Below are 55,369 nucleotides of genomic sequence, written 5' to 3' on the forward strand. Positions count from 1 at the left end.
GCGCTCAACGCGGCGGTAGCCTCGGACGGCACCTTTATTTACGTGCCGAAAGGCGTGCGCTGTCCGATGGAGCTCTCGACCTATTTCCGCATCAATGCCGAAAAAACCGGTCAGTTCGAACGTACGATTCTGGTCGCGGATGAAGGCAGCTACGTCAGCTACATCGAAGGATGCTCGGCCCCGGTCCGCGACAGCTATCAGCTGCACGCGGCGGTGGTGGAGGTCATTATCCATAAAGACGCCGAGGTGAAATACTCGACGGTGCAAAACTGGTTCCCGGGCGACGGCAATACCGGCGGCATCCTGAACTTCGTAACCAAGCGTGCGCTGTGCGAAGGCGAAAACAGCAAGATGTCGTGGACCCAGTCCGAAACCGGCTCGGCCATCACCTGGAAATACCCGAGCTGTATCCTGCGCGGCGATAACTCCATAGGCGAGTTTTACTCGGTGGCGCTCACCAGCGGCCATCAGCAGGCGGACACCGGCACCAAGATGATTCACATTGGTAAAAACACCAGGTCAACCATCATCTCGAAAGGGATCTCTGCCGGGCACAGCCAGAACAGCTATCGCGGGCTGGTGAAAATCATGCCGACGGCCACCAATGCACGAAACTTTACCCAGTGTGACTCGATGCTGATTGGCGCAGACTGCGGGGCGCATACCTTCCCCTACGTTGAGTGCCGCAACAATACGGCCCAGCTTGAGCACGAGGCGACGACGTCACGGATTGGGGAAGATCAGCTCTTCTACTGCCTGCAGCGCGGGATCAGCGAAGAAGACGCCATCTCGATGATCGTTAACGGCTTCTGTAAGGACGTGTTCTCTGAACTGCCGCTGGAATTTGCCGTTGAAGCCCAGAAACTCCTCGCCATTAGTCTTGAACACAGCGTCGGTTAAGGAAAGCACATGTTAAGCATTAAAGATTTAAAGGTCAGCGTAGAAGACAAAGCCATCCTGCGTGGCCTCAATTTTGACGTCAAGCCGGGCGAAGTCCACGCCATCATGGGGCCGAACGGTTCCGGGAAAAGTACGCTTTCTGCCACGCTGGCCGGACGCGAAGATTATGAAGTAACCCACGGCTCGGTCGAGTTTAACGGCAAAAATCTGCTGGAGATGTCGCCGGAAGATCGTGCGGGAGAGGGCATTTTTATGGCCTTCCAGTACCCGGTCGAAATTCCGGGCGTCAGTAATCAGTTCTTCCTGCAAACTGCGCTCAACGCGGTGCGCAAATACCGTGGCCTGGAGGCGCTGGACCGCTTCGACTTCCAGGACCTGATGGAAGAGAAGATCAAGCTGCTGAAAATGCCGGAAGATCTGCTGACCCGCTCGGTGAACGTCGGTTTTTCCGGCGGCGAGAAAAAGCGTAACGACATTCTGCAGATGGCGGTGCTGGAGCCCGAGCTGTGCATTCTGGATGAGACCGACTCCGGTCTGGACATCGACGCCCTGAAGATTGTCGCTGACGGAGTGAACTCCCTGCGCGACGGCAAGCGTTCATTCATCATCGTCACCCACTATCAGCGCATTCTGGACTACATCAAGCCGGATTACGTTCACGTGCTTTATCAGGGGCGTATTGTCAAATCCGGTGATTTCACGCTGGTTAAACAACTGGAGGAGCAGGGCTATGGCTGGCTTACCGAACAGCAGTAATGCGCTCCAGCAGTGGCACCGGCTGTTTGAAGCCCAGGGCGGCACGCGCTCGGCGCAGGCGCAGCAGCATCTGCAGCAGATGCTGCGTCTTGGTCTGCCGACGCGTAAGCATGAGAACTGGAAATATACTCCGCTCGATGGCCTGCTAAACGCCGAGTTTGTGACTCGTCTGGCGGATCTCACCCCAGCACAGCGCGACGCGCTGGCCTTGCGTGTCGATGCCCTGCGCCTGGTGTTTGTCGACGGTCAGTTCCGTCCGGAGCTGAGCGACGCTCTTCAGGCGAGCGGATTTGAGATTGAGATAAACGACGATCGCCAGCCCCTGAGCGCCCCGGTTCAGCCTGAGGTTTTCCTGCACCTGACCGAGAGCCTGGCCCGCAGCGTGACGCACATCCACGTGAAGCGTAACCAGCGTCCGGCTAAGCCGCTGCTGCTGATGCACATCACTCAGGGTCTGGACGGCGACGAAATCAATACCGCGCACTATCGTCACCATCTTGAGCTGGCGGAGGGCGCCGAGGCCACGATCATCGAACATTACGTCAGCCTCAATGAGACGCGTCACTTTACCGGGTCGCGTCTGACGATGAACGTGGCGGCTAATGCCCAGCTACACCACATCAAGCTGGCGTTTGAGAATGCGCAGAGCCACCACTTTGCCCATAACGACATTGTCCTGGGCCAGGATGCGGCGGCGTACAGCCATAGCTTCCTGCTCGGCGGGTCGGTGCTGCGCCACAACACCAGCACGCAGCTTAACGGTGAAAACACCACGCTGCGCATCAACAGCCTGGCGATGCCGGTTAAATCTGAGGTGTGCGACACGCGCACGTGGCTGGAGCACAACAAAGGCTACTGCAACAGCCGCCAGCTGCACAAAACCATCGTGAGTGATAAAGGGCGAGCGGTGTTTAACGGTCTGATTAACGTGGCGCAGCACGCCATTAAAACCGACGGGCAGATGACCAACAACAATCTGCTGTTGGGCCGACTGGCGGAGGTGGACACCAAACCGCAGCTGGAGATCTACGCCGACGACGTGAAGTGCAGCCACGGTGCGACGGTCGGGCGAATCGACGACGAACAGATGTTCTACCTGCGTTCCCGCGGTATCGACCAGCAGGCGGCGCAGAAAATGATTATCTATGCGTTTGCCGCCGAACTGACGGAAGCGCTGCACGATGGTCAGTTAAAACAGCAGGTGCTGGCGCGTATCGGTCAGCGTCTGCCTGGAGGCGAAGCATGAGTTTTCCCGTTGAGAAAGTACGGGCAGATTTCCCGGTTCTGACCCGTGAAGTGAACGGTCTTCCTCTGGCCTATCTGGACAGCGCGGCCAGCGCGCAGAAGCCGAATCAAGTGGTGGATGCCGAAGCCGAGTTTTATCGCCACGGCTATGCCGCCGTGCATCGCGGTATTCATACCCTGAGCGCCGAGGCGACCCAGCGGATGGAAAACGTGCGCACGCAGCTTGCCGCTTTTCTTAACGCCCGCTCGCCGGAAGAGCTGGTCTTCGTGCGCGGAACCACCGAAGGGATCAACCTTGTCGCTAACAGCTGGGGCAACGCGCAGGTCCACGCGGGGGATAACATCATCATCACCCAGATGGAGCATCACGCCAATATCGTGCCGTGGCAGATGCTCTGCGAGCGCGTTGGTGCGCAATTGCGGGTCATTCCGCTCAACGTTGACGGGACGCTTCAGCTTGAGCAGCTCGATGCACTGCTGGATGGCCGCACGCGGCTGGTGGCGGTTACTCAGGTTTCCAACGTGCTAGGGACTGAAAACCCGGTGGCAGCGATTGTGGAAAAAGCCCGTCAGGCGGGCGCAAAGGTCCTGATTGACGGCGCCCAGGCAGTGATGCACCACGCGGTTGACGTTCAGGCGCTGGACTGTGATTTCTACGTCTTTTCAGGCCACAAGCTCTATGGGCCGACCGGGATAGGCGTGCTGTATGTAAAAGAAGACATTCTGCAGGCGATGCCGCCGTGGGAAGGGGGCGGGTCGATGATCGCCACCGTCAGCCTGACGGAAGGCACGACCTACGCGCGCGCGCCGTGGCGTTTTGAAGCGGGCACGCCCAACACCGGTGGGATTATCGGTCTGGGGGCGGCGGTCTCTTACGTCTCTGCCATCGGTCTTGATGCCATTCAGGAGTATGAACGGCTGCTGATGCACTATGCGCTTGCGGAGCTTGCCAGCGTGCCGGATTTGACCCTCTACGGGCCTGCCGATCGTCAGGGGGTGATCGCGTTCAATCTCGGGAAACACCACGCCTATGACGTGGGCAGTTTCCTTGATAACTACGGCGTGGCTGTCCGCACCGGGCACCACTGCGCCATGCCGCTGATGGCGTTTTACCAGGTGCCGGCAATGTGCCGCGCATCTCTGGTGATGTACAACACGACGGAAGAGGTCGACAGGCTGGTGGCGGGGCTTAAGCGCATTCACCAGCTGCTGGGTTAACGGAGAGGCAAACGATGGCAGAACTGCCGGACAGAGACAAATTGCTGCGCAACTTTGGGCGTTGCGCAAACTGGGAAGAGAAGTACCTTTATATCATCGAGCTGGGGCAGCGTCTGCCGCCGCTCGGTGAAGAGGCGCATAGCCCGGAAAATATTATTCAGGGCTGTCAGAGCCAGGTCTGGATTGTGATGACGCAGTCTGATGACGGCACGATAGAATTGCGCGGCGACAGCGATGCCGCCATTGTAAAAGGGCTTATTGCGGTCGTCTTTAGCCTTTATCAGCAGATGTCGGCGCAGGATATTGTCGCGTTCGATGTCCGCCCGTGGTTTGAAAAAATGGCCTTAACCCAACACCTCACCCCGTCCCGTTCTCAGGGACTGGAAGCGATGATTCGCGCCATCCGCGCCAAAGCTGCAATCCTTAGCTAGACTTACAGAACAGCATTCATTCTGTTTCGCGAGGTGGTTCCCGCCTCGCTGGTTTTTCAGCTTTCTGGCGTTCTGTCAGTGAATAAGGAATCTCAGCATGAAGCGCGCGTCTCTCATAACTCTATTACTCCTCAGTTCGCTCGGTGCCCTTAATTCGGCCCGCGCGATGGACTATCCGTTGCCGCCCGCAGGCAGTCGTCTGATTGGGCAAAATCAAACCTACACGATACAGGAAGGGGATAATAAGCTGCAGACCATCGCCCGTCGGTTTAATACGGCGGCGCAGGTGATCCTGGAAACCAACAATACCATTGCGCCGGTTAACCCTGCGCCGGGAACCGTCATTACCATTCCGTCGCAAATGCTGTTGCCGGATACGCCGCGCGAGGGGATTGTGGTGAATCTCGCTGAGCTTCGGCTCTACTACTTCCCGCCGGGGCAAAACATTGTTCAGGTTTTCCCGCTGGGTATCGGACAGCTGGGGCTGGAAACGCCGGTGACGACCACGCGGGTGAGCCAGAAGATCCCTAATCCCACCTGGACGCCCACGCCGGGCATCAGAGCACGTTCTCTGGAGCAGGGCATCAAATTGCCTCCGGTGGTTCCTGCCGGGCCAAATAACCCCCTGGGACGCTTCGCGCTGCGTTTAGGCGTGGGGAATGGGGAATATCTTATCCACGGCACCAGCGCGCCGGACAGCGTCGGCCTGCGGGTCAGCTCCGGCTGTATGCGGATGAACGCCCCGGACATTAAGGCCCTGTTCGAACAGGTGCGGGTGGGCACGCGGGTGCAGATTATTAATGAACCCGTGAAATTCTCCGTTGAGCCGGATGGTAAACGCTATATTGAAGTCCACCGTCCGCTTGCGCAGGTAGAAGGGGAGAATCCGCAGGTCTCGCCCATTACCCATTCCGCTGACTTTGCGACCTTTGTTTCTCAGGCGGGAAGCGATAAGGCGCTGATTGATAAAGCCCTGTCACGTCGCGCCGGGATCCCGGTTATCGTGTCGTCCGGTAGCGGCCCGTCAGCCAGCAATAGCGTGTTGTCGGTGCAGAACAGCCGGGTATCTGCTGCGGTAGCGGAAGATGAAGGAGAGAAGGTGACGCAGTAGCCGTTTGACGCAGGCAAAAAAAATGGCGCACAATGTGCGCCATTTTATTAACAGGTACTATTACTTACGGTATTTAGTAGCCTGGTTGTCCAGACGCTGGTTAGCGCGAGCTGCGTCGTCTTTAGCAGCCTGAACGTCGGAACGGATTGCGTTCACGTCGTTGCTCAGCTGGTCAACTTTAGCGTTCAGAGTCTGAACGTCAGAAGACAGCTGATCGATTTTAGCGTTGCTGGAGCAACCAGCCAGCAGAGTAGAACCCAGGATTACCGCGCCCAGTACCAGTTTAGTACGATTCATTATTAATACCCTCTAGATTGAGTTAATCTCCATGTAGCGTTACAAGTATTACACAAAGTTTTTTGGGTTGAGAATATTTTTTTGATGGGAATACACCTATTTTTGATCGTTCGCTCAAAGAAGCATCGAATCAGCCCTTTTCGGGCAAAAATCTAAGGAAAAAAAGGCATTTATCATCGGATTCATCTTAGATAATTCGCAATTAAATAGAAAAACCCGATTTGCATTTTGAATGCGTTTGGCTAATGCCAGGAATAAAAAAAGCGCCCGGAGGGCGCTTTTTATCCAAATTAATTCGTTCAGGAATTATTACAGCACGTGAACAGATGCGGTATTGGTAGTGCCGCTTGGTACCAGTGCGCCAGAAACCATGACCACAACGTCACCTTTCTGTGCCAGACCACGATCAACCAGCTCCAGAGCCACTTCTTTACCCAGACGGTAGAAATCATCCGTAGACGCGATCTCTTTCACCAGGTGTGGGATCACGCCTTTGCTCAGCACCAGCTGACGGGCAGTGGTTTCGTTGGTGGTCAGCGCCAGGATAGTCGCATCCGGGAAGTATTTACGCACGGCGCGAGCAGATTTACCGCCCTGGGTGGCAACCACGATCAGTGGGGCTTCCAGTTTCTCAGCCGTTTCTACCGCACCGCGGCATACCGCTTCGGTGATGCGCAGCTTGCGGCTGTCGTTGTTGTAGTCCAGACGGCTTTTCATCACGCGGTCGGTACGTTCGCAGATGGTGGCCATGATGGACACCGCTTCCAGCGGATATTTACCTTTGGCGGATTCACCGGACAGCATAACCGCATCAGTACCGTCGAGGATGGCGTTTGCCACGTCGCCTGCTTCAGCGCGGGTAGGGCGTGGGTTTTTGATCATGGAGTCCAGCATCTGCGTTGCGGTGATAACCACTTTACGCGCGCGCACGCATTTCTCGATCATCATCTTCTGCGCGAAGATCACTTCTTCAACCGGGATTTCTACACCCAGGTCGCCACGTGCAACCATGATGCCGTCAGACGCTTCGAGGATTTCGTCGAAGTTGTTCAGGCCTTCCTGGTTTTCAATTTTGGAGATGATCTGGATCTTCTCACCGCCGTGCGCTTTCAGGTGCTCACGAATTTCAACTACGTCAGAACGCTTACGGATGAAGGATGCCGCAACAAAGTCAACGCCTTGTTCGCAACCGAAGATCAGGTCCTGTTTGTCTTTTTCAGCCAGCGCTGGCAGTGCGATAGAGACGCCTGGCAGGTTAACGCCTTTGTTTTCGCCCAGGTCGCCGTTGTTCAGCACTTTACAGATAACCTTGTTGCCTTCGATCGCGGTGACTTCCATACCGATCAGACCATCGTCTACCAGCACGGTGTTACCGACGGACAGGTCGTTGGTGAAGCCTTCATAGGTCACTGCAACGATTTCGCTGTTGCCGACAACGGATTTGTCGGTGGTGAAGGTGAAGGTCTGGCCTGCTTTCAGAGAGACATCGTTACCGCCTTCCAGTTTGATAGTACGGATTTCTGGACCTTTGGTATCCAGCAGGATCGCGGCTTTTTTACCGGTCTTGCTCATCACGTTGCGCAAGTTCTGGATACGCTGACCGTGTTCTGCGTAGTCACCGTGGGAGAAGTTCAGACGCATCACGTTCATGCCGGCATCCAGCATTTTGCTCAGCATCTCTTCAGATTCGGTTTTCGGGCCGATAGTACAAACAATTTTCGTCTTTTTCATGACAGTCTTAGTCTTTAAGTTGGGAAGGATATGGAAATCTCGCTCCGGGGGCGCACCGCCGCGGAGTCAAACCTGTGTTGCAAAAGAGTATATGACACGCACTAAGGATAGGAGACATCAAATGAGCGTGCAGAAGAAAGTGTGCCTGAGTGACAGCCCAACGAAGGAGAGGAGAAGTTGTACGTTGTTTTTTGTATTCCAAGCGCTGAAACCATTCACCAGGGATTAGGCGCGCATTATACGCTGATTTGAAGATAAAAGGAAAATGGAAACGGTGTTTCAGAAATAATCTGTGCAGTTTCACATAATATTGTTATCAATGCGTTAAGCCATGATGACAACTTGTGGCGGCAGGTGAGGGACCTGCCGCATTTTGCTTATTTTTGCAGCGCCTGGCTGAGGTCGGCAATCAGGTCTTTGGGATCTTCAATCCCGACTGACAGGCGGATCAGCTGCGGCACAATGCCGTTTGCCAGGCGTTGCTCGAGCGGAATCGACGCGTGGGTCATGCTGTAAGGCTGGCTCACCAGACTTTCCACGCCGCCCAGGCTCTCCGCGAGGGTGAACAACTTCAGGTTGCGAATCACCTCGGCGGCGCGTTGCGCATCGCCTTTTACCACGACGGAAATCATGCCACCGGGCAGGGCCATCTGGGTGCGGGCAAGCTGATATTGCGGATGCGACTCCAGGCCGGGATAGAACACCTTTTCGACCAGAGGGTGTTGCTCCAGCCATTGCGCAATCGCCAGCGCGTTGGTGCTGTGCTTTTCGACCCTCAGCGCGAGCGTGCGAATACCGCGCAGCGTCAGGAAACTGCTGAACGGATCCAGAACGCCGCCCACCGCGTTTTGCAGATAGCCCAGCTTGTCCGCCAGTTCCTTGTTATCCCCGACAATCGCCAGCCCGGCGACCACGTCAGAGTGGCCGTTAAGGTATTTGGTGGCGGAGTGCACCACGATATCGAAACCCGACTCCAGCGGACGGTGGATCACCGGCGACGCGAAGGTGTTATCCGCCACGCTGATGACGTTATGACGACGGGCGATTGCCGCGATGGCCGCCAGATCCGCCAGCTTCAGCAGCGGGTTGGTCGGCGTCTCGACCCACACCATTCGCGTATCCGGGCGGATGGCGGCCTCGAGCCCGGCGAGGTCGTCCGGTTTAACCCAGCTGACCTGCAGGCCGGTGCTGCGCTTGCGCACGTTTTCGATCAGGCGGTACGTCCCGCCGTAAACGTCATCAATGGCAACGATATGGCTGTCTTTATCCAGCAGTTCGAGCACCGTGGAGATGGCCGCCAGACCGGAGGCGAAGGCGTAGCCGCGCGCGCCGCCCTCCAGTTCGGCGATCGCGGTTTCCAGCGCGTGGCGGGTAGGGTTGCCGCTGCGCGAATACTCATAGCCGGTATGCTCGCCGGGTGACGGTTGCGCAAACGTCGAGGTGGCGTAAATCGGCGGCATGACGGCGCCGTGCTGGTCGTTGAACTCGCCGCTGTGGACGCTCAGGGTAGCCAGGTTTTTCATCATCTGTTCCTTTATTGCTGAAGACGGTTGCGCCAGGCGGTCAGAACGTCGCTGCGCGTAATCAGACCGAGAAAACGGTCGTTGTCATTAATGACGGCCACCAGGCCGCGGTCGAAGATGGCGTGCAGGGCGCTTTCCGGGGCGTGTTTATCAAGAAACTCCACCTGACGCGTCATGGCTGCCGTCACCGGCAGCGCGAAGCGATCGCCGTCGCCGCCGATATGCCGCAGGAGATCCCACTCGTCGATAATGCCGACCACCTTGCCGTTCTCCAGCACCGGCAGCTGGGAGATGTCATACAGACGCATGCGTGCCAGAACGGTGGAAAGCGTGTCGTCCGGGGCCGCGGTAACGGTGGCGCCTTCATCGTGGCGCAGGGCGATGTAGTCAGAGAGGTCGCCGGCCTGAGGACGCGTGATGAGCCCCTGCTGTCGCATCCAGTCGTCGTTGAACATCTTCGAGAGATATTTATTGCCGCTGTCGCAGGCGAAGGTCACCACGCGCTTCGGCGTGGTCTGCGCCTGGCAATACTTCAGCGCGGCCGCCAGCAGCGTGCCGCTGGAGGAACCCGCCAGAATGCCCTCCGTTTTCAGCAGCTCGCGCGCGGTGGTGAAGGCTTCGCGGTCGGTGATGCGCCAGGCGCGATTCACCCCTTCAATGTGGGCCAGCGGCGGAATAAAGTCTTCACCAATTCCCTCAACCAGCCAGGAGCCCGCGTCGTGGTAGCGTCCGGTTTCCACCTGGTCGGCCAGAACGGATCCGGCCGGGTCTGCCAGGACAAATTCAGTATGCGGAGAGTGCTCGGCGAACCACGCCTGCAGGCCGCCCAGCGTGCCGCCTGAGCCGACGCCCACGACGATGGCGTCGATCCGGCCGTCAAGCTGTTCATACAGTTCCGGCGCCGTGGTGGTGCGGTGCGCCAGCGGGTTGGCTTCGTTGTTGAACTGGTCGATGTAAAACGCGCCGGGCAGCTCACTGGCCAGGCGCTGGGCGTAATCCTGGTAATAGGCCGGGTGGCCCTTATTGACGTCGGAGCGGGTCAGCACCACCTGGGCACCCAGCGCGCGCAGGTGGAAAATCTTCTCGCGGCTCATTTTGTCCGGCACCACCAGAATCAGCGAGTAGCCTTTCTGGGCGGCGATCAGGGCCAGGCCGAGACCGGTATTGCCCGCCGTAGCCTCAATTATCGTGCCGCCAGGCTTCAGCCTACCGGTACGTTCCGCTTCGTTAATCATTGACAGCGCAACGCGATCCTTAATCGAACCGCCCGGGTTCTGGTTTTCCAGCTTCAGAAAGAGCGAGCAGGGACCGGTATCAAGCTTATGCAGCTGGATCAGCGGGGTACGACCAATCAGTTCGGTGACGGAGTGATAAATCGTCATGATGTTTTCCTTTCTGGATGTCATGACGGGATGATAGGGCGGTGAAATTTTCTCAATAAAGAACCATTCACTGCCGTTTAGAACAGAAAGGAATATAAATGCCATTTCTGGATGGCAGGACAGCAAGACGTAAAGTTGTCTGGATGTGAGGATGGCTATATCGGGATAAAATGCTGCAAAAATGACCGTTTTTTGCGCCCGTCCGCCAGCAGATATGCATCCGGCAGATAATCATTGCTGAAATTGGTCTAAATGCTTCCCACCCGGTAAATCCGCTGTTTATTTCGGAAAGTTATAACACATTCTTTTTTGTTCATTTAAAAGCGGGTAACGGCTGTTTACTATCGTTTGGACATCCATACTGCTAAACCGCCACGGGCGGCACGGATAATGAATAAGAATGATTGTACTGAGCAATATTTCGAAGGTTTTTGACAACGGAAAGGTGGCACTCACAGCCGTTGATAACGTCAATTTGACGATAGCACAGGGACAGATATACGGGATCATTGGTTACAGCGGCGCAGGTAAAAGTACGCTTATCCGCCTGCTCAACGGGCTGGAAAAACCGAGCAGCGGCAGCGTAACCATCAACGGGCAGAACATTTCTGCCGCAAAAGGTGAAGCGCTGCGCCAGGCGCGTCTGAAGATCAGCATGGTGTTTCAGCACTTTAACCTGCTGTGGTCGCGCACGGTCAGCGAGAATATTGCGTTCTCGATGCAAATTGCCGGCGTACCGAAAGCCGAAATTAAGGCCCGCGTGGCCGAGCTTATTGAACTCGTTGGCCTGAAAGGCCGCGAGCATGCCTATCCGTCGCAGCTGAGCGGTGGTCAAAAGCAGCGCGTGGGTATTGCGCGTGCGCTGGCTAATCGCCCGGATGTGCTGCTCTGCGATGAAGCCACCTCCGCGCTTGACCCGCAGACCACCGATCAGATCCTCGATCTGCTGCTGGATATTAACCGCCGCTTTAAGCTGACCATCGTGCTCATCACGCACGAGATGCACGTGGTGCGCAAAATCTGCGACCGCGTGGCGGTAATGGAGAACGGTAAGGTGGTGGAAGAGGGAGACGTGCTGAGCGTCTTTACCCATCCGCAGCAGCCGATTACGCAGCAGTTTGTGCGTCAGGTGAGCCAGTACGCTGAAGAAGAAACGTTCAATACCGAACTGGCAAACGATCTGGAAGGGACGGTCATCAGGCTGACCTTTACCGGGCACAGCACGCATAAGCCGATTGTGGGCGAACTGACGCTGCGCTACGGCCTGCCGTTTAACATCCTGCACGGAAAAATGACCCAAACCGCTCACGGCGTGTTTGGTCAACTCTGGGTGCACGTCGTGGCATCTGACGAACAACTGAACAATATCCTCGCCGACCTGCAGCACAGCGATATTGAAGGCGAGGTGATTAAACATGGCTGAGAATCTCTTTCCGCACCTCAAGTGGGATCAGCTCTGGGCGGCGACGCTTGAGACGCTGTACATGACCGCGCTGTCCGGCGTGGCGACCTTTGTGCTGGGCATCGTGCTGGGTCTGGCGCTGTTTTTAACCGCGCGCGGCGGTCTGTTCCATAACCGCACGGTCTACAGCGTGATTTCGATCGTGGTGAACGTGTTCCGCTCGATTCCGTTCATCATTTTGATTGTGCTGCTGATCCCGTTCACCAAGACCGTCGTCGGCACCATTCTTGGCGCCAACGCGGCGCTGCCGGCCCTGATAGTGGGTGCCGCACCGTTCTACGCACGCCTGGTGGAGATCGCCCTGCGTGAAGTGGATAAAGGCGTGATTGAAGCGACGCGCTCGATGGGCGCACGACTGAGCACGCTCGTGTTTCGGGTTTTACTGCCGGAATCATCACCCGCACTGGTATCAGGTATTACGGTGACGCTGATTGCGCTGGTGAGCTACAGCGCAATGGCGGGGGTGATTGGCGCCGGTGGTTTGGGAAATCTGGCTTATCTGGAAGGATTCCAGCGCAACCATGGTGACGTCACGCTGGTGGCAACGGTGACCATTCTGATCATCGTTTTCATTATCCAGTTCTGCGGCGATGTCATTACTTCACTGTTAGATAAACGCTAATAAATACACACAGGAACCACATCATGAAAAAGACACTGACACTGATCGCCGCAGCAACCCTGAGCGCCCTGAGCTTCGCCTCCTGGGCCGACACCCTGACCGTGGGCGCGTCCAACACGCCGCATGCGGAAATTCTGGAGCAGGCAAAGCCGATTCTGGCGAAGCAGGGTATCGACCTGGAGATTAAACCGTTCCAGGACTACATTCTGCCGAATACCGCGCTGGCGGGTCATGACATCGACGCGAACTATTTCCAGCATATTCCTTACCTGAACAGCGTGCTGAAAGATCATGCGGGCGATAAGGACTACGATTTTGTCAGTGCGGGCGCGATCCACATTGAGCCAATCGGCATCTACTCCAAAAAATACAAGTCGCTGAAAGACCTGCCGGAAGGCGGCAAGATCATCATGCGTGACGCGGTTTCTGAAGAGGGGCGTATTCTTTCCATCTTCGAGAAAGAGGGCGTGATCAAGCTGAAGCCGGGCATCGATAAAGTGACCGCGCGCATCAGCGACATCGTCGAGAACCCGAAAAAGCTGAAGTTCACGCCTAACGTTGAAGCGTCTCTGCTGCCGCAGATGTACAACAACAACGAAGGCGATGCGGTGGTGATCAACGCCAACTACGCGATTGACGCCGGTCTGGATCCGGTTCACGACCCGATTGCCGTTGAGAGCGGTGAAAACAACCCGTACGCCAACATCATTACCGTGCATCGCGGTGACGAGAAGAAGAAAGATATCGTCGCGCTGGTGAACGTGCTGCACTCGAAAGAGATTCAGGACTGGATTCGCACCAAGTACAAAGGCGCGGTTATTCCTGTAAACAACTAATTTACTGATTTTACTGATGAAGCCCGGCGAGTCTATCGCCGGGCTTCTTTTTTGTATCCGGCTGGAGAATCATTTAAGCTCAACGTTTAAAAGGCAATGGAGTGATGACGATGGGTAACGTGACCAAAGATGAAGCGCTGTACCAGGAGATGTGCCGGGTGGTCGGAAAGGTGGTGCTCGAGATGCGTGATTTAGGGCAGGAGCCAAAGCATATTGTCATTGCCGGGGTACTGCGTACCGCGCTGGCGAACCAGCGCGTTAAACGCAGTGAATTGACAACCGAAGCAATGGAAACGGTGGTTAAAGCGCTGGCCGGGTAAGGCGCCAGCGCTTCGCAAGCTGCTCGAGCGAGCAGCAGAGCAGGTAGTAAACCACGCCCGTAAAGATAAAAATGGCCGCCGGGTAGATTTGCACCCGGTTGTTGACCTGTCCCGCCACCGTGGTCAGCTCCGGGACGTTCACGATAAACGCCAGCGACGTATCCTTCAGCAGGCTGATAAAAATCCCCACCAGCGACGGCAGAATATTCCTCAGCGCCTGCGGCAGCAGCACGCGCAACAGGGTTTGTTGGGTGCTGAAGCCCTGAGACAGCGCCGCCTCGTACTGCCCGGTCGGCAGCGCGCTCAGCCCGGCCAGCACCGAGTGCATCACGGTGGCCGCCGTAAACCAGGCCAGCGCCAGCATGACGGTCAGCGCCCCGGGCAGATCGCCCCCGGTGATGAGCGGCAGGAGATACCACATCCAGAAAATCACGAAGATAAGCGGGATACCGCGAATCAGTTCTGCCCATAAAAAGAGGACTTTTCGCACGAGCCCGGTAAAGCGCCAGGCCAGGCACGCGAGCAGTATCCCTCCGGGCAGAGCGATAACCGCAGCGCCTGCTGCCATCATTAACGAAAGCAGTACGCCTCCCGGTTCACCCGTTGCCGCGCGTCCCCACAGCAGATAATCGAGGTTATCGGTGATGACATTAAGTCCGGCAATCATGTTTTTTACTCCCTGCGATGACGACGTTCGGGCGTTTACGTTTCGCCTGCGGCCCAAGGCGGACCAACACCATTCCCATGACCAGACCGGTCAGCAGATAGAGCACGGTACCGAGGGTAAACGCCTCCAGCGCGTGCGCGTTATAGCTTTCGATCTGCCTGACCTGATAGGTGAGCTCGGCGAAGCCAATCCCGCTGGCGAGCGAGGAGAGCTTCATCAGATTGAGATACTGGCCCACAACGGGCTGCCAGGCGTTGGCCAGGCCCTGCGGCAGAAGGATGAAGCGAAACAAGCGCCACGCGGAGAATCCCTGGGCGAGCGCCGCCTCCCGCTGCCCGGCGGGCACGGAACGCAATCCTGCTTCCACCTCTTCGATTAAAAACGCCGAGGTAAAAACGCCCAACCCCCAGGCAGAGCATAAAAATTCGGGCGTAAACCACCAGACGTCGCCGGGCAGAATCGACCAGCTGTGATCGGCGTTGACCGCGTCACGAAACGCCTGCGGCAGCCCGTTCCAGGCGGCAAAATACCAGAACAGTAGCTGCACCAGCAGCGGGGTATTGCGAAAGAGTGATACCCAGCCGCTGACGATCGCTTTCCCGACGCGTCCCCCGGACAGGCGCAGGAGCATAAAGAGCAGTGCGAGCAGGCTGGCCAGCGCGATCCCCGCCAGCGTCACCCACAGGGTGGTGAGGAATCCGGAGAGTATCCACTGCAGAGGCTGTCCGGTCAGTACCCCCTGCCAGTCGAGCGCGGGCATTACAGATGCTCCTGATGCAGCGGGTTGAGCACCTTTTGCAGGAAGCGCTGCGCGCGCGGATGCGCTGGCTGGCTGAAAAACTGCGCCGGCGGCGCGGTTTCCAGAATTTGCCCGCCGTCGATAAAGACAATCCGGTCGGCGATTTCCCGGGCAAACTGCATCTCATGGGTCACCACGATCATCGTGATCCCGCTGTGGGCGAGGGCTTTCATCACGAACAGCACTTCACCAATCATCTCCGGATCCAGCGCGGAGGTGGGTTCATCAAACAGAATGATTTGCGGTGAAGAGGCGAGGGCGCGGGCTATCGCCACGCGCTGCTGCTGCCCGCCGGAAAGCTCTGCCGGGTAATGGTGGGCCTTTTCCAGCATCCCGACTTTCTCCAGCAGGGCCAGCGCACGCTCCTGAGCAGGATGCGGCTTCCAGCCGTGAACGTGCTCCAGTGCCAGGGTGATGTTCTGGCTGGCGGTGAGATGGGCGTAAAGATTGAACTGCTGGAACACAAACCCCACGCGGCTTCGCAGCTGACGCAGCCCGGTACCGGAGAGCTTTCCGGTAGGCTTGTTGTCGACCAGAATCTCCCCGCCGCTCAGGGTTTCAAGCTGGTTGATAAGACGGATCAGGGTGGATTTACCGGAGCCTGAAGGGCCGAGGATGGCAACCACTTCACCGGGCGTGATGGTGAGGTTAATGTCGTTTAAAACCTGATGGTCACCGTAGCGTTTGTCCACATGACGAAACTCGACGCTGGCCTGTTCCAGATGTGAAAAATCCGCGGCACCGGCCGCGGAGTGTGAAAATAAACCTGAGAGCATAATTACCTGGCTTCTATTTTAAAGGCGCGCGGCTGTGGAGCAGGGGTGCCAGGACCAAACCAGACATCATAGATTTTTGCCGCCTGACCGGTCTTCTCGAGATTAACCAGTTCGTCGTTAACGGCCTTCAGCAGCGCCGTTTCACCTTTCTTCACCCCCACGCCAATCTCTTCTTTACTGAGCAGGTCGGGCAGGATTTTGAAATTGGCTTTGTCCGGCGCCTGCGCCAGCAGGCCGGCCAGAATGGTGCTGTCCTGGGTAATGGCCTGGACGTTGCCATTGCGCAGTGCGGTCAACGCCAGCGGGATGTCGTCATAAGAGAGGACGCGGGACTGCGGGAAACGCTGGTGCAGCGCCTGCTCGCCCGTCGTTCCTTTGACTGCGCCAATGCGCGCCCGGCTATAGTCATCAAGCTTGTCCGGTGATTTTGCCGGAACGAGGAACTGCTGGCCGGTAACGAAGTAAGGCGTAGAAAAATCAATGACCTGTGCGCGTTCCGGGGTGATGGTGATATCCGCCACGATCAGGTCGGCTTTGCCGGACTGCAGCAGCGGAATGCGGTTGGCCGGATTGGTGGCAACCAGTTCAAGCTTCACGCCGAGCGATTTTGCCAGCGCTTTGGCAAAGTCCACGTCATAACCCACGATCTCATGCGTTTTTGCATCAATCGAGCCAAACGGCGGGTTGGCGTCAAACGTGGCCACTTTCACCACCCCTGCTGCCTTAATATCCGCCAGCTGATCGGCCTGTGCCTGAGCTGAAAGCAGGCTCCCCGCCGCCAGTAATCCCAGAACCAGTGTCCGTTTGGTAAACCCTTTCATATTTGCTGCCATAGTCATTCGCCATCCCGTTGTTTTTGTTTTACCCCGTTACGCTCCCATAAGGGAAAGCTATCGCCAAATAAGAAATCGTTCTTTGCTATGAGCAAAAAAGCATTAGTGAACAAGGTGTTAATGAAGCGTGAAAAGGACGGGGTGCTATTTGCAGATCCTGCACATAGACAGTGGATTTTGGTATTTCCCCTGCACGGGATTTGGGTGCTTAACTGAGGTCAGACACGGCGAGAGAGGGTAAGACGATGAAAAAGTGGATCAGCACGTTACGGCGGTTTTTTGCGGCCCGGCCAGCGAATGCGGAGAACAGCGCGCAACGTGTTCTTGAGTCGATACTGCCTGTCGCCAGCCTGTATGGCGTAGACGTTGCCAACATTGACCCGGAGTGGTTCCATGATAAAACGTCACGCTGAACTGCGCCGCACGCGCGAAACCTACTGGAACGAGGTGTGCGTGACGTTTAACGAGTGAAATAAAAAAAGCACCGGTTTCCCGGTGCTTTTTTTATTAGATCTTGCAGGCGTCGCCGCAGTCGTCGTCGGCGACAATCGCCTGCGCTTTTTTGTCTGCATCGTCCAGACGTTCCGCATTACGCTCTTCTGCTTCATCCAGACCGTTAAAGACTAAGTTATCGAGATCAATTTCCATGTTGCACCTGCTCTGTTCAGTTTTCGATACTGGCACAGTATAGGGCAAAAAAAGCCAGCAATGTACCTCGCAGCACATAAGGATAATCCCTGCCATACTCAGTGCTTTATCGCTGAGGAGAGCACATGATTACACTCTGTAAAACCTGTGGAACCGCCTACGATACGCAGCCGGACAGATGCCCGATTTGTGAGGATGAACGCCAGTATGTACCCATCACGGGGCAGGCGTGGACCGATCTCGATACCATCACCGCGGCGCACAGCAACAAATGGCAGCAGCTGGAGCCGCGATTATTCGGTATCAAAACGGTTCCTGCGTTTGCGATTAACCAGCGGGCGCTGCTCCTGCAAACGCCCCACGGCAATATCCTCTGGGACTGCATCGCCAACCTCGATCCCGCAACCCAAACCCTCATCGCCGCCCTTGGCGGCATCAGCGCGATTGCGATTTCACATCCGCACTATTACACCACGATGCAGGAGTGGGCTGCGGCGTTTGACGCGCCGGTGTACCTGCACGCCAGCGACAAAGAGTGGGTCATGCGCGACAGCCCTGCCATTGATTTCTGGGAGGGGGATACGCTGGAGATTTTCCCGTCGGTTACCCTGCTGCGTCTGGGTGGGCATTTTGCCGGGGGAACGGTGCTGCACTGGCAGGAGGGGGACGGGGTATTGCTGGTTGGCGATATTCTGCAGGTCACGCCGGGTAAAGACGCCGTCTCGTTTATGTGGAGCTACCCGAATTATCTCCCGCTGCCGGCCCGAACGGTGGCGTCGGTGGTGAGTCATCTCGAAGGCAAAACCTTTGAACGTCTTTACGGCGCGTTCGAAGGGCAGAACATCCTGACCAGTGCGGACGAGATCGTGCAGCGGTCGGGCCAGAAATATATTGCTTGTCTGAAGTAAACCACGATGGGTAAACTTTACGAGTGTGATCTCGATCATGCCTAAACTAAAACAGATAAAAGAGACATTGCTATGCAACATATCATTGAAGGTTTTCTCAGCTTTCAAAAAGAGATTTTCCCGCAACGTAAAGAACTCTTCCGCAGTTTAGCGTCCAGCCAGAATCCCAAAGCGCTGTTCATCTCATGCTCCGACAGCCGTCTGGTCCCGGAACTGGTCACCCAGCAAGAGCCAGGACAACTCTTTGTCATTCGTAATGCTGGCAACATCGTGCCGCCGTTCGGACCGGAGCCTGGCGGCGTGTCCGCAACCATCGAATACGCCGTGGTGGCGCTGGGCGTCACGGATATCGTGATTTGTGGTCACTCCAACTGTGGCGCAATGAAGGCGATTGCCGATAACGCGAACCTGGAGCCGATGCCTGCGGTGTCACACTGGCTGCGCTATTCCGACGCGGCGAAAGCCGTGGTTGAGAAGAAAACCTGGGATAAGCCGATCGATAAGGTCAATGCGATGGTGCAGGAAAACGTCTTTGCGCAGCTGAGCAACATCAAGACCCATCCGTCCGTTGCGGTGGGCCTGCGTAATAACTCCATCCGACTGCACGGCTGGGTGTACGATATTGAAAGCGGCGAAATCCTCGCGCTGGATAAAGCGACGAAAAGTTTCGTTTCGCTGTCGGAAAACCCGGAAGTCTTCTTCGAGTAATTACCGACAGCAGGGCATGGAAGCCCTGTCAGATCTCAATATACGGTAACCTTCTCCGCGATCCCGACGCGGGTTTTTCAGCCGCCTTCGCCATCGCTTCTGCAATCTCAGCACATTCCGCCAGCCCCTGAACGAAGGGACGGTCGTGCATCAGCCACGGTATCGCGCCGAAGGCGATGCGTCCGCGCACGATGTCAGGCGCTTTTAAGGTGTAATCCTCGCCGATATCGGGTATCCGATCTCCCGTTGCTTCCAGCTGTTTTCGCAGCGTCGGGAAGGGCAGATCTTTCGTTTTGAGCGGCTTTTGTCCGCGTGCGTCAATAAATACGTCGAAACGATAGACGGTCTCTTTTGTGGTTATCACCGTTCGATCGCTGCCAACGTCGAGCGTGTAGTCGTCACCGAGCGCGGCCACGCTGATGATGCCGGCTTCGCGAAGTGCGAGCAGCCTGCGGATAGACTGCGGAGGAATGGCGGCATAATTGTCGATAAATACCCGAGCCAGCCCCTGACTGAAGCGTTCACCGTCTTGCTCATCGAGATGGGGGACGATCTCCTGAACCACTTCATGCAGCCGAAGCACGGTATAGCGCCAGGCCACGGTACGGCGTTCCCGTTTGTTGCGTTCAACCTCGTTGAGATTCTCTTCCGCCCAGGTAAAGGGGCCGTGGCGTTTACGATCCTCAAACCAGGCCTCACGAATAGTGTCCGCATTCAGCGTATGCAGAGACATTTTCTCGCACCACGCCGGATCGGCAAGCTGAAGCTCTTTGACCATCAGGGCAAAAATGCGGTCAAGCAGGCCATCCGGTCCTTTGGCTATCTCGCTTTCCACCACGAATTCGGTCAAAACCGACAGCGGTTCGTAAGGAATAGGGCAGTAAAAATCGGCTTCCGGCAGAATGCCCGTCCGGGACATCAGCGTAATGTGTAACCCTTCGCTGCCGTTGTCGAGGATGAATTTACCGTCACGAAACTCACCGTGCTGCATCACCACCGCCATAGCCGCGTCGAGACCGCTCAACGAGGTGCCCATAATGCCCACGCGGCAAGGGGGAATGCTGGCGTCCATCAGACCGGACCACGGGCTTGGGAAGAACGTGCGCGTGGCTTCATCCTCGTCTGGCCAGACGTGGCCGGTGGCGATAACCGCCAGGTCGAATTTATCCGGTAGGGCGCGGTCGTTGACCGAAATCGTCACGCCGGTTGTCGAAGGGGTGATGTCGGTGACCTTCGCTGATTCATGGATCTCAACCTGGAACCCCAGCTTTTTCGCCTCTTTTACGATTGATCGAAAGCTGTCGCGAAAATACTCCCCCAGCAGGATCCTAGGCAGGAACTGCCGATCGTGCAGGCTGGCTTTATCAACCTTAAAACGCGACAGATGGGCGTCGCTCTGTTCCTTGAGCCAGTCGAGGTAGGTCATAAAAATGGGCGGGATTTCAATGCTCGCAATGTTCGCCAGCATCAGCCGGGAATTATCGTCGTCGTTATAGGGCATACCCACGCCGGCTTCATCGGCCTGTTCGAAAACGGAAACGGAGAGCGGCGTGCTGTTCTTAAGCAGGTGATAAAAGGTGTAAATCCCTGTGGGGCCGGAGCCGATAATCGCGATCTTCTTCATCAACACGTTTCCTGTGTTTTTTTCCATAGGAAAAGCGTAGCAGGAGAACAATGAAGAAAATAAGGGATTAGGAAAATTCAGGATATGAGAAGAGGAGTTGCACCATTTCAGGACTGAAATGGTGCGTCCGAGTGGACTCGAACCACCGACCCCCACCATGTCAAGGTGGTGCTCTAACCAACTGAGCTACGGACGCAGAATGGTGCGTTCAATTGGACTCGAACCAACGACCCCCACCATGTCAAGGTGGTGCTCTAACCAACTGAGCTATGAACGCAACGTGTTGTCGGTGACAACGGGGACGAATATTAGCGGCACAGCATCGAGGTGGCAAGAGGGAAAATGCAATTTTCTCTCTGATTTCACGCGATTGCTGTATTACCGCGCAAAGTGAAGAGAAAGTAGCCGCCAGGCGGCGGCTACTGCGTCGTTAACGTGCAGCGCGTTGCAAAATGACCGTTGATGGCTGGCGCTGCAGGAAGCGCATGCGCATCATCATCATAATCGCCGCCGAGGTCAGGCCGATGATAAAGCCCATCCAGAACCCTGCCGGCCCCATGCGCTCAACCACCAGGTCGGTCAGGGCCAGAATATAGCCACACGGCAGACCCAGCACCCAGTAGGCGATGAAAGTGATAAAGAAGATGGAACGCGTATCTTTATAGCCGCGCAGCACGCCGCTGCCAATCACCTGAATGGAGTCAGAAATCTGGTAAATCGCGGCCAGCAGCATCAGGTGCGATGCCAGCGTGACGACTTCCGGATTGTCGTTATAGAGCAGGGCGATCTGCTCGCGTAATGCAACGGTAAAGAGCGCAGTACAGATCGCCATGCAGACGCCGACGCCCAGTCCGGTTCGGGCGGCCGTTTGCGCATCGAGCGTTGAGCCCTGGCCCAGGCGGAAGCCTACGCGAATCGTCACCGCCGCCGCCAGCGACATCGGCAGGACGAACATCAGGGAGCTAAAGTTCAGCGCGATCTGGTGCCCGGCGACGTTCACAATGCCCAGCGGGGAGACCAGCAGGGCGACCACGGCAAACAGGGTCACCTCAAAGAACAGCGCGAGGGCAATCGGCAACCCTAACTGCACCAGACGCGTCATGATGTTCCAGTCCGGCGTGCTGAATCTGTGCTCGTTACGAATATCGCGCATGGAGCGGGCGCGCTTCACGAAGGTAAGCATCGAGAAGAACATTACCCAGTAAACGGCGGCCGTCGCCACGCCGCAGCCGACGCCGCCCAGCTCCGGCATCCCGAAATGACCGTAAATAAAGACATAGTTAACGGGAATGTTGACCAGCAGCCCGATAAAGCCCATCACCATGCCGGGCTTGGTTTTCGCCAGGCCTTCACACTGGTTACGCGCCACCTGGAAGAAGAGGTAGCCAGGCGCACCCCAGAGCAGCGCGCGCAAATAACCCACGGCTTTGTCTGCCAGTGCCGGGTCAATATTATGCATAGCGCGAATGATATGGCCCGCGTTCCAGAGCACGACCATAATCAGCACCGAGACAAATCCTGCCAGCCAGAAGCCCTGGCGGACCTGATGGGCAATGCGCTCGCGGCGCCCCGAACCATTGAGCTGAGCGATAACAGGCGTGAGCGCGAGCAGCAGACCGTGGCCGAACAGGATGGCCGGAAGCCAGATTGACGTGCCGATAGCTACGGCCGCCATGTCGGTGGCGCTGTAGCCACCCGCCATTACCGTATCCACAAATCCCATTGCGGTCTGGGCCACCTGCGCGACGATCACTGGTATAGCCAGTGCCAATAACTGGCGCGCTTCATTCATGTACTTCTGCACGTGAACACCTTTATTTTGTAGTTATATGAGAGACTAAAAAAGCCGCCGAAACTGGCAGCAAGAAGAAAATGCAGGGGGGTGCCAGCTATTGTAGCGGGCTTTAGCTATTTATCTAGTGAAAAAATCGCCAGAAAATGCGCTCTGCTGGCAACCTGTTTTTCCAACTGTTATTGTGGAGGGATTAAACGGTGTCATCACCGTTCGGAAAAAACAGGAGTTGTAAGCATGTTTACTGGTATTGTGCAGGGCACTGCCAAAGTGGTGTCCATTGATGAAAAACCTAATTTCCGTACTCATGTTGTTGAGCTGCCGGAATATATGCTTGAGGGCATTGAAACCGGCGCGTCGATTGCCCATAACGGCTGCTGCCTGACCGTTACCGAAATTAACGGCAACCAGATTAGCTTTGATTTAATGAAAGAGACGCTGCGCATCACTAACCTGGGCGAGCTGGTGGTAGGCGATACCATCAACGTTGAGCGCGCGGCGAAGTTCAGCGATGAGATTGGCGGTCATCTTATGTCGGGGCACATCATGACCACCGCCGAAGTGGCGAAAATCGTGACCTCGGAAAATAACCGTCAAATCTGGTTTAAAATGCAGGACCCGTCATTAATGAAATACATCCTCTATAAAGGATTTATTGGCATTGACGGGATTAGCCTGACGGTAGGGGAAGTGACGCCAACGCGTTTCTGCGTGCATTTAATTCCTGAAACGCTGCAGCGCACCACGCTGGGCGCGAAAAAACTGGGGCATCGCGTGAATATCGAAATCGATCCGCAGACCCAGGCTGTGGTGGATACGGTTGAGCGCGTGCTGGCAGCAAAAGAAGCCGCAATAATAAAGACCGCCGAAGAAGAATAAAAAATAACCCCGGATATCCGGGGTTATTTTTTTTAGCGTGCGACACGCAGTCCGTGTTCTATCCCACGGCTGAATACCACCTGCCAGAGCTGAATATCCCGTGCGCGAAACGCCCCCGCGCAGGCATTCAGATAATAGCTAAACATTCGTTTGAATCGTTCAGAATAGTTGTCCGCAATCTCTGGCCAGGCTTTCTGGAAACGTTCATGCCATGCCATTAAGGTGGTGTCGTAGTCCGCGCCAAAGTTATGCCAGTCTTCCATCACGAAATGGGGTTCACTGGCGTTGGCAATCTGGCGAACGGACGGTAAACAGCCATTCGGAAAGATGTATTTGTTGATCCACGGGTCAACGTTATTGTCGGTCCGCTTAGAGCCGATGGTGTGCAGCAGGAAGATGCCGTCCGGTTTCAGATTCCGGTCCACCACCTCAAAATAGGTATCGTAGTTTTTTGGCCCCACGTGCTCGAACATGCCGACGGAAACAATCCGGTCAAACTGTTCATTCAGGTCACGGTAGTCCTGCAGCCTGATATCCACATCGAGATCCTGGCAGCGCTCCCGCGCCATTTTTTGCTGTTCCGCTGAGATCGTCACGCCGACCACGCTGACGCCATAATGCTTCGCCATAAAATATGCCAGCCCACCCCAGCCGCAGCCGATATCCAGCACGCGCATGCCGGGCTGTAGCTGCAGCTTCTCGCTAATCAGACGCAGCTTCGCCTGCTGAGCCTCTTCAAGCGTCGAGGCCTCTTTCCAGTAGGCGCAGGAGTATTGCATGAAAGGGTCCAGCATACGGCTGAACAAATCATTGCCAAGATCGTAATGTTCTTTGCCAACGATCCACGCGCGTTTTTTACTCTGGAGATTGAAAAGTCGGGCAGAGGCGACGCGCAGGGTGTCTTTCAGGTTGCGAGGGAGTTGATTTTCAAGACCGGCACGCAACACGCTGGCGAAAAAGGTATCCAGACGCTCACACTCCCACCAGCCGTCCATGTAGCTTTCTCCCAGGCCTAACGACCCTTCCCGCAACACGCGTTTAAAAAAGTCGGGATGTTTAACCTGAGGATCGGATGGCGATGATCCATTGATAGTGATGCCTGCTCGACCTAACAGTTCACTGACGATCCGGGACCAGTTATCGTCCGGAACGCTGACTTCTTCTATACACGATGAACTCATAGCTTCTCCATCACCCTACTGTGATCAGAACCTTAAAACAGCGTAGACGCTTTTTTTGGTTTGTGAGAAATCTCACGGTAAATACCGCGAGGCTAGTATCCGACGTAGAACAGAGGAAGGGAGATAACCCTTGCCGAAATGCCTTCCATGGTAAAACGGGAGCACTCCGGCTCCCGTTAACACTTAATATTTATCGTATTTAATCGAACCAAATTTAGTATAGGCTTCAAAATTTGGTGATTCAATAGAAAATTGTTAGCAACCTAATCACTGAAATATAACATGATTTCTGGCGCAATCAGGCATGCGAGGTTTCCACCTGAGCACCGTTATCCTGCTCACGCTGCGCGGAGGCCTGCATGCGATAGCCCAATGCCGCCAGCGCTACGGTGAACAGCATCACGCTGGTGGTGGTCAAAAGCGGCGTAGCAATCAGCGCCGAGACCACCAGGCTTGCCAGGAAGCACAAACCCAGCTGCAGGGTGTTCTGCAGCGCGGCGGCGCGGCCTGTTGCATGCGGGAATGGACGCAGCGCCTGCGCCACAACGATAGGGTAAATCGCCCCGTTCGCAATGGCCATCACGCAGAACGGGATCAAAATTTCGGCCAGACCGGCACCCGGAATAAAGCCAACGGTCCAGGTCCCGATGACGCTCAGCGCATACAGCACCAGCAGCCACGGCAGCATCTGCTGGCCTTCCCATTTTTGCAGCGCCGCGCGACAGCCGTACCCGCCCACAAGGAACGCGATTGTCTGCGGAACATAGCTCAGGCCGATGGCTGCCGGGCTGTAGCCCATATCGTGCAGAATGAACGGCGAGCCGGTGAGCCATGCGAAGAAGCTTGCCGAGCAGGCGGCATAGATCAGGACATTCCCGCGATACGCTTTGGCGCTCAACAGTGAGGTGAAGGTAATCGGCTTCGCGTCGGCATGCGCCTCTTTTTTATGCGCAGGCTTGAGGGCAAACGCCGGCAGCATCAGCACCAGCGTGATGGCAAACAGCGTGGCAAAAATGGCCTGCCAGTCAAAGTGCGCGAGGATCCAGCTGCCCAGCAGCGGAGCCAGGGCAGGGGAGAGGCCCACCAGCGGCATAATGGTGGCGAAAATACGGTTTGTGCGGTTAGCCGGGTAGTAGTCGGTCACCAGCGCCTGCCAGGTCACGGCCGCGGCACAGACGCCCACGGCCTGAACGAAGCGCAGCACCAGCAGCCAGGTGGCGTCGCGTACCCATAACATCCCCAGGCAGCCCACGGCAAAAATGGCCAGACCCAGCAGCAGTACCGGTTTACGACCAAAGCGATCCGAGAGCGGTCCCCAGAGCAGCTGTGCAAAAGCAAAACCGGCGAGGAACAAACTCAGGCTGGCACTGATGGCGGCAGCGGGGGTTTGCAAATCTTCCTGCATCGCGGCAAAAGCCGGCAGGTACATATCGGTGGCCAAAAAGCCCAGCACGCTTAAGCCGCCGAGCCAGACTAAAAAACCGTTCCTGGGTTGCATTATTTTATTCTCCTGAGGAGGCAGGTATACATTGGCGCTGAGTGTAGGGAGTGCAAAGCCGCTTGTGAAACGCTAATATTTGGCGGGTGCATTCAAATTTTTTGCAGGCAGAAAATGTGGTCAGATTATTCTCTTGAAGTGGTCGATGCTGTCGCGCGTAACGGCAGCTTCAGCGGTGCGGCGCAGGAGCTGCACCGCGTCCCTTCGGCCATCAGCTACACGGTGCGTCAACTGGAGGAGTGGCTGGCGGTTCCGCTGTTTGAGCGGCGGCATCGTGACGTGGAATTGACGCCCGCCGGGGCGTGGTTTTTGAAGGAAGGGCGTTCTGTTATCAAAAAAATGCAGATCACCCGCGAACAGTGCCAGCAGATCGCCAACGGCTGGCGGGGACATCTTTCCATCGCGGTGGATAACATCGTGAAGCCGGAACGCACCCGACAGATGATTGTCGATTTCTATCGTCATTTCTCTGACGTTGAGCTGCGGGTCTCGCAGGAGGTGTTCAACGGGGTGTGGGATGCGCTGGCGGACGGCAGGGCGGAGATGGCGATTGGCGCGACGCAGGCGATCCCGGTCGGGGGACGTTACGCCTTTCGCGACATGGGGATGCTGAGCTGGAAATGCGTGGTGGCCAGCGATCATCCTCTGGCAGCGATGGATGGGCCGCTTAGCGACGATACGCTGCGCAACTGGCCCTCGCTGGTGCTGGAGGATACGTCCCGTTCATTGCCCAAGCGTATCACCTGGCTTCTGGACAACCAGCGGCGGGTGGTGGCTCCGGACTGGGAATCGTCGGCGACGTGCCTCAGTGCCGGACTGTGCGTCGCGATGGTGCCCGTTCATTTTGCGCGTCCGCGCATCGATACCGGCGAATGGGTTGAACTGACGCTGGAAAATCCGTTCCCGGACGCGGCCTGCTGCCTGACCTGGCAACAAAATGATGTCTCGCCCGCCATGGCCTGGCTGCTGGATTATCTGGGGGACAGCGAAACGCTGAACCGGGAATGGTTACGGGAGCCAGCGTAGCTGGCCCCGTAAAGGGATTAACGACGGTAGTCGCGGAACGGACCGTCCGCAACGGAACGGCGTTCAATCAGGCGCGGGTGAACTTCAATGGACTGCGACTCTTCGCGCTTGTTGACGATCCTGTCGAGCAGCATATTGAAGGCCGTTTCGCCCAGCGAATCTTTCGGCTGGTGAATGGTGGTCAGCGCTGGGGTGAAGAAGCGCGCGTTACGCACGTTGTCATACCCGATCACGGAAATATCCTGCGGTACGCGCAGACCCAGTTCATCGGCGGCGCAGAGCGCGCCCATGGCCATGATGTCACCCCCGCAGAAAACGGCGGTCGGACGGTGCGGCTGGGAAACGATCTGCTGCATTGCGCGGTAGCCTGATTCCGGCTCAAAGTCGCCCTGCACGATCCAGTTTTCCGGCACGGTGATCAGCGCTTCTTCCATCGCTTTCATAAAACCGGCAAGACGGCCCGCCCCGGTGTTGCGCTCCAGCGGACCCGGGATCACGCCAATCTCGCGGTGACCGCGTTCGATCAGGTAACGGCCGGCCATATAACCGCCTTCAAAGGCATTGTCGATAACGGAGTCGGTGAAATCTGCACGCGCTTCACCCCAGTCCATGACCACCATGGGGATATGGCGATACTCTTCGAGCATCGACAGCACGGATTCCGGGTACTCGGAACACATCACCAGCAGGCCATCCACGCGCTTCTGAGCCATCATCGACAGGTAGGCGCGCTGTTTTTCAATGCTGTTCCACGCGTTGCCCAGAATCAGGGTATAGCCTTTCTGAAAGCAGTTTTTTTCAACCGCTTCAATGATCTCGGCAAAATAGGCCGCTTCACTGCTGGTCGCCAGCAATCCAATGGACTTGGTGTGATTAACCTTAAGGCTACGCGCGACCGCACTTGGCGAATAGTGCAGCTCCTTGATCGCTGCCCAGACGGCGTTGCGCGTCTCTTCCGCCACAAAGCGGGTTTTGTTAATTACATGTGATACGGTTGTAGTGGAAACGTTTGCGCGTTTTGCTACGTCTTTAATTGTTGCCATTAAATGTCACTCCAGACCATATCCTAAGCTCCTGAAAAACTTGAAGGTAAACGTTTGCCTTCTCTCACCCTTATCACGCAATCTTGAATTGCGGCACGCCGGGAAAACGACACGGGACGTCAGGAGGGGGTCAATGGCCGGTACGCTAATAAATTTAGCGTGGAATTTTGTCCTATCTTGATGAAAAGGGGAAGAGGTAAAGTGGTTATCAGTATAAATCCAGGAAGATTTTTGACGTAATCTGTGCAAAAATGAGCAAGCTCACTTTTCGTGTGGGGATTAAAAGGAGAAAAATTGATGAGTTCCGATCTTAAGTTTTCGCTGTTCACCACCGTTGTTGTGCTGGCTCTGATTGTTGCGGCCGGTCTGACGGCTGCGCTGCACTGATTTACGCGGAGGGAGAGCCTTCTCCCTCCCGACTCCCCGGATTGTTACTTCTCTGGCAAAAATCTTTTGCCATTCTGTTAACTTCTCATTTTTTGTGATTGATGTCATGCTTTCCGCTTCTTTGTTCTGTGTCACCACATGACACGGCATCCGGAGTTGACGCATGAAAATCAATTTTCCCCTGCTGGCCCTGGCGATTGGCGCTTTTGGGATTGGCACCACTGAATTCTCCCCGATGGGGTTACTGCCCGTCATCGCCCGCGGCGTGGACGTCTCGATCCCTGCGGCTGGCATGTTGATCAGCGCCTACGCTATCGGCGTGATGGTGGGGGCGCCGCTGATGACGCTTCTCCTTTCTCATCGCGCGCGCCGCAATGCGCTGATTTTCCTGATGGCGATTTTCACCCTCGGCAACGTGCTTTCGGCCATTTCGCCGGACTACACCACGCTGATGCTGTCGCGTATTCTGACAAGCCTCAACCACGGCGCGTTCTTTGGGCTGGGGTCGGTCGTGGCGGCAAGCGTGGTGCCAAAACATAAGCAGGCGAGCGCCGTGGCCACCATGTTTATGGGTCTGACCATCGCTAACATCGGCGGTGTTCCTGCGGCAACCTGGCTGGGAGAAGCGATCGGCTGGCGTATGTCTTTCCTGGCGACGGCCGGGCTGGGCGTGGTCGCGATGGTGGCATTGTTCTTCTCCCTGCCGAAAGGCAGCGCCGGAGAACGTCCGGAAGTGCGTAAGGAGCTGGCGGTGCTGATGCGCCCGCAGGTGCTTTCCGCGCTGCTTACCACCGTTCTCGGGGCAGGGGCGATGTTTACCCTCTATACCTATATTTCACCGGTACTGCATGACATTACCCACGCAACGCCTCTCTTTGTGACCGCGATGCTGGTGCTGATTGGCGTGGGCTTCTCGATTGGCAACTATCTCGGCGGGAAATTTGCCGACCGTTCCGTGAGCGGGACGCTGAAGGGCTTCTTAACCCTGCTGATTGTCATCATGATCGCCATTCCGTGGCTGGCGCGTAACGAGTTTGGCGCCGCGATGGCGATGGTCGTCTGGGGTGCAGCAACGTTCGCCGTGGTGCCACCGCTGCAGATGCGCGTGATGCGTGTTGCGCATGAAGCGCCGGGCCTCTCATCCTCGGTCAATATCGGTGCCTTTAACCTGGGCAATGCGCTCGGTGCTGCGGCCGGTGGGGCCGTTATTTCAGGTGGTCTGGGATACAGCTTTGTGCCGGTGATGGGGGCAATCATTGCCGCGCTCGGCCTGCTGTTGGTGATGATGTCGGGTCGTAAACAGCCAGAAGCAGCCTGCGCTGCGGAATAAACCAAAAACGCAGAAGGGCGAACCCTTCTGCGTGTCTTTTACGCGGCGAAGTTCTTCGCCACAAAGTCCCAGTTAACCAGTGCCCAGAAGTGTTCCAGGTAGTTCGGGCGCGCGTTACGGTAATCGATGTAGTAAGCGTGTTCCCATACGTCCACGGTCATCAGCGGCTTCGCGCTGGTGGTCAGCGGGGTGCCCGCGTTAGAGGTGGATACGATAGCCAGTTTGCCATCCGCCTCTTTAACCAGCCACGTCCAGCCTGAACCGAAGTTCTTGATGGCGGCATCGGTGAATTTCGCCTTGAAGTCCGCGAAGCTGCCAAAGGCGGCGTTGATGGCGGTAGCCAGTTCACCGGCAGGTTCACCGCCGGCATTCGGCGCCAGGCAGTGCCAGTAGAAGGTGTGGTTCCACACCTGAGCGGCGTTGTTGAATACACCACCCTCAGAGCTGCGGACGATCTCTTCCAGCGTTTTGCCTTCAAAATCGGTGCCCTTGATCAGGTTGTTCAGGTTGGTGACGTAAGTCTGGTGATGTTTGCCGTAGTGATATTCCAGGGTTTCCGCAGAAATGTGCGGTGCCAGGGCGTCTTTTGCATACGGTAGTGCAGGTAATTCGAACGACATTGCTTCTCTCCTTATTGTATTTTGCGTTGCCAATAACCACACAGACAACAAGGACAGGATAGCAAATTGAAAGGGTATGCAAAAGAGGAACTTACCCTGCCACGGGTGTGGCAGGGCAGGGGTTAGCGAATGGTTTTCGGCGTCATCACGCGGCGTGCGCCGACGTAGTGGCGTACCCAGTAGTCTTCACTGAGAGAGGTGATCTGAATATCCTGACCGCTACGTGGAGACTGGATGAATTTTCCGTTGCCGACATAGACGCCAACGTGGTCAGCCGTCCCGCGGCCCTGGGTGCGGAAGAACACCAGATCGCCATTTTCCAGCTCACCGCGGTCAACCGGTGAGGCATCGCGCAGGTGGTACATTTCGTTGGCGGTGCGCGGAATGCGGAACTTGACCAGATCTTTATAGGCGTAATAGACGAGACCGCTGCAGTCAAAACCGGTACGCGGCGAAGTCCCACCCCAGTGATAAGGTTTGCCAATCTGCCCCATCAGCTTATTCATTGCGGTTTTTTGCGCTTTCTGTACGCGCACTTTATGCACTTCCGCAATTTTCGTGATCTTCGTGCATTTCGCCTTATGGCCTTTACGGGTGATGCATTTTTCAGTAACGAGGTTAGCGGCGGTTTGCGAAGCTTTACTTTTGGCAGAGTGGGCAGTGCGGGAAGGTTTTGTTTTCGTTTTGCTGGAAGCGGTCTGTTTCGTCTGAGCCGGTGTTTTTTTCTTGTCGTTCTTAGCGGTGGTTTTTTTCTTACGTTCTGTGGCTTTCACCAGATGGTTTTTTTGTACAGCAGAATGCCGCGCCTGCTGAGAGGCGTTTGCCACTGGCGTGAAAGTGAGTGAAGTAAACAGTAAAGCACAGAGCGTGATCGAGATTTTATTTATCCGCGCCACTGGGCAGTCCCCTGATAAATGCAGGTCATCAATAATACCCGCGTGTGATTTACAAAGCCCGTCGATTCTAATCTATAAAAAGCCAGAAAGTTAATAGCATTTTTCAATCTACAATCGTGTTTCGTTAGCAAGTGCAAAAAAATTCATCGTTCTGTCGCACATTTGCCCGCTCCCTAAGCAAAACCCTGAATGCGGCAGGGGTAAACACCATTTGCAATGCAACTTTTCGTGACTCGGGGTAGAATGTATAAACGTGACAAAAATGTTATTTTCCGATGCCAGTCTGAACCGCTACAATGTCAGACGAATGCCGTAACAGAAGTTAAAGGAAGCAAGACATGAGCACCACTATTGAAAAAATCCAGCGCCAGATCGCTGAAAACCCGATTCTGCTGTATATGAAAGGTTCTCCGAAGCTGCCAAGCTGCGGCTTCTCCGCACAAGCGGTTCAGGCGCTGTCAGCCTGTGGTGAGCGTTTTGCTTACGTTGATATCCTGCAGAATCCGGACATCCGCGCTGAGCTGCCTAAGTACGCTAACTGGCCGACTTTCCCACAGCTGTGGGTTGACGGCGAACTGGTTGGCGGCTGCGATATCCTGATTGAAATGTATCAGCGCGGCGAACTGCAGCAGCTGATCAAAGAGACGGCGGCGAAGTATAAAACGGAAGAGCCGGACGCAGAGTAATTTTCTGCGCAAATAAAAAAGCGACCAGATAAGGTCGCTTTTTTTTATTCTTCGCTGTCACCCATCGGCAGCGGCCAGCCGCCAAGACGCTTCCAGCGGTTGACGATCTCACAAAACAGCTCTGCGGTGCGCTCCGTATCGTATAGAGCGGAGTGCGCCTGCGTTCCGTCGAACGGAATGCCAGCCGTAATGCAGGCTTTAGATAACACCGTTTGTCCCAGCGCCAGGCCGCTCAATGCGGCGGTGTCGAAGGTGACAAAAGGGTGGAAGGGGTTGCGTTTGAGCGACGCGCGCTCCGCGGCAGCCATGGTAAAGCTGTGATCGAAGGTGGCGTTATGGGCCACCATAATGGCGCGGCTGCAGTTGCTCTCTTTCATGCCTTTACGCACCATTTTAAAAATGGCGTGCAGCGCATCATATTCACTGACGGCACCGCGCAGCGGGTTATGCGGATCGATACCGTTAAACGCCAGCGCTTCCGGCTGTAAGTTTGCCCCTTCGAAAGGTTCAACGTGGAAATGCAGCGTGGTGTCCGGTGTAAGCCAGCCCTGTTCATCCATCTTCAGCGTGATGGCGGCAATTTCGAGCAGCGCATCGGTTTTAGCGTTAAATCCGGCTGTTTCTACATCAATGACAACGGGATAAAAACCACGAAAACGGTCGCACAGACCGCTAAATTGAGCGTTATCGGACATCAGGGTCTCTTACATGGGGAAAAAGCAGAGGGCATTATGGCAAATTTTGCGGGGTGATGCAGTAAAACTACGGGCGCACGTTGCGCCCTGAGGGATCAGTTGCCCAGACCGCGACCGGCGTCTTTGGCTTCAATCAGCTCGATTTTGTAACCGTCCGGATCTTCCACAAACGCAATCACGGTGGTGCCGCCTTTTACCGGGCCCGCTTCGCGCGTGACGTTACCGCCATTTTTGCGAATGCGTTCGCACGCATCGGCCGCGTTATCCACTTCCAGCGCGATATGGCCGTAGGCCGTGCCCAGCTCATAGCTGTCAACGCCCCAGTTGTAGGTCAGCTCGATCACTGCTTCATCCGTTTCCGGGCCGTAACCCACGAACGCCAGCGAGTATTTGTATTCCGGGTTTTCGCTGGTGCGCAGCAGCTTCATGCCCAGGACGTTAGTGTAGAAATCGATAGAACGTTGCAGGTCGCCAACGCGCAGCATGGTGTGAAGTAGGCGCATAATTTCCTCATTAACCAATGGAATAAAAAAGCTTTTTGATCAGAAACGATGTTTTAGTATAGCTGCGAACTGTCGCCGCTATCAATGAACAATGGCGAGATTACAGTGAAGGGTAGTCGGTGTAGCCTTCCGCGCCGCCGCCGTAGAAGCTTTCCGGACGCTGCGGGTTGAGCGCTGCTTTTTTCTGCAGACGAGCAACCAGATCCGGGTTGGCGATGTAGTCACGGCCAAACGCGACGGCATCAATCAGCCCTTTATTAATCAGATCTTCGGCTTTCTCCGGCGTATACGCCCCTGCACCGATGATCACTCCGTGGAAACGTTCGCGCACTTTCTGACGGAAAGCCTCAGTGTATGGCTTGCCGCCGGCCCAGTCCGGCTCGGACATGTGCAGATAAGCGATGCCACGTTTAGCCAGTTCTTCGATCAGGTACAGTGCATCGGCTTCTTCGTTCGGACCGTTGTCGACGTTCTGGAAAGAACCGATTGGAGAAACGCGGATCCCGATACGATCCGGGCTCCACTCCTGACATACGGCATCAACCACTTCCAGTACCAGGCGAGCGCGATTTTCGACGCTGCCGCCGTACTGGTCGGTGCGATGGTTAGACGACGGTGACAGAAACTGGTGCAGCAGGTAGCCGTGCGCGGAGTGCAGCTCAATCAGGTCAAAACCGGCTTCACGAGCGTTGGCCACGGCCTGGCGGAAGTCGTTAACGATACCCGGGATTTCATCCAGCTCCAGGGCACGTGGCATAGAGGTATCCACGCGGATCGCATTACCGTTTTCATCACGCAGGGAAGTGCGGGTATTTGCACTCAGGGCTGAAGCGGAGACCGGAGCCTGGCCGCCAGGCTGAATGCTGCTGTGAGAGATACGACCGGTATGCCACAGCTGGACCGCAATGCGACCTTCTTCAGCGTGAACGCCTGCGGTAATTTTCTGCCATGCGGCGATCTGTTCCGGGCTGTGAAGGCCCGGCGCACCCGCATAACCCTTCGCCTGAGCAGAAATCTGTGTGGCTTCCGTAATGATCAGGCCAGAGCTTGCGCGCTGACGATAGTATTCGCCCATCAGGGGGGTGGGGATGTCACCCGGCTCAATGCTGCGCAGACGGGTCAGCGGAGCCATAAACACGCGGTTTGGCGCCGTGACGGCACCCACTTTCAATGGGGTAAACAGTTTTTCAGCTGACATAAAGACTCCTGAGTAGACCAGTCGACTAGTAATAAGGTAAATAAAAAGCGCCCGTTATACGCCTGGCGCAGTAATACTGTTTTTCACATGTGCCAGCGCGCTTTCCAGCGGCAGGGCACTGCGCGAAATTTTTGCCTGCAGGTTGGCTCCTAACCAGAGGGAGTAGAGCACCTGAGACTGCATTAAGGGGTCGCCGGAAAAGGCCAGCGTTTTTTCTTCGCGGCCTTTTTCCAGCGCCTGGGCCAGCAGGGCGATTACGCCGCGGGCACCCTTATCCATCGCCGAGCGCATATCTTCGGAAAGATCGCACACTTCGGCAGACAGTTTGACCGTCAGGCATCCGCTGATAATGCCCTGCTGACAGAACTGGTTCAGCGTTTCCTGATAGTAATTCAGAACACGATCCCGGTAGTTCCCCTCACCCGATGCAAAGTGGGTCGCCAGACGCTGGTGATAGCCAGCATAATGACGCTCCAGCATCGCCACGCCAAAGGCCTCTTTGGACCGGAAGTAGTGATAAAACGACCCCTTCGGTACCTCAGCGGTTTTTAATAACTCGCTCAACCCCATACCGGTAAACCCGCGATGCATGCAAAGCTGCTCGCCGGTTGCCAGTAGATGTTCGCGGGTATCGTGTTCAGTATTTCTGCTCATGGCCGCACTCTAATAGACCGTTCGGTCTAATGCAAGCGAGTTTACTGACGACATGCACTCAGTATATCCAGCTGCGGTTGATAAACCATTGATTTCACGTCCATCATACCCAATACGGTTGAGAACAAATTGTCCTGGGAAACCGCATTTTTTGCTGCCTGGTCACGCAAACACTGTCCGTTGATGCCAAAGTTTTTTGCATAATCCGGTGACAGCCAGAACATAAACGGAATATGAGTTTGCTGCTCCGGCGCCAGCATGTACGGCGTGCCGTGCAGATAAATACCGCTTTCACCCAGTGATTCACCGTGATCCGAAAGGTAAATCAGCGCGGTGTTCATGCTTGCCTGTCGCGCTTTCAGCGCATCAATGGTTTTGCTGACCATGCTGTCGGTATAGAGGATAGTGTTGTCATAGGTGTTTACCAGCGCCTGATGGTCGCAATCCTGAATTTCATTGGTGTCGCAGATTGGGGTGAATTTCCGGAAATTGTCCGGGTAACGGCGATAGTACGCCGGTCCATGACTCCCCATCAGGTGGATAACCAGCACCGTATCTTGCTTCACGCCATCCAGCACGTTGTCCAGACGGTAGAAGTTCACGTCGTCAATACAGGATTTATCTTTGCAGAACTGATCCAGATTCCACTGCGTCATATCGGTATGGGGGATGCGATCGCAGGCACCTTTACACCCGCCGTCGTTGTCGCGCCACAGCAGATTGATTCCCGCATGCTTCAGCACATCGAGCAGACCTTCCTGATGGTGCGCCAGGTCGGCATCGTACTTGCTGCGCGTCATGCCGGAGAACATGCACGGAACGGAAACCGCGGTTTCAGTGCCGCATGAGGAGGCCTGCGGGAAGTTAATCACATCCTGCTTTTTTAGCTCCGGGTTGGTTTCACGATCGTAACCGTTCAGGGAGTAGTTTGCCGCGCGAGACGCTTCGCCGACGACAAGCACCAGAACGGTTTTCTTTTGTTGACCGGAAATCAGTGGCCCTTTATGGGCATCTTCACCAATCCGCACCAGCGTCTGATCGCCGGCAAACCAGCGCATCTTGCTGTACTTCACCACGGCGCTGACATAGTTCGCCGGAGTGACCATTTTGACGATGCTTTTGTTATTGCGGAAAAGCGACGCGTAATCTTTATAAAACAGCGCGGCAACCAGAATAATCACCAGCAGAGCGCCGAGCATCGCGGCAACCCGCGTCAGCAGGGCATACCACCATTTCCCGGTACGAATGTGGGTAAGAGCCAGCACCACCGAGGGAACAAGGCCTGCGATAACAATCCACAGAATCATCTGCGGGGTCACCAGGGCGGTCGCTTCCTGAGAGTTGGTTTCGAAGACGTTCACAATCATATTCTGATCGATCACCGCGCCGTAGGTGTACATAAAATACGTCGCAGCGGCGCAACCGATGGTTAAAACAATCAGCAGCGGTTTACGGATATACGGGATATTAAGCAGGCTAAAGACAATCACCCAGCCGCAAAACAGCACCAGCGGTACGGAGGCGGCAAAGAGGAAGTCGTGCAGATGGACTGGGCCGATGATGGCCCAGCTGCGCTGGATAAACAGCCCGTTGATTAACGTAAAGAAGAGAGCACAACCCAGAGTAAATTTAATGTCGTTACAGTGTAACTTTTTGATTGACCACATCGATCGGTAAACCTGTTATTGTCATGATGGGCCGAGTATAGAGAGGGAAGATTAGTGAAACCTTAATGCCACAAATCTGTGCTATAGGCCTTGCACGTGGCGCGTTTAGCGTCTTCACTGTAGGTGAGAGTGGCTATCTGGAGGTGAGTGTGGCAGAGCAGCTGGAGTTTTTCCCCATCCAGAGCCCGTGCCGGGGTATTTGTCAGGTGGATGAACGCGGATATTGCCGTGGATGCATGCGTACCCGTGACGAGCGTTTCAACTGGCAAAACTTTAGCGACACGCAAAAGCAGGAGGTACTACGCCTCTGTCGACAGCGCCTTCTGCGCAAAATACGCGCAAACAAAGCGGGTGAGACCGAAGAACCCCAGCAACCTTCACTTTTTTAACACGGTAATTGCGTATACTCATGACATCACGTCCTTGAGGAAAATGTTATGGTTCAGCGAATTACCCTTGCCCCCCAGGGGCCAGAATTCTCCCGTTTTGTGATGGGCTACTGGCGCCTGATGGACTGGAATATGTCTCCGCTCCAGCTGGCGAGCTTTATTGAAGAGCACCTCGATTTAGGCATCACCACGGTCGATCATGCTGATATTTACGGTGGCTACCAGTGCGAGGCCGCGTTCGGCGAGGCGCTTAAGCTGGTTCCGGCACTGCGCGATCGCATGGAAATTGTCACGAAGTGTGGGATTGCCACCACGGCAAAGCCGGAACACGCCCTCGGTCATTACATCACCGACAGCGCGCATATCATCAAGAGCGCCGAGCAGTCGCTGGTCAATCTGGCGACCGATCGTATCGACCTGCTGTTAATCCACCGCCCCGACCCGCTGATGGATGCTGACGAGGTGGCCGAAGCTTTCCTGAACCTGCATCAGAGTGGGAAAGTGCGTCATTTCGGCGTTTCTAACTTTACCCCGGCGCAGTTTGCGCTTCTTCAGTCTCGTCTGCCGTTTACACTGGCCACAAACCAGGTTGAGATCTCCCCGGTTCACCAGCCGCTGCTGCTGGATGGTACCCTCGATCAGCTACAACAGCTGCGCATTCGCCCGATGGCCTGGTCCTGCCTGGGGGGCGGACGCCTGTTTAATGATGATGAATTCCAGCCGCTGCGCAACGAGCTTGAGACGATCGCCCGCGAACTGAACGCGGAAAGCATCGAACAGGTGGTTTACGCGTGGATCCTGCGCCTGCCGTCAAAACCGCTGCCCATTATCGGTTCCGGCAAAATAGAACGCGTGCGTTCTGCACTGGCCGCTGAAGAGCTGCAGATGACCCGCCAGCAGTGGTTCCGCATCCGCAAAGCCGCTCTGGGTTACGACGTGCCATAAACCGCCAGAAGGTGACTTTCCGGTGAAATCTTTGCCCCTGGTATACACTTAAGGGGCAAAAAATAACCCGCGGAGGTCATATGAAGCGTTTTGCTCTGGCACTGATCACGCTGGTTGTTTGCGCAGGGGCGCAGGCAGCCAGCGACGAAGTGGAAATGAATCTCGTCACCCCACAAGGTGTGGGTCAGTCCATCGGAACGGTGAAAATCACGGAAACCGATAAAGGACTGGAGTTTGCCCCCAGCCTCAAAGCACTCCCGCCCGGTGAGCATGGTTTCCATGTTCATGCCAAAGGCAGCTGTCAGCCCGCTTTAAAAGAAGGTAAACCGTCGGCGGCGGAAGCGGCAGGGGGGCACCTCGATCCCCAGCATTCCGGTAAGCATGAAGGCCCGGATGGAATGGGGCATTTAGGCGATCTGCCCGTGCTGGTGGTCAATAACGACGGTAAAGCCACCGAACCCGTCGTCGCGCCGCGTCTGAAAAAGCTGGATGAGGTGAAAGGCAAAGCGCTGATGATCCATGTCGGCGGCGACAATATGTCCGATCGGCCTAAACCGCTTGGCGGCGGAGGGGCACGCTATGCGTGCGGCGTGATCTGATCCCCAATCGTTCCCGGCGGTGGTGCCTGCTCCAGCTGCGACAGCGAGCAGTGCAGCCGCCAGATTATCGAGGCCAAATCACGGGCTGCGGGCAGATGATGCTGTGCAAGCGTATCGCAGATCCGCTGCAGTTCATTCAGCGTGGTTGCCAGCGGGCGCTGCTGAACACCGCGTTCGCTCATCACATCGCGCAGCAGGGATATGCAAACATCACGAACCTGCGACAGCGGGTCGGAACGCGTTTCCCACCCGCGAAGCTGCCAGACCACGTGCGAGCAGTTCAACAGCACCACGCCCCAGCGCAGCAGCCAGCGCCGGGAAAGTGCGTCCTGGCTGCTGTTCAGCTGGCTGACGTGATGATAAACCAGCGATTCATATTCGTTTTCACTCATGTGTGGTTTACGGCTGAGCTGGTCGACAAACCCTCTGCGTAACTCCCGGATATGCCTGCGGCTCTTGCGTGCATCGGAGCCGGGACGCAACACCGCGAATGCCAGCCACGCCAGCCCCACGCCAAGGATCTTTGCCAGGTTGTCATTGAGAAAGTCGGCGTAATCATAAACCGGCGGATTCGTTACGGAAATAAACGAGCCCATAAAGACAATCAGCTGTCCCCAGAGGCCCGCCAGCTTCGGCATCTGCAGCTTCAGAAGCTGCATGGTGGTCAACAGGGGAAACAGGAACAGCAGGAACTGCCAAAGATCGCTTATCTGCACCATCAGGCCAAATTTCACCACGAAGCTGAACAGCGATAGCAGCACCAGCGTTCGCAACAGGAGAGTAAGAGAGTTGAACGGCGATGCCGCGACGGAGTATAGCACGCAGCTGATGGCGGCAAGCGTCAGGGCTGCCGTACCGGACTCCCACTGCGTGGTAATGCTCCATGCTCCCACCAGCATCAGCGCACAGAAGGTGCGAAAACCGCTCCACAACGCTTCAAGATAGTCGGTATGGCGTGCAAGTGCCGGGCTGCCGGGGACGTTGAACTCCGTCAATGGGGTCGCATTTTCGACGGCCATAATCCAGCGGCTGCTGCGCAGGTACAGACGGCAGAAGTAATTCAGGCGCTGCCAGAAGGCGCGATGGCGGTAGTCGTACTCATCAACAGGGGCGAGCGGGGCGATGATCTTCGCAACGGTGTAGATGTCCGCATCCGGGCGCGCAAGTGCCGCGAGCAGCGTTTCGATAACGGCACGGGTGTTATCCGGGGGCGTCGGCCAGTTGAGCAGCATCCGGCGCAGGCTGGATATGGCGCTGGTCATGCGCAGCTGCTGATGCAGCAAATAGTTAAGTAGGGTGTTCTGGCGGCGAAAGCGGTAGTGACTCCAGAACGCCTGAATACGCAACAGATTCATCGTCAGAATCTGTCCGATAACCTTTTCATGCGCGAGGCGGATATCGTCGCTGTTATCCGGTTGCCACAGCAGGCTCGCGTGTTCCAGTAGCCGGGTGTGCATGGTTTTTAGCGCAGTGATAAGCGCTGTGCCGTCGGATGTGCTGGGGAGGATCATCATCATGAAGCCGCCGCTGAGGATCCCGACAATCACTTCACAGACGCGCGCCTGGGCGATATTCCACAGCTCGGTGGTGTCGAGCACGTTAACTACCGGAAAGGCGATAATGGCGGCGGTATAGCCCGCCAGCTGAAAAGCGTAGGCGACGTTATTGGTAAAATGGGCGCAGGCCCAGGTACAGCCCCCCAGCCATGCCGCCATACTGAGCAGGAACAGCCACGGATCGTTCAGCGTATGCCCGGCGATAATTAACGCTGCGGTGGCGCCCAGCAGGCTGCCTGCGATACGGCCAAGGCTTTTACTGATCACCCCGCCCACCGTTGGGAAACTAACCACCGCCGCAGACGTCATCGCCCAGTAGGGCTCATCCAGGTTCAGGTAATAGGCGACGGTCAGCGCCAGACACATGGCAATGCCGTTACGTAGGGCGTAGCGCCACTGTGGGCGCGTCGCTTTCATCCACGGCGTGTTTTGCCAGGCGATCCCCTGCAGCTTCATTAACGGGTTCCGATGGAGACTGTGCAGGTGGTGCCGGACACCAGCGTAATGTCCTGCGGTAAACGGTCAAACTCCACGCGAACCGGAACGCGCTGGGCCAGACGTACCCAGGGTACGTTCGGCTTAATGTCCGGCACAAGACCTGAATCCGTTTCAACGCTTTGATCGTAAATGGCACGGCCAACGCTGGATACGTGACCCTGTAACCTCTGAGAGCCGCTGTAAAGCGTTATCGCGGCTGGCGAGCCCTCGCGAATATGCCGAAGCTTGGTCTCTTCGAAATAGCCCACGACGTAGAAGGAGTGACTGTCGACGAGGGCGAATATCGGTTGTCCCGTGGTGGCATAATTCCCCACGCGGGCGGAGAGGTTGGTCACCCATCCATCGACAGGTGCTGTAATCATGGTTTGGGTCAGCTGCCACTGCGCCTGCTTCAGCGTCGCCTCCGCCACGTTGACGTTAGCCTGCATTGCCTTCACGTTGATATTGGCGGTATCTAAGTCTTCCGCTGAGATGTAGTTTTGCGACAGGTGACGGCGGCGATTGGCCTCGTTGTTGGCCTTTGCCAGATCCGACTGGGCTTTTGCCAGCTGGGCCTGGGCGTTCAGAATCGCAATGTGGTACGGGGTATCGTCGATACGGAATAAAACGTCCCCCTTTTTGACAAACTGGTTATCCTTAACTAAAAGCGTTGTGATACTTCCCGACACCTGAGGAGTAATGCTGACCTGTTCAGCGCGAACTTTGCCGTCACGCGTCCAGGGCGACTGCATATAAAAATTCCACATCCACCACCCCGCAACCAGCGCGAGGGCAAGGACAAACAGGGTGGAAAAGTACTTTAGCGTTTTCAGGGACATATTCACCACACAGTCAAAACGGCAAGGCCCAGGCATACGGAAAGGGCAAACAGGGAAAGATCCATCAGCATGGGATGCCAGATTTCACCGGAGTACATCCAGTCGCGAAGCAGACGATGCGCGATGAGCCAGAGCAGAAAACCCACCAGAACGGCCTTAAACAGCGGAGGAAAATAGACTGACGCACCGAAGATCAGGTCCTGAAGGGGCAACCCCTCTGAGCGATGAAAAAACGTCACGGGCAGAAATCCTTTGCAGTGAACAGAATGCCGCGTTGGCTTGTCTTAGTATGATGAAGCATCACAATTCAGTGTAAGTCATACTTTTAAGTTCGATGAATGCAGTATTGCATTTGTTTTGGCAATACAAATGCTGCACACTATTCTAAAATCAGTATAATAACTTAGCAAGCTAATTATAAGGAGATGAAATTGGAATCGCCATTAGGTTCTGATCTGGCAAGGTTGGTACGCGTCTGGCGTGCTCTGATTGACCATCGCCTGAAACCTCTGGAACTCACACAGACGCATTGGGTCACGCTGCACAACATCCATCAGCTGCCGCCCGATCAGTCGCAAATTCAGCTGGCAAAAGCGATAGGGATTGAGCAACCGTCGCTGGTGCGCACGCTTGACCAGCTGGAAGAGAAGGGGTTGATCTCGCGGCAAACCTGCGCCAGCGATCGTCGCGCCAAGCGGATTAAACTCACCGAGAAAGCGGCGCCAATCATCACGGAAATGGAAGCCGTGATCACCAGGACGCGCGGTGAAATCCTGTCAGGCGTTTCACCCGCGGAGCTGGAAATGCTCATCAGCCTTATTGCTCGCCTTGAGCAAAACATCCATGAGCTGCATTCTCGCGACTAATAAACACGAAGGCCTTGCAGCAGCAAGGCCTTTTTTTACTTAAAGACGACCACACGATTACGTCCCGTCTCCTTCGCTTCATACATCGCTTTGTCGGCGTTTTCCACGCACGTTTCTGCGGCTATCGCGGGTGACGTCGCCGTATACACCCCCATGCTGATGGTGACTGGCTCCGGTAGTTGACCGCCGCTGCTGGTGTTATCGAAGCTGCTCAGATTTAACCGTATGCGCTCCGCCACCTGGTGCGCTGCTTCTGATGAGGTGTTGGCCAGCATCAGAACAAACTCCTCACCACCGATACGGGCCGCGATGTCCTGCGGGCGTACGGAATCCATCAGCAGGTTAGCGACAAACTGAAGGACTTTGTCGCCCTGAAGATGCCCGTAGGTGTCGTTGATACGCTTGAAGCGATCGAGATCGCTGACGATGACGGAAACAGGGCGGCTGGGTTTGGCAATATCCAGCGCCTGCTTTAATGTTTCATAAAAATAGCTGCGGTTATAAAGGCGCGTCAGCGGGTCGCGAATTGAGTTCTGGTACGACTGCTGATACTTGGCGTGCGAGTCGCGATACAGCCTGAAAACATCGTAGAGCAGAACAAAAATGAGCAGCAGCGTGGCGACAGTCTCAAATAAGCGGGCGCGATACCAGGAGATATCTTCGACATTTCCACCCGCTAACAGCATTGTGAGCGTGACGATATAGCAGACGCACAGAAAATTACCGCCCACCCAGAATAAGTTGCGTATGCGCGTAATAAACATCAGCGTTCCTAATGTCACCACCCAGAGTGCAATTAATGCAATATTAATGAAGTGGCTCCAGAGAACCATAAACTCACGGGTTTCATTATCCACCAGATCAATGGATAAAAATGAAGAGTGACTGGAATACATCCAGGCCAACCCTACTGCAAAGACGGTAAAGAGAAACTCGCCGCCCACAATAAGGATATGCGCCAGTCGTGAAAGAGGACAATTGCGCGTGGTATAGAGTATTGCCGAAACGATTATTAGCACCGCCATTAAAAGATGGCGGAACATATAGAAGATCATCGCATCGTTGTAGTTTACAGCGTTGAACTGATAGAGGTCCAGCCAGGCGGGAAAGCAGGACAACGTTCCGACCATCAGCGATGCCGCCCCGGCAAAGGCAAAAGCGATCGTTACCAGATACAACCGTTTTCGGTCACACCAGTATTTCATTGCCATAAAGAAGGCAATAAACAGGTTAAACACCAGCAAAAAAATGGTGAGCGTAGGGAACAAATGAGACGAGAAGCTAGGTACCCATTCGGCAATTTTCGAAAACAGGGCGTGTAATATGCCAATGACAACAATACAACCCAGACAGAACGAGGTATAACGACCCTTTACGGAACGATGATTAGAAAACATATACGTTTTTAATGGCTTTATAATGAATTAAGGTGAGGTGATTGCGAGAGTTTAATCAATTAGCCTGCTAAATACTTTGCGCAAAAACAATATATGATGTGGTTAAAAATTGGCGGGGTGAATTTATTTTGTAAATATATTTGTGGGAGTGATATATATTGTAAATGGATGTGGTCCGATGACCACATCCATTTTTAATTAACGTGGAGAAACGGTCACCTGGCTTCCGTTGCTTGCCAGAACGACGCGCTGGCCTGCAGAGAAGCGAGTGTTGCCTTGTTTCTGGACAACCATGATAGTGCTGCCATCGTCTTTACGAATTTCCAGCTCTACGCCCTGAGTTTTGTTCATTGCGCCCTGAACGCCCTGGCCAGCTACACCACCTGCAACGGCGCCTGCGGCCGTCGCCAGCGAGCGGCCAGTGCCACCGCCGACGGTATTACCCAGGAAACCACCCAGGACGGCACCGCCGATTGCGCCCATCACGTTGTTTTCATCACCACCCTGGATCTGTACAGGGCGTGCGTTAACAACGGTACCGTAAGTTACGTTCTGAACCTGTTTCGCTTCAGAAGCGCTGTAAACGTCGCCAGAGAGTGAACTGTCATTCACACAGCCAGCCAGGGTTAAACCAATCAGCGAAACGCCCAGTACACGTAAAATCATTTGAATCTCCTGTTCACCAAAAACGCCCGGTTGGGGCATCCGTTATGGCTAAATTATATGGCATAAGGAGCCATAGTTCATATCTTTGCACTAACAATAAGAAAATTGTACTTGAATTTGACTTAACGAGAGATAAACAGGAACCGCCCGCGTTACGCGTCTGACATTGTTAAAAAATATTATCGCCGGATGGCAAAGCTGCGCCGTTTATGGTTGAGTGGGTATCCTTAGCCCACGCAACGTAAGGAAAGCGCATGAAATCGGGTCGCTACATTGGTGTGATGTCAGGCACCAGTCTGGATGGGGTAGATGTCGTTCTGGCCGCCATTGACGAAAATATGGTGGCACAGCAGGCGAGCCTGACCTGGCCAATCCCCATTTCACTGAAAGAGGATATTCTGAGCATATGTCAGGGGCAGCAGCTGACCCTCTCCCAGCTTGGACAGCTTGATGTTCGCCTGGGGGCGCTGTTTGCGGATGCGGTGTTGGCTTTAATGCAGAAAGAACATCTTCGCCCGCAGGATGTGGTGGCCATCGGGTGTCATGGACAAACGGTCTGGCATGAACCAGGAGGAGATGCCCCGCATACGCTGCAAATCGGTGATAACAACCAGATTGTGGCGAAGACGGGCGTGACGGTGGTTGGCGATTTCCGTCGTCGCGATATCGCCCTTGGCGGACAGGGCGCGCCACTGGTGCCTGCGTTCCATCAGGCGCTACTGGCGCACCCTTCAGAACGTCGTATGGTGCTCAACATTGGTGGGATCGCCAATCTGTCGATGCTGATCCCGGGGCAGCCGGTGCGCGGCTACGATACCGGCCCGGGCAATATGCTGATGGATGCCTGGATCTGGCGTCAGTGCGGTCAACCTTATGATAAAAACGCGGAGTGGGCGAGCGAGGGTAAGGTGATTATCCCGCTGCTGCAGTCCATGCTGAGCGACCCTTATTTTGCCTTACCGGCACCGAAAAGTACGGGGCGTGAATACTTCAACTTTGGCTGGCTTGAGCGCCAGCTGGCATCATTCCCGGCGCTTGCACCGCAGGATGTCCAGGCGACGCTTGCCGAGCTCACGGCCGTGTCGATTTCCGAACAGGTGCTCCTCAGCGGCGGATGCGAACGCCTGCTGGTGTGCGGCGGGGGAAGCCGTAACCCGCTGGTGATGGCGCGTCTTGCGGGGCTACTGCCGGGTACCGAAGTGTCTACGACCGATGAGGCTGGCATCAGCGGGGATGACATGGAGGCGCTGGCTTTCGCCTGGCTTGCCTGGCGCACCATTGCCGGGCTGCCGGGCAATTTGCCGTCGGTAACCGGTGCTCGCGAGGCGAGCGTTCTTGGGGCGATTTTCCCGGCGAATCCGCGTCATAATCAGAGTTAACTGAAATTCAGCGCGGTGCGTCGCCGTTAGAATGGAACGAAACAGGAGGGCGGACATGCCCTCCAGGACCAGGAAAGTCTTCGGAATACGCCCATGAAAAAACTTCTTCTTATTGCCGCTCCTTTGTTGCTGTCAGGATGCAGCGTCTACAACCAGCTCCTTGAGCGCATGCAGACCGATACGCTGGAGTATCGCTGCGACGAAAAACCGCTGACCGTGAAGCTGAACAATCCACGCCAGGAAGCCAGTTTTGTTTACGACAATAAATTGCTTACGCTGAAGCAGGGCATTTCAGCCTCAGGCGCCCGCTACACTGACGGTATCTATGTCTTCTGGTCGAAAGGCGACAGCGCCACGGTCTACAAACGCGACCGCATTGTGCTGAACAATTGCCAGCTTGAAAATCCGAAGCGTTGAGATTTTTACAGGGGCGGCGCACAATAGCGCCACCCACTCTCAATGTCAGCTAACGCCATGTCAGATAACGACGAACTGCAGCAAATTGCGCATCTGCGCCGTGAATACACCAAAGGCGGCCTGCGTCGCCAGGATCTTCCCGCTGAACCCCTCGTACTTTTTGAACGCTGGCTGAAACAGGCCTGCGAAGCGAAGCTCGCCGACCCAACGGCCATGGTTGTCGCGACGGTGGATGAAAACGGTCAACCCTATCAGCGCATCGTATTGCTCAAGCATTATGACGAGAAAGGACTGGTGTTCTACACCAACCTTGGCAGCCGCAAAGCGCACCATCTGGAAAACAATCCGCGTATCAGCCTGCTGTTCCCGTGGCACATGCTGGAACGTCAGGTCATGGTGACCGGCAAAGCGGAACGTCTTTCGACGCTGGAAGTGGTGAAGTATTTCCACAGCCGCCCGCGTGACAGCCAGATTGGCGCCTGGGTATCAAAACAGTCGAGCCGCATTTCCGCCCGCGGCGTGCTGGAAAGTAAATTCCTGGAGCTGAAGCAGAAGTTCCAGCAGGGTGAAATCCCGCTGCCGAGCTTCTGGGGTGGTTTCCGCATCCCGATAGATCAGATTGAGTTCTGGCAGGGGGGCGAACATCGCCTGCACGACCGCTTTTTATACCAGCGCGAGAATGGCGGCTGGAAAATCGACAGACTGGCACCGTAATCCCCGAAATTTGTTGATTTAAGCGCTAGCGCACGCCGCGCTTGCGCTTTATTCTATGGGTCCTTTCGCATCAGGCGAAAAGTCGTGTACCGGCAAAGGTGCAGTCGTTTATACATGGAGAATTTGATGGCAAGCAGTAACTTGATTAAACAATTGCAAGAGCGGGGCCTCGTGGCCCAGGTGACGGACGAGGAAGCGTTAGCAGAGCGACTGGCGCAAGGCCCGATCGCGCTCTATTGCGGCTTCGATCCCACCGCTGACAGCTTGCATTTGGGGCATCTTGTTCCATTGTTATGCCTGAAACGCTTCCAGATGGCGGGCCATAAGCCTGTTGCCCTGGTGGGCGGCGCGACCGGTCTGATTGGTGACCCAAGCTTTAAAGCCGCTGAGCGTAAACTGAACACCGAAGATACCGTGCAGGAGTGGGTGGATAAGATCCGCAAACAGGTTGCGCCGTTCCTCGACTTCAACTGTGGTGATAACGCCGCGATTGCCGCCAACAACTACGACTGGTTTGGCCGCATGAACGTGCTGACCTTCCTGCGTGACATCGGCAAACACTTCTCTGTTAACCAGATGATTAACAAAGAGGCCGTGAAGCAGCGTCTGAACCGTGACGACCAGGGTATCTCCTTTACCGAGTTCTCCTACAACCTGCTGCAGGGGTATGACTTTGCCTGCCTGAACAAACTGCACGGCGTTTCCCTGCAGATTGGCGGTTCTGACCAGTGGGGCAACATCACCTCCGGTATCGATCTGACCCGTCGTCTGCACCAGAACCAGGTGTTTGGTCTGACCGTTCCGCTGATTACCAAAGCAGACGGCACCAAATTTGGTAAGACTGAGGGCGGCGCGGTATGGCTCGATCCGAAGAAAACCAGTCCGTACAAATTCTACCAGTTCTGGATCAACACGGCGGATGCCGATGTTTATCGCTTCCTGAAGTTCTTCACCTTCATGGATATCGCAGAGATCAACGCGCTGGAAGAAGAAGATAAGAACAGCGGTAAAGCGCCACGCGCGCAGTACGTGCTGGCGGATGAAGTGACCAAACTGGTTCACGGTGAAGAAGGTCTGGCCGCGGCAAAACGCATTACCGCTAGCCTGTTTAACGGCACCCTGAGCGATCTGAGCGAAGCGGACTTCGAACAGCTGGCGCAGGACGGCGTGCCAATGGTTGAGATGGAGAGAGGGGCTGACCTGATGCAGGCGCTGGTGGACTCTGAACTCCAGCCTTCCCGCGGTCAGGCGCGTAAAACCATCGCGTCTAACGCGATCACCATCAACGGTGAGAAACAGGCCGACCCGGAATACACCTTCGTTGACGGCGATCGTCTGTATGGTCGCTACACGCTGCTGCGTCGCGGCAAGAAAAACTACTGCCTTGTCTGCTGGAAGTAATTAACAGTCTCCAGGGGCGTGGGAAACCACGCCCCTTTTGTTTTTTCAGGGTTTGGTAAGAAAATAATGAAGAACATCCTCGCCATTCAGTCCCACGTCGTTTTTGGACATGCTGGCAATAGCGCAGCGGAATTCCCGATGCGTCGTCTCGGCGCCAACGTCTGGCCCCTCAATACCGTCCAGTTTTCCAATCACACGCAGTACGGCAAATGGACCGGCTGCGTGATGCCGCCTTCGCACCTTACCGAGGTTGTGCAGGGCATTGCCGATATCGACCAGCTCAAGCGCTGTGATGCCGTACTGAGCGGTTATCTTGGTTCAGCGGAGCAGGGGGAGCATATCCTCGACATCGTACGCCAGGTGAAAGCCGCAAATCCGTCGGCAAAATACTTCTGCGACCCGGTTATGGGTCATCCGGAAAAAGGCTGCATCGTGGCGCCAGGCGTTGCGGAGTTCCACGTCCGCCACGCTCTGCCCGCCAGCGATATCATTGCGCCAAACCTGGTAGAACTGGAGATCCTCTGCGAGCATCCGGTTAACAGCGTAGAAGAGGCAGTAACTGCATCTCGCGAGCTGATCGCGCAGGGGCCTGAGGTTGTGCTGGTAAAACATCTCGCACGCGCAGGGCTAAGTCAGGATCGCTTTGAGATGCTGCTGGTGACGAAAGATGATGCCTGGCACATCAGCCGTCCGCTGGTGGATTTTGGCAAACGCCAGCCGGTGGGCGTGGGGGATGTGACCAGCGGCCTGCTGCTGGTGAAAATACTTCAGGGGGCAACGCTGCGCGATGCGCTGGAGCATGTGACTGCGGCAGTGTACGAAATTATGATGGCGACGAAAGAAATGCAGGAATATGAACTGCAGGTGGTCGCAGCACAGGATCGAATCGCGAAGCCGGAGCACTATTTCAGCGCAACCCAGCTTTAAACGATACCGGGTGGCGCTGCGCGTGAGGGGCTGTGAATTTTGTAGGCCGGGTAAGCGCAGCGCCACCCGGCAACAGAGGCCGCTCGGTTAGTTCAACCCTTCCGCTTTCAGCGCCGCAGCCACCGCAGGACGCTCTGCCACACGCTTCATATACGATGCAATGTGGTCTAACCCTTCCAGATTCAACTTAATCGCGCGCGCCCAGCGCAGCACGGTGAACAGATACGCATCGGCAATCGTGAAGCGCGACCCGCCAATCCACTGTTCGTCTTTCAGCGATTCGTTAACGTACTGCAGCTTTTTCTCAAGCAGGGCACGCAGGGTAGGCTTAAACTCTTCCGGCGTATCCGGGCGGAACAGGGGGGTAAAGCCTTTGTGCAGCTCGGTGGCAATGTAGTTCAGCCATTCCAGCGTTTTATAGCGCGAAATGGTGCTGACCGGGGCCAGCAGCTGGCGATCGGGCACGCTATCGGCCAGGAACTGCATAATCGCCACGCCCTCGGTCAGCAGAGTACCGTCATCCAGCAGGAGCGCCGGAACTTGTCCTTTCGGGTTAATGGCAAGAAAGTCATCGCCATTTTCCAGGCGCTTTTTCATCAGATCAACGCCATCCAGCGTGAAATCTTTGCCGCTCTCGCGCAGGGTGATATGGGAAGCAAGAGAGCACGCGCCCGGTTTGTAGAACAGTTTCATCGGTAACTCCTTTTTGCTGAGGTTTCAGCTATGTTAGTGCGCGAACGGCCAAAAAAAAAGCCGCTAATGCATTAGCGGCTTCTGTTCAGTCGTTTCTCAATAATCTTACGCAGTAGCGGTTTTGGTCGCTTCAGCCGTCTTGTCGTCGTCCTGAGTCATACGATTCAGTTTCGGCGCGGTCAGCAGCATCAGCGCAGCGATCACCGCTGTCGCGATACCAATCTGCATGAACACGGTACCGTAGACGTTCAGGGAGACCAGTGGGTCAGTGACGTTTTCAGGCACAGCCATCAGGTTCGCAATTTTACCCGCAATGATTGCCGCACCGGCAGTGGTCAGGAACCAGCTACCCATAATGAAGCCCATCAGACGCTGCGGCACCAGCTGTGCAACCATCGCCAGACCCAGACCGGAGATCATCAGTTCGCCGATAGACTGCAGCGCGTAGCTCAGGATCAGCCAGTTAACGGAGACGATGCCTGCGTCAGTGGCAAACTTGGTACCCAGCGGCAGCACCAGGAACGCGCCTGAGCACAGTACCATACCGATTGCGAACTTGTGCGGCATTGGCAGACGGTCACCCATCTTGTTATAGATAGCGGCCAGAATCGGGCTACCAATCATGATCCAGAACGGGTTCAGCGCCTGATATTGCTCCGGCTCGAACGCGATGCCCAGAATAGAGTGCTCAACGTTACGAATGGCGAAGAAGTTCAGAGAGGTTGGCATCTGGCTGTACAGCACGAAGAAGATAATCGCTTCCAGCATCAGAATGAACGCCACAATCATCTTGCGGCGGGCAGCACCCTGCATGGCGAACGCTTCTTTTGCAAAGATAACCACGATACCCAGTGCAACCACGCCCAGAACGGCACGAGCGATACCCTGGTTGTGCAGTAGCCAGGTGGCGATTGCCGCGAGGACAACAACGCCCACGATAGTCGCCAGCAGTTTGCCCATGTGTACAGGCTCGAAGTCAGGTTTTGAACCGTAGTCTTTCACCCAGCTGCGGCAGAACAGGAAGTTCACAACGGTGATCAGCATACCCACGAAGCTCAGCGCAAACGCCACGCTCCAGCCGAATTTCGCGGCGAGCCATGGGGTTGCCAGCATCGAGAAGAATGAACCGATGTTGATGGACATGTAGTACATGGTAAATGCACCGTCCAGACGCGGGTCATCTTTGCTGTAGCAGGTAGAGAGTAGGGAAGACGGGTTCGCTTTGAACAGACCGTTACCCACGGCGATCGTCGCCATACCCATATACACGACAGCGGCATCGTGCCCTGACCATGCCACCAGACCATAGCCAATTGCCAGTACAATAGCGCCCAGCATAATGACGCGCTTAGTACCCAGAACTTTATCACCCAGCCAGCCGCCGATAGCAACCAGACCATAGACAAGGGCACTGAAGGAGGAGAACAGCGTGATGGAATCAGCTTCAGACATACCCAGCTGTTTGACCAGGTAAACCGCCATGATCCCTTGCAGGCCGTAATAACCAAAACGCTCCCATAACTCGATAGAGAAGATGAGATAGAACGCTTTAGGCTGTTTAAAAGCGTTAAGACTCACGCTTTCATCTGTTGGTTTATTGTTTGCAGTAGACACATATACCTCTTTTTTTACATCCCATATTAACGGGGGTGTTCATAGCGTGATGGCCGTAGTCCATACGCCTTATAGTTATATTGGGAGGAGAAACGGCGGGTAATGTTCACTATCCTGCCCCATCTGGCAATACGTTTGTAATAATCTGTTACATATATCTGAAGTGGTATAATCGTCGGTTCATGCAAATGTTATTCAGCGTTAAATTTTATACGATGTGTAAAGGTAGTTTTTTCGACTGGCAGAGACCCATAAGGACCGGTGTTTGGCGATATGTTCTGCTATTTGCCGCTTCTGGCAGTGATATAGCCCATATTCTGAAAAATAGATGGTCTTATCGTCGGCAAAAAAAGAAGAGTGTCTTGTCAGACAAAGGGTTTAAGTTGATTTTGACAACAAAAATACAACATGAAGTTATCAGGGTGATCGCGATCACAGATGTATAGAAATTTTTGGCTATGAAAAAACTATTAACCTGTTTGAGCGTTAAACAACCGAAGAAGTGACAGGTGAGGGTAAACGAAAGGCGGACAAATAGCGGGCAAAAGAAGGGCTTCTGGTAACCATTCTTTTGGTAAGGGATTGTGACATTCAGGGATACACTTTTTCTTTGTATTCGCAGAGATCTTCAATAATACAGGAGCCGCAGCGAGGCTTACGGGCAATACACGTGTAACGACCGTGCAGAATCAGCCAGTGATGGCAATCAACCTTAAACTCAGCCGGAACCACTTTAAGCAGCTTCTCTTCGACCTGCTCGACATTTTTCCCCGGCGCGAAGTTGGTCCGGTTAGAGACGCGAAATATATGCGTATCTACGGCAATCGTGGGCCAGCCAAACGCGGTGTTGAGCACCACGTTGGCAGTCTTACGCCCCACGCCCGGTAAGGCTTCCAGCGCGGCGCGATCTTCCGGTACTTCGCCTCCATGCTGTTCCAGCAGGATCCGGCAGGTCTTAATGACGTTCTCGGCTTTGCTGTTAAACAGGCCGATGGTTTTGATATACGACTTCACGCCTTCCACGCCCAGCTCCAGCATGGCCTTCGGCGTATTGGCGACCGGATAGAGCAGGGCGGTGGCTTTATTGACGCTCACGTCGGTAGCCTGTGCAGAGAGCAACACCGCGATCAGCAGCTCAAACGGGGAGGTAAAATTCAGCTCCGTCGTCGGGTGCGGGTTCTCGTCCCGCAGACGGGTCAGAATCGCAATCCGCTTTTCTTTATTCATGAAGCCTTCTCGGGTGTCCCTTCCAGAACGCTGCGCTCAGCCGCGCGGCGCTTACGTTTCTCATCAATCAGGTATTTTATCGCCAGCATCATGCCAAGGCCAATAAACGCGCCGGGCGGCAGCATCGCCAGCAGGAACGGCGTATCGGTGTGGAACACTTCAACGCGCAGGGCTTTGGCCCAGCCGCCCAGCAGGGCATCTGCGCCGTCGAACAGCGTACCGTTGCCGAGGATTTCGCGCAGAGAGCCCAGCACGAACATGGCGCAGGTGGCGCCCATGCCTATGGAAAAACCGTCCAGCGCCGACATGGCGGGGCTATTTTTCACCGCGAACGCTTCCGCACGCCCAACGACGATACAGTTGGTGACGATAAGAGGAATAAAGATCCCGAGCGACTGGTACAGGCCGAACGCGTAGGCGTTAATCAGCATCTGAACAATACTGACCACCGACGCAATGATCATGACGTAAATCGGAATACGAATTTCCGACGGCGTCCAGCGTCGCAGCGCAGAGATGGAGAGGTTGGTCAGGGTCAATACCAGGGTGGTTGCCAGACCCAGACCGAGTGCGTTGGTGGCGGTGGACGTTACCGCCAGCAGGGGGCACATCCCCAGAAGCTGCACCAGCGCGGAGTTGTTCTTCCACAACCCCTGGACAATAACCTCTTTAACCTGGCTCATGATTACTCCCCACAGGCCGGAAGATTGTTGATTTGCGCGGGCAGCGTTTCAGCGTACAGCCCGGCTCGTTTTACGGCATTTACCACGGCGCGCGGCGTGATGGTCGCGCCGGTGAACTGGTCGAACTCGCCGCCGTCTTTCTTCACCGCAAACGCGGTGTCACCTTCGCCATGGATAACTTTCCCGGCGAAGTGCAAAATCCAGTCGCTCAGACGGGTTTCAATTTTGTCGCCAAGACCCGGCGTTTCATGATGTTCCGTCACGCGGGTGCCCAGGATGGTACCGGAGAAATCGCTGCCCACGAGCAGCTGAATGGCGCCGGAATAGCCGTCAGGTGCGGTCGCTTCCATCACCGCGCCGACCGGTTTATCCCCTTTGCGGGCGATAAAGAGGCGGTGCGGGCCTTTCCCAAGCTGCGGCGCGTCTACCACAAAGCAGCTTTTTTGCAGGTCATTATCGTAGAAATCGGACGGGATCACCTGATCGAACAGCGCCTTTTGCTGCTTCGAGGCCTGTTCTTCGATGGTCGTTTTGGTCAGCGCATTAACCAGTGCCGTTAGCCCCGTCAGGACCCCGGCGAAGACAGCCAGCGTGACGCCGTGTTTTTGCATCGTTTTTAACATGGCGAAACCCCTAGCGATGACCGTACACGCGAGGGCGCGTGTAGTAGTCGATGAGCGGAACGGTAATGTTGGCAAGCAGGACGGCAAAGGCCACACCGTCCGGGTACCCGCCAAAGCTGCGGATGAGCCAGACCAGCAGGCCCGCCAGCGCGCCGAAAATCAGGCGGCCGCGGTTAGTCGTTGACGCCGTCACCGGATCCGTCAGGATAAAGAAGGCTCCTAACATGGTGGCACCGGAGAGCAAATGCATCTGCGGGCTGGCCAGTGATTCAGGAGAGAATACCCATCCCAGCGTGGCGCAGACCGCCAGCGTCACGAGGAAGCTGACCGGAATATGCCAGCGGATGGCTTTCTGCTGCAGCAGGAACAGGCCGCCCAGCAGATACGCCAGGTTGACCCACTGCCAGCCCGCGCCCGCCAGCATGCCGCTGTAGATCGCGGACTTCATGATCTGCTCAACGCTGTGCCCGGCATGCAGGGATGTTTTAAAGGTATCGAGAGGCGTCGCCTGGCTGATACCGTCCACGCCCATGCGCAGGGCGTTCATATCCGCACCGAGTGCCGTATGGCCGGTAAAGATGACGTGCAGGGCATCCATAAAGCCCGGAACCGTGGCCGCAATCTCGTGCGGTGGCAGCCAGCTGGTCATCTGCACCGGGAAGGAGATCAGCAGCACCACGTAGCCAATCATCGCCGGGTTAAACGGGTTATGGCCCAGTCCACCATACAGCTGTTTGGCAATGATCACGGCAAACACGGTGCCGAGCACTACCATCCACCACGGGGCAAACGGCGGAATACTGATGGCGAGAAGCAGGCCGGTCAGCAGCGCGGAGTTGTCGGCAAGAATACGGGAGACAACCGCCTTGCGCAGCTTAAGGACAAGCGCTTCCGCCGCTAAGGCGCTGGCACAGCCCAGGATTATCTGGAACAGGGTTCCCCAGCCGAAAAACCAGCACTGAACGGCAATGCCCGGCAGCGCGGCCAGGCAGACCAGCATCATAATGCGCGACGTCTGGCGCTGATTGTGGGTGTAAGGGGAGCTTGCGATTCTGAAAACCATTTAATCCTCGTTAACTGCTTGCTGTGCGGCTTTCTTCGCCTG

Annotated in this window: 61 protein-coding genes and 2 tRNA genes (2 of these 63 only partly in view); 27 read left to right on the top strand and 36 right to left on the bottom strand. The window is 55.5% G+C overall.

Annotated elements, in window-relative coordinates:
• The 6 genes from sufB to ldtE all read left to right on the top strand — a co-directional run.
• Positions 1-900, top strand: partial view of a Fe-S cluster assembly protein SufB gene (gene sufB, locus PUP35_RS08940; RefSeq protein WP_111965634.1) — the 3' portion only. Its footprint begins 591 nt before the window's first position; the window shows 900 of its 1,491 coding nt (coding positions 592-1,491); its start codon lies beyond the left edge, outside the window; it ends in the stop codon at positions 898-900.
• Between the two features lie 9 nt (positions 901-909).
• A complete protein-coding gene (gene sufC / locus PUP35_RS08945; RefSeq protein WP_127730507.1) occupies positions 910-1,656 on the top strand; it encodes a Fe-S cluster assembly ATPase SufC in 747 nt (248 codons plus the stop codon).
• Positions 1,631-2,902 (top strand): Fe-S cluster assembly protein SufD, encoded by a 1,272-nt coding sequence (gene sufD, locus PUP35_RS08950; protein ID WP_127730509.1) that lies wholly within the window; start codon positions 1,631-1,633, stop codon positions 2,900-2,902. Before sufC ends, sufD begins: the two co-directional genes overlap by 26 nt.
• Entirely contained in the window at positions 2,899-4,119 is a 1,221-nt protein-coding gene (sufS, locus tag PUP35_RS08955) for a cysteine desulfurase SufS (protein ID WP_111965636.1), read from the top strand. The genes sufD and sufS overlap by 4 nt, the downstream gene beginning before the upstream one ends.
• A gap of 14 nt (positions 4,120-4,133) precedes the next feature.
• On the top strand, positions 4,134-4,550 hold the full coding sequence (gene sufE, locus PUP35_RS08960) for a cysteine desulfuration protein SufE (RefSeq protein WP_115874847.1): 417 nt from the start codon (positions 4,134-4,136) through the stop codon (positions 4,548-4,550).
• Positions 4,551-4,647: 97 nt separating this feature from the next.
• Entirely contained in the window at positions 4,648-5,661 is a 1,014-nt protein-coding gene (gene ldtE, locus PUP35_RS08965; RefSeq protein WP_115874848.1) for a L,D-transpeptidase LdtE, read from the top strand.
• Positions 5,662-5,721: 60 nt separating this feature from the next.
• Here ldtE and lpp read toward each other — a convergent pair whose 3' ends face one another.
• The 5 genes from lpp to PUP35_RS08985 form a co-directional block, all read right to left on the bottom strand.
• The gene (gene lpp / locus PUP35_RS08970) at positions 5,722-5,958 is read right to left on the bottom strand and encodes a murein lipoprotein Lpp (RefSeq protein WP_010430241.1); all 237 of its coding nucleotides are present in this window, start codon (positions 5,956-5,958) and stop codon (positions 5,722-5,724) included.
• Positions 5,959-6,267: 309 nt separating this feature from the next.
• Positions 6,268-7,689: a pyruvate kinase PykF gene (gene pykF / locus PUP35_RS08975; RefSeq protein WP_115874849.1), complete on the bottom strand. Its 1,422-nt coding sequence runs from the start codon at positions 7,687-7,689 to the stop codon at positions 6,268-6,270.
• 7 nt (positions 7,690-7,696) lie between these two features.
• Entirely contained in the window at positions 7,697-7,993 is a 297-nt protein-coding gene (gene ynhH / locus PUP35_RS21975; RefSeq protein WP_420889903.1) for a protein YnhH, read from the bottom strand.
• Positions 7,994-8,066: 73 nt separating this feature from the next.
• Positions 8,067-9,212, bottom strand: a complete 1,146-nt coding sequence (locus PUP35_RS08980) for a trans-sulfuration enzyme family protein (RefSeq protein WP_127732769.1) — start codon at positions 9,210-9,212, stop codon at positions 8,067-8,069.
• Positions 9,213-9,223: 11 nt separating this feature from the next.
• The gene (locus PUP35_RS08985; RefSeq protein ID WP_271367728.1) at positions 9,224-10,594 is read right to left on the bottom strand and encodes a cystathionine beta-synthase; all 1,371 of its coding nucleotides are present in this window, start codon (positions 10,592-10,594) and stop codon (positions 9,224-9,226) included.
• A 400-nt stretch (positions 10,595-10,994) separates the two neighbouring features.
• On the opposite strand from PUP35_RS08985, the gene PUP35_RS08990 reads away from it, so the two are divergent.
• From PUP35_RS08990 to fumD, 4 genes are all read left to right on the top strand, one after another.
• Entirely contained in the window at positions 10,995-12,017 is a 1,023-nt protein-coding gene (locus PUP35_RS08990) for a methionine ABC transporter ATP-binding protein (RefSeq protein WP_045910313.1), read from the top strand.
• Positions 12,010-12,678, top strand: coding sequence for a methionine ABC transporter permease (locus PUP35_RS08995; protein WP_008500617.1), 669 nt, complete (start codon positions 12,010-12,012; stop codon positions 12,676-12,678). Before PUP35_RS08990 ends, PUP35_RS08995 begins: the two co-directional genes overlap by 8 nt.
• Positions 12,679-12,701: 23 nt before the next feature.
• Entirely contained in the window at positions 12,702-13,514 is an 813-nt protein-coding gene (locus PUP35_RS09000; protein WP_008500616.1) for a MetQ/NlpA family ABC transporter substrate-binding protein, read from the top strand.
• Between the two features lie 110 nt (positions 13,515-13,624).
• Positions 13,625-13,834, top strand: coding sequence for a fumarate hydratase FumD (gene fumD, locus PUP35_RS09005; protein ID WP_008500615.1), 210 nt, complete (start codon positions 13,625-13,627; stop codon positions 13,832-13,834).
• Here the strand turns inward: fumD and PUP35_RS09010 are convergent.
• From PUP35_RS09010 to PUP35_RS09025, 4 genes are read right to left on the bottom strand one after another with little or no spacing between them, the layout of a single operon-like run.
• Entirely contained in the window at positions 13,815-14,501 is a 687-nt protein-coding gene (locus PUP35_RS09010) for an amino acid ABC transporter permease (RefSeq protein WP_149366739.1), read from the bottom strand. The two genes, fumD and PUP35_RS09010, sit on opposite strands and share 20 nt — an antisense overlap.
• The gene (locus PUP35_RS09015) at positions 14,485-15,261 is read right to left on the bottom strand and encodes an amino acid ABC transporter permease (RefSeq protein WP_274242865.1); all 777 of its coding nucleotides are present in this window, start codon (positions 15,259-15,261) and stop codon (positions 14,485-14,487) included. Before PUP35_RS09015 ends, PUP35_RS09010 begins: the two co-directional genes overlap by 17 nt.
• A complete protein-coding gene (locus tag PUP35_RS09020; protein ID WP_274242868.1) occupies positions 15,261-16,076 on the bottom strand; it encodes an amino acid ABC transporter ATP-binding protein in 816 nt (271 codons plus the stop codon). The genes PUP35_RS09015 and PUP35_RS09020 overlap by 1 nt, the downstream gene beginning before the upstream one ends.
• 2 nt (positions 16,077-16,078) lie before the next feature.
• A complete protein-coding gene (locus tag PUP35_RS09025) occupies positions 16,079-16,909 on the bottom strand; it encodes an ABC transporter substrate-binding protein (RefSeq protein ID WP_181899764.1) in 831 nt (276 codons plus the stop codon).
• Positions 16,910-17,154: 245 nt separating this feature from the next.
• Here PUP35_RS09025 and PUP35_RS09030 point away from each other — a divergent pair, with 245 nt between their 5' ends.
• The gene (locus PUP35_RS09030; RefSeq protein WP_038419198.1) at positions 17,155-17,322 is read left to right on the top strand and encodes a hypothetical protein; all 168 of its coding nucleotides are present in this window, start codon (positions 17,155-17,157) and stop codon (positions 17,320-17,322) included.
• A 94-nt stretch (positions 17,323-17,416) separates the two neighbouring features.
• Here PUP35_RS09030 and PUP35_RS09035 read toward each other — a convergent pair whose 3' ends face one another.
• Entirely contained in the window at positions 17,417-17,557 is a 141-nt protein-coding gene (locus PUP35_RS09035) for a hypothetical protein (RefSeq protein ID WP_003857665.1), read from the bottom strand.
• Between the two features lie 125 nt (positions 17,558-17,682).
• On the opposite strand from PUP35_RS09035, the gene PUP35_RS09040 reads away from it, so the two are divergent.
• Both PUP35_RS09040 and PUP35_RS09045 read left to right on the top strand, forming a co-directional pair.
• Entirely contained in the window at positions 17,683-18,465 is a 783-nt protein-coding gene (locus PUP35_RS09040) for an MBL fold metallo-hydrolase (protein ID WP_274242874.1), read from the top strand.
• A gap of 72 nt (positions 18,466-18,537) precedes the next feature.
• On the top strand, positions 18,538-19,173 hold the full coding sequence (locus PUP35_RS09045) for a carbonic anhydrase (RefSeq protein WP_109844381.1): 636 nt from the start codon (positions 18,538-18,540) through the stop codon (positions 19,171-19,173).
• A 28-nt stretch (positions 19,174-19,201) separates the two neighbouring features.
• Here PUP35_RS09045 and PUP35_RS09050 read toward each other — a convergent pair whose 3' ends face one another.
• The 4 genes from PUP35_RS09050 to mdtK all read right to left on the bottom strand — a co-directional run bounded on the left by PUP35_RS09050 (position 19,202) and on the right by mdtK (position 22,601).
• Entirely contained in the window at positions 19,202-20,797 is a 1,596-nt protein-coding gene (locus PUP35_RS09050; RefSeq protein ID WP_115874856.1) for an FAD-NAD(P)-binding protein, read from the bottom strand.
• 119 nt (positions 20,798-20,916) lie between these two features.
• Positions 20,917-20,993, bottom strand: a tRNA-Val gene (locus tag PUP35_RS09055).
• A gap of 4 nt (positions 20,994-20,997) precedes the next feature.
• Positions 20,998-21,074: transfer RNA gene (locus PUP35_RS09060), tRNA-Val, on the bottom strand.
• A 153-nt stretch (positions 21,075-21,227) separates the two neighbouring features.
• Entirely contained in the window at positions 21,228-22,601 is a 1,374-nt protein-coding gene (gene mdtK / locus PUP35_RS09065; protein ID WP_111965646.1) for an MdtK family multidrug efflux MATE transporter, read from the bottom strand.
• Positions 22,602-22,826: 225 nt separating this feature from the next.
• On the opposite strand from mdtK, the gene PUP35_RS09070 reads away from it, so the two are divergent.
• Positions 22,827-23,468 (top strand): riboflavin synthase subunit alpha, encoded by a 642-nt coding sequence (locus PUP35_RS09070; RefSeq protein WP_095442481.1) that lies wholly within the window; start codon positions 22,827-22,829, stop codon positions 23,466-23,468.
• A gap of 32 nt (positions 23,469-23,500) precedes the next feature.
• Here the strand turns inward: PUP35_RS09070 and cfa are convergent, their stop codons facing one another.
• Entirely contained in the window at positions 23,501-24,649 is a 1,149-nt protein-coding gene (gene cfa / locus PUP35_RS09075) for a cyclopropane fatty acyl phospholipid synthase (protein WP_111965647.1), read from the bottom strand.
• 298 nt (positions 24,650-24,947) lie between these two features.
• Complete coding sequence (gene punC / locus PUP35_RS09080) at positions 24,948-26,147, bottom strand: purine nucleoside transporter PunC (protein WP_274242882.1); 1,200 nt, start codon at positions 26,145-26,147, stop codon at positions 24,948-24,950.
• 114 nt (positions 26,148-26,261) lie between these two features.
• Here punC and punR point away from each other — a divergent pair, with 114 nt between their 5' ends.
• Positions 26,262-27,173, top strand: coding sequence for a DNA-binding transcriptional activator PunR (punR, locus tag PUP35_RS09085; protein ID WP_048222755.1), 912 nt, complete (start codon positions 26,262-26,264; stop codon positions 27,171-27,173).
• Between the two features lie 17 nt (positions 27,174-27,190).
• Here punR and purR read toward each other — a convergent pair whose 3' ends face one another.
• Positions 27,191-28,216, bottom strand: a complete 1,026-nt coding sequence (gene purR, locus PUP35_RS09090) for an HTH-type transcriptional repressor PurR (RefSeq protein ID WP_008500597.1) — start codon at positions 28,214-28,216, stop codon at positions 27,191-27,193.
• Positions 28,217-28,513: 297 nt separating this feature from the next.
• Between purR and cydH the strand changes: the two genes are divergently transcribed.
• Positions 28,514-28,603, top strand: a complete 90-nt coding sequence (gene cydH, locus PUP35_RS09095; RefSeq protein ID WP_008500596.1) for a cytochrome bd-I oxidase subunit CydH — start codon at positions 28,514-28,516, stop codon at positions 28,601-28,603.
• A 163-nt stretch (positions 28,604-28,766) separates the two neighbouring features.
• The gene (locus PUP35_RS09100) at positions 28,767-29,933 is read left to right on the top strand and encodes an MFS transporter (RefSeq protein ID WP_115874859.1); all 1,167 of its coding nucleotides are present in this window, start codon (positions 28,767-28,769) and stop codon (positions 29,931-29,933) included.
• Between the two features lie 38 nt (positions 29,934-29,971).
• Here PUP35_RS09100 and sodB read toward each other — a convergent pair whose 3' ends face one another.
• The gene (gene sodB, locus PUP35_RS09105; RefSeq protein WP_023311353.1) at positions 29,972-30,553 is read right to left on the bottom strand and encodes a superoxide dismutase [Fe]; all 582 of its coding nucleotides are present in this window, start codon (positions 30,551-30,553) and stop codon (positions 29,972-29,974) included.
• 122 nt (positions 30,554-30,675) lie between these two features.
• Positions 30,676-31,449, bottom strand: coding sequence for a C40 family peptidase (locus PUP35_RS09110; RefSeq protein WP_115874860.1), 774 nt, complete (start codon positions 31,447-31,449; stop codon positions 30,676-30,678).
• A gap of 338 nt (positions 31,450-31,787) precedes the next feature.
• Between PUP35_RS09110 and grxD the strand changes: the two genes are divergently transcribed.
• A complete protein-coding gene (grxD, locus tag PUP35_RS09115; protein ID WP_003832760.1) occupies positions 31,788-32,135 on the top strand; it encodes a monothiol glutaredoxin 4 in 348 nt (115 codons plus the stop codon).
• Positions 32,136-32,179: 44 nt separating this feature from the next.
• On the opposite strand, the gene rnt is transcribed toward grxD, so the two are convergent.
• The 5 genes from rnt to eptA all read right to left on the bottom strand — a co-directional run bounded on the left by rnt (position 32,180) and on the right by eptA (position 36,852).
• Entirely contained in the window at positions 32,180-32,830 is a 651-nt protein-coding gene (rnt, locus tag PUP35_RS09120; protein WP_061098432.1) for a ribonuclease T, read from the bottom strand.
• Between the two features lie 95 nt (positions 32,831-32,925).
• Entirely contained in the window at positions 32,926-33,333 is a 408-nt protein-coding gene (gloA, locus tag PUP35_RS09125) for a lactoylglutathione lyase (protein ID WP_008500591.1), read from the bottom strand.
• Between the two features lie 100 nt (positions 33,334-33,433).
• Positions 33,434-34,531, bottom strand: coding sequence for an alkene reductase (locus tag PUP35_RS09130; RefSeq protein ID WP_115874861.1), 1,098 nt, complete (start codon positions 34,529-34,531; stop codon positions 33,434-33,436).
• A 54-nt stretch (positions 34,532-34,585) separates the two neighbouring features.
• Positions 34,586-35,185 carry a TetR/AcrR family transcriptional regulator gene (locus PUP35_RS09135; protein WP_111965654.1) on the bottom strand — a complete coding sequence of 200 codons (600 nt, stop codon included), beginning with the start codon at positions 35,183-35,185 and terminating at the stop codon, positions 34,586-34,588.
• A gap of 41 nt (positions 35,186-35,226) precedes the next feature.
• Complete coding sequence (eptA, locus tag PUP35_RS09140) at positions 35,227-36,852, bottom strand: phosphoethanolamine transferase EptA (RefSeq protein WP_274242894.1); 1,626 nt, start codon at positions 36,850-36,852, stop codon at positions 35,227-35,229.
• A 149-nt stretch (positions 36,853-37,001) separates the two neighbouring features.
• Here eptA and PUP35_RS09145 point away from each other — a divergent pair, with 149 nt between their 5' ends.
• The 3 genes from PUP35_RS09145 (at position 37,002) to sodC (ending at position 38,785) form a co-directional block, all read left to right on the top strand.
• A complete protein-coding gene (locus PUP35_RS09145) occupies positions 37,002-37,241 on the top strand; it encodes a DUF1289 domain-containing protein (protein WP_008500587.1) in 240 nt (79 codons plus the stop codon).
• A gap of 48 nt (positions 37,242-37,289) precedes the next feature.
• Positions 37,290-38,186: an aldo/keto reductase gene (locus PUP35_RS09150; RefSeq protein ID WP_032638255.1), complete on the top strand. Its 897-nt coding sequence runs from the start codon at positions 37,290-37,292 to the stop codon at positions 38,184-38,186.
• A gap of 80 nt (positions 38,187-38,266) precedes the next feature.
• Entirely contained in the window at positions 38,267-38,785 is a 519-nt protein-coding gene (sodC, locus tag PUP35_RS09155; protein WP_115874864.1) for a superoxide dismutase [Cu-Zn] SodC, read from the top strand.
• Here sodC and PUP35_RS09160 read toward each other — a convergent pair.
• From PUP35_RS09160 to PUP35_RS09170, 3 genes are read right to left on the bottom strand one after another with little or no spacing between them, the layout of a single operon-like run.
• A complete protein-coding gene (locus PUP35_RS09160) occupies positions 38,764-40,797 on the bottom strand; it encodes an FUSC family protein (RefSeq protein ID WP_252092802.1) in 2,034 nt (677 codons plus the stop codon). The two genes, sodC and PUP35_RS09160, sit on opposite strands and share 22 nt — an antisense overlap.
• On the bottom strand, positions 40,797-41,657 hold the full coding sequence (locus tag PUP35_RS09165) for an efflux RND transporter periplasmic adaptor subunit (protein ID WP_274242901.1): 861 nt from the start codon (positions 41,655-41,657) through the stop codon (positions 40,797-40,799). Before PUP35_RS09165 ends, PUP35_RS09160 begins: the two co-directional genes overlap by 1 nt.
• A gap of 2 nt (positions 41,658-41,659) precedes the next feature.
• Positions 41,660-41,896, bottom strand: coding sequence for a DUF1656 domain-containing protein (locus PUP35_RS09170; protein ID WP_111965660.1), 237 nt, complete (start codon positions 41,894-41,896; stop codon positions 41,660-41,662).
• Between the two features lie 186 nt (positions 41,897-42,082).
• On the opposite strand from PUP35_RS09170, the gene slyA reads away from it, so the two are divergent.
• A complete protein-coding gene (gene slyA / locus PUP35_RS09175; RefSeq protein ID WP_111965661.1) occupies positions 42,083-42,523 on the top strand; it encodes a transcriptional regulator SlyA in 441 nt (146 codons plus the stop codon).
• Positions 42,524-42,558: 35 nt separating this feature from the next.
• On the opposite strand, the gene PUP35_RS09180 is transcribed toward slyA, so the two are convergent.
• Both PUP35_RS09180 and slyB read right to left on the bottom strand, forming a co-directional pair.
• Positions 42,559-43,920, bottom strand: coding sequence for a sensor domain-containing diguanylate cyclase (locus PUP35_RS09180; RefSeq protein WP_274242905.1), 1,362 nt, complete (start codon positions 43,918-43,920; stop codon positions 42,559-42,561).
• Positions 43,921-44,118: 198 nt separating this feature from the next.
• Entirely contained in the window at positions 44,119-44,586 is a 468-nt protein-coding gene (slyB, locus tag PUP35_RS09185) for an outer membrane lipoprotein SlyB (RefSeq protein ID WP_047348789.1), read from the bottom strand.
• Between the two features lie 254 nt (positions 44,587-44,840).
• On the opposite strand from slyB, the gene anmK reads away from it, so the two are divergent.
• The 5 genes from anmK (at position 44,841) to pdxY (ending at position 49,424) form a co-directional block, all read left to right on the top strand.
• Positions 44,841-45,965: an anhydro-N-acetylmuramic acid kinase gene (anmK, locus tag PUP35_RS09190; protein ID WP_111965663.1), complete on the top strand. Its 1,125-nt coding sequence runs from the start codon at positions 44,841-44,843 to the stop codon at positions 45,963-45,965.
• Between the two features lie 93 nt (positions 45,966-46,058).
• Entirely contained in the window at positions 46,059-46,382 is a 324-nt protein-coding gene (gene mliC, locus PUP35_RS09195; RefSeq protein WP_025758348.1) for a C-type lysozyme inhibitor, read from the top strand.
• A 57-nt stretch (positions 46,383-46,439) separates the two neighbouring features.
• Positions 46,440-47,096: a pyridoxamine 5'-phosphate oxidase gene (gene pdxH, locus PUP35_RS09200; protein ID WP_111965664.1), complete on the top strand. Its 657-nt coding sequence runs from the start codon at positions 46,440-46,442 to the stop codon at positions 47,094-47,096.
• A gap of 126 nt (positions 47,097-47,222) precedes the next feature.
• The gene (tyrS, locus tag PUP35_RS09205; protein WP_274242912.1) at positions 47,223-48,497 is read left to right on the top strand and encodes a tyrosine--tRNA ligase; all 1,275 of its coding nucleotides are present in this window, start codon (positions 47,223-47,225) and stop codon (positions 48,495-48,497) included.
• Between the two features lie 66 nt (positions 48,498-48,563).
• Positions 48,564-49,424, top strand: coding sequence for a pyridoxal kinase PdxY (gene pdxY / locus PUP35_RS09210; protein ID WP_274242914.1), 861 nt, complete (start codon positions 48,564-48,566; stop codon positions 49,422-49,424).
• A gap of 87 nt (positions 49,425-49,511) precedes the next feature.
• Here pdxY and gstA read toward each other — a convergent pair whose 3' ends face one another.
• The 7 genes from gstA to rsxC all read right to left on the bottom strand — a co-directional run.
• Complete coding sequence (gene gstA, locus PUP35_RS09215) at positions 49,512-50,117, bottom strand: glutathione transferase GstA (RefSeq protein ID WP_135346211.1); 606 nt, start codon at positions 50,115-50,117, stop codon at positions 49,512-49,514.
• A 105-nt stretch (positions 50,118-50,222) separates the two neighbouring features.
• A complete protein-coding gene (dtpA, locus tag PUP35_RS09220) occupies positions 50,223-51,731 on the bottom strand; it encodes a dipeptide/tripeptide permease DtpA (protein ID WP_063409046.1) in 1,509 nt (502 codons plus the stop codon).
• Positions 51,732-52,322: 591 nt separating this feature from the next.
• Complete coding sequence (gene nth, locus PUP35_RS09225) at positions 52,323-52,958, bottom strand: endonuclease III (protein ID WP_008500570.1); 636 nt, start codon at positions 52,956-52,958, stop codon at positions 52,323-52,325.
• Positions 52,955-53,641, bottom strand: a complete 687-nt coding sequence (locus tag PUP35_RS09230; RefSeq protein ID WP_023617347.1) for an electron transport complex subunit E — start codon at positions 53,639-53,641, stop codon at positions 52,955-52,957. Before PUP35_RS09230 ends, nth begins: the two co-directional genes overlap by 4 nt.
• A 2-nt stretch (positions 53,642-53,643) precedes the next feature.
• Complete coding sequence (gene rsxG / locus PUP35_RS09235) at positions 53,644-54,264, bottom strand: electron transport complex subunit RsxG (protein WP_274242922.1); 621 nt, start codon at positions 54,262-54,264, stop codon at positions 53,644-53,646.
• A gap of 10 nt (positions 54,265-54,274) precedes the next feature.
• A complete protein-coding gene (gene rsxD, locus PUP35_RS09240; RefSeq protein ID WP_274242924.1) occupies positions 54,275-55,327 on the bottom strand; it encodes an electron transport complex subunit RsxD in 1,053 nt (350 codons plus the stop codon).
• On the bottom strand, positions 55,328-55,369 hold the 3' end of the coding sequence (rsxC, locus tag PUP35_RS09245; RefSeq protein ID WP_274242926.1) for an electron transport complex subunit RsxC. Its footprint extends 1,980 nt past the window's final position; the window shows 42 of its 2,022 coding nt (coding positions 1,981-2,022); its start codon lies beyond the right edge, outside the window; its stop codon occupies positions 55,328-55,330.

The sequence above is a fragment of the Enterobacter sp. S-33 genome (assembly GCF_028735835.1).
GTDB classification, from domain to species: Bacteria; Pseudomonadota; Gammaproteobacteria; order Enterobacterales; family Enterobacteriaceae; genus Enterobacter; species Enterobacter vonholyi.

Bases quoted from the DNA above. Each gene is read 5' to 3' on its own strand.
- sufC (WP_127730507.1), top strand. From the start codon at position 910: ATGTTAAGCATTAAAGATTTAAAGGTCAGCGTAGAAGACAAAGCCATC.
- sufD (WP_127730509.1), top strand. From the start codon at position 1,631: ATGGCTGGCTTACCGAACAGCAGTAATGCGCTCCAGCAGTGGCACCGG.
- sufS (WP_111965636.1), top strand. From the start codon at position 2,899: ATGAGTTTTCCCGTTGAGAAAGTACGGGCAGATTTCCCGGTTCTGACC.
- sufE (WP_115874847.1), top strand. From the start codon at position 4,134: ATGGCAGAACTGCCGGACAGAGACAAATTGCTGCGCAACTTTGGGCGT.
- ldtE (WP_115874848.1), top strand. From the start codon at position 4,648: ATGAAGCGCGCGTCTCTCATAACTCTATTACTCCTCAGTTCGCTCGGT.
- lpp (WP_010430241.1), bottom strand. From the start codon at position 5,958: ATGAATCGTACTAAACTGGTACTGGGCGCGGTAATCCTGGGTTCTACT.
- pykF (WP_115874849.1), bottom strand. From the start codon at position 7,689: ATGAAAAAGACGAAAATTGTTTGTACTATCGGCCCGAAAACCGAATCT.
- PUP35_RS08980 (WP_127732769.1), bottom strand. From the start codon at position 9,212: ATGAAAAACCTGGCTACCCTGAGCGTCCACAGCGGCGAGTTCAACGAC.
- PUP35_RS08985 (WP_271367728.1), bottom strand. From the start codon at position 10,594: ATGACGATTTATCACTCCGTCACCGAACTGATTGGTCGTACCCCGCTG.
- PUP35_RS08990 (WP_045910313.1), top strand. From the start codon at position 10,995: ATGATTGTACTGAGCAATATTTCGAAGGTTTTTGACAACGGAAAGGTG.
- PUP35_RS08995 (WP_008500617.1), top strand. From the start codon at position 12,010: ATGGCTGAGAATCTCTTTCCGCACCTCAAGTGGGATCAGCTCTGGGCG.
- PUP35_RS09000 (WP_008500616.1), top strand. From the start codon at position 12,702: ATGAAAAAGACACTGACACTGATCGCCGCAGCAACCCTGAGCGCCCTG.
- fumD (WP_008500615.1), top strand. From the start codon at position 13,625: ATGGGTAACGTGACCAAAGATGAAGCGCTGTACCAGGAGATGTGCCGG.
- PUP35_RS09010 (WP_149366739.1), bottom strand. From the start codon at position 14,501: ATGATTGCCGGACTTAATGTCATCACCGATAACCTCGATTATCTGCTG.
- PUP35_RS09015 (WP_274242865.1), bottom strand. From the start codon at position 15,261: ATGCCCGCGCTCGACTGGCAGGGGGTACTGACCGGACAGCCTCTGCAG.
- PUP35_RS09020 (WP_274242868.1), bottom strand. From the start codon at position 16,076: ATGCTCTCAGGTTTATTTTCACACTCCGCGGCCGGTGCCGCGGATTTT.
- PUP35_RS09025 (WP_181899764.1), bottom strand. From the start codon at position 16,909: ATGGCAGCAAATATGAAAGGGTTTACCAAACGGACACTGGTTCTGGGA.
- PUP35_RS09030 (WP_038419198.1), top strand. From the start codon at position 17,155: ATGAAAAAGTGGATCAGCACGTTACGGCGGTTTTTTGCGGCCCGGCCA.
- PUP35_RS09035 (WP_003857665.1), bottom strand. From the start codon at position 17,557: ATGGAAATTGATCTCGATAACTTAGTCTTTAACGGTCTGGATGAAGCA.
- PUP35_RS09040 (WP_274242874.1), top strand. From the start codon at position 17,683: ATGATTACACTCTGTAAAACCTGTGGAACCGCCTACGATACGCAGCCG.
- PUP35_RS09045 (WP_109844381.1), top strand. From the start codon at position 18,538: ATGCAACATATCATTGAAGGTTTTCTCAGCTTTCAAAAAGAGATTTTC.
- PUP35_RS09050 (WP_115874856.1), bottom strand. From the start codon at position 20,797: ATGAAGAAGATCGCGATTATCGGCTCCGGCCCCACAGGGATTTACACC.
- PUP35_RS09070 (WP_095442481.1), top strand. From the start codon at position 22,827: ATGTTTACTGGTATTGTGCAGGGCACTGCCAAAGTGGTGTCCATTGAT.
- cfa (WP_111965647.1), bottom strand. From the start codon at position 24,649: ATGAGTTCATCGTGTATAGAAGAAGTCAGCGTTCCGGACGATAACTGG.
- punC (WP_274242882.1), bottom strand. From the start codon at position 26,147: ATGCAACCCAGGAACGGTTTTTTAGTCTGGCTCGGCGGCTTAAGCGTG.
- punR (WP_048222755.1), top strand. From the start codon at position 26,262: ATGTGGTCAGATTATTCTCTTGAAGTGGTCGATGCTGTCGCGCGTAAC.
- purR (WP_008500597.1), bottom strand. From the start codon at position 28,216: ATGGCAACAATTAAAGACGTAGCAAAACGCGCAAACGTTTCCACTACA.
- cydH (WP_008500596.1), top strand. From the start codon at position 28,514: ATGAGTTCCGATCTTAAGTTTTCGCTGTTCACCACCGTTGTTGTGCTG.
- PUP35_RS09100 (WP_115874859.1), top strand. From the start codon at position 28,767: ATGAAAATCAATTTTCCCCTGCTGGCCCTGGCGATTGGCGCTTTTGGG.
- sodB (WP_023311353.1), bottom strand. From the start codon at position 30,553: ATGTCGTTCGAATTACCTGCACTACCGTATGCAAAAGACGCCCTGGCA.
- grxD (WP_003832760.1), top strand. From the start codon at position 31,788: ATGAGCACCACTATTGAAAAAATCCAGCGCCAGATCGCTGAAAACCCG.
- rnt (WP_061098432.1), bottom strand. From the start codon at position 32,830: ATGTCCGATAACGCTCAATTTAGCGGTCTGTGCGACCGTTTTCGTGGT.
- gloA (WP_008500591.1), bottom strand. From the start codon at position 33,333: ATGCGCCTACTTCACACCATGCTGCGCGTTGGCGACCTGCAACGTTCT.
- PUP35_RS09130 (WP_115874861.1), bottom strand. From the start codon at position 34,531: ATGTCAGCTGAAAAACTGTTTACCCCATTGAAAGTGGGTGCCGTCACG.
- PUP35_RS09135 (WP_111965654.1), bottom strand. From the start codon at position 35,185: ATGAGCAGAAATACTGAACACGATACCCGCGAACATCTACTGGCAACC.
- eptA (WP_274242894.1), bottom strand. From the start codon at position 36,852: ATGTGGTCAATCAAAAAGTTACACTGTAACGACATTAAATTTACTCTG.
- PUP35_RS09150 (WP_032638255.1), top strand. From the start codon at position 37,290: ATGGTTCAGCGAATTACCCTTGCCCCCCAGGGGCCAGAATTCTCCCGT.
- sodC (WP_115874864.1), top strand. From the start codon at position 38,267: ATGAAGCGTTTTGCTCTGGCACTGATCACGCTGGTTGTTTGCGCAGGG.
- PUP35_RS09160 (WP_252092802.1), bottom strand. From the start codon at position 40,797: ATGAAGCTGCAGGGGATCGCCTGGCAAAACACGCCGTGGATGAAAGCG.
- PUP35_RS09165 (WP_274242901.1), bottom strand. From the start codon at position 41,657: ATGTCCCTGAAAACGCTAAAGTACTTTTCCACCCTGTTTGTCCTTGCC.
- slyA (WP_111965661.1), top strand. From the start codon at position 42,083: ATGAAATTGGAATCGCCATTAGGTTCTGATCTGGCAAGGTTGGTACGC.
- PUP35_RS09180 (WP_274242905.1), bottom strand. From the start codon at position 43,920: ATGTTTTCTAATCATCGTTCCGTAAAGGGTCGTTATACCTCGTTCTGT.
- slyB (WP_047348789.1), bottom strand. From the start codon at position 44,586: ATGATTTTACGTGTACTGGGCGTTTCGCTGATTGGTTTAACCCTGGCT.
- anmK (WP_111965663.1), top strand. From the start codon at position 44,841: ATGAAATCGGGTCGCTACATTGGTGTGATGTCAGGCACCAGTCTGGAT.
- mliC (WP_025758348.1), top strand. From the start codon at position 46,059: ATGAAAAAACTTCTTCTTATTGCCGCTCCTTTGTTGCTGTCAGGATGC.
- pdxH (WP_111965664.1), top strand. From the start codon at position 46,440: ATGTCAGATAACGACGAACTGCAGCAAATTGCGCATCTGCGCCGTGAA.
- tyrS (WP_274242912.1), top strand. From the start codon at position 47,223: ATGGCAAGCAGTAACTTGATTAAACAATTGCAAGAGCGGGGCCTCGTG.
- pdxY (WP_274242914.1), top strand. From the start codon at position 48,564: ATGAAGAACATCCTCGCCATTCAGTCCCACGTCGTTTTTGGACATGCT.
- gstA (WP_135346211.1), bottom strand. From the start codon at position 50,117: ATGAAACTGTTCTACAAACCGGGCGCGTGCTCTCTTGCTTCCCATATC.
- nth (WP_008500570.1), bottom strand. From the start codon at position 52,958: ATGAATAAAGAAAAGCGGATTGCGATTCTGACCCGTCTGCGGGACGAG.
- PUP35_RS09230 (WP_023617347.1), bottom strand. From the start codon at position 53,641: ATGAGCCAGGTTAAAGAGGTTATTGTCCAGGGGTTGTGGAAGAACAAC.
- rsxG (WP_274242922.1), bottom strand. From the start codon at position 54,264: ATGTTAAAAACGATGCAAAAACACGGCGTCACGCTGGCTGTCTTCGCC.
- rsxD (WP_274242924.1), bottom strand. From the start codon at position 55,327: ATGGTTTTCAGAATCGCAAGCTCCCCTTACACCCACAATCAGCGCCAG.